The sequence below is a fragment of the Rhizomonospora bruguierae genome (genome assembly GCF_018397995.1).
GTDB classification, from domain to species: Bacteria; Actinomycetota; Actinomycetes; order Mycobacteriales; family Micromonosporaceae; genus Rhizomonospora; species Rhizomonospora bruguierae.
This window is the reverse complement of the sequence record NZ_BBQH01000014.1, coordinates 1-57671: the sequence shown is the minus strand read 5'-3', so window position 1 is coordinate 57671 and position 57671 is coordinate 1. Positions and strand designations below refer to the sequence as shown.

General features: G+C 70.8%; 46 protein-coding genes and 1 pseudogene (1 of these 47 running past the window's edge). 22 read left to right on the top strand and 25 right to left on the bottom strand.

Features of this window, described 5'->3' with window-relative positions:
• The 3 genes from KJS59_RS05935 to KJS59_RS05925 form a co-directional block, all read right to left on the bottom strand.
• On the bottom strand, nt 1-430 hold the 5' portion of the coding sequence (locus KJS59_RS05935; protein ID WP_283775747.1) for a CaiB/BaiF CoA transferase family protein. The gene continues 776 nt to the left of window position 1, outside the view; only the first 430 of its 1206 coding nucleotides appear in the window; the start codon lies at nt 428-430; the stop codon falls past the left edge of the window.
• Between the two features lie 107 nt (nt 431-537).
• The gene (locus tag KJS59_RS05930; RefSeq protein WP_213451290.1) at nt 538-1371 is read right to left on the bottom strand and encodes an IclR family transcriptional regulator; all 834 of its coding nucleotides are present in this window, start codon (nt 1369-1371) and stop codon (nt 538-540) included.
• 316 nt (nt 1372-1687) lie between these two features.
• Nucleotides 1688-2680: a LacI family DNA-binding transcriptional regulator gene (locus tag KJS59_RS05925; protein WP_213451289.1), complete on the bottom strand. Its 993-nt coding sequence runs from the start codon at nt 2678-2680 to the stop codon at nt 1688-1690.
• 91 nt (nt 2681-2771) lie between these two features.
• On the opposite strand from KJS59_RS05925, the gene hisD reads away from it, so the two are divergent.
• On the top strand, nt 2772-4076 hold the full coding sequence (hisD, locus tag KJS59_RS05920) for a histidinol dehydrogenase (RefSeq protein ID WP_213451288.1): 1305 nt from the start codon (nt 2772-2774) through the stop codon (nt 4074-4076).
• A 32-nt stretch (nt 4077-4108) separates the two neighbouring features.
• Here hisD and KJS59_RS05915 read toward each other — a convergent pair whose 3' ends face one another.
• On the bottom strand, nt 4109-5257 hold the full coding sequence (locus tag KJS59_RS05915) for a flavin reductase (protein ID WP_213451287.1): 1149 nt from the start codon (nt 5255-5257) through the stop codon (nt 4109-4111).
• Nucleotides 5258-5448: 191 nt separating this feature from the next.
• Between KJS59_RS05915 and KJS59_RS05910 the strand changes: the two genes are divergently transcribed.
• Nucleotides 5449-6444: a Gfo/Idh/MocA family protein gene (locus tag KJS59_RS05910; RefSeq protein WP_213451286.1), complete on the top strand. Its 996-nt coding sequence runs from the start codon at nt 5449-5451 to the stop codon at nt 6442-6444.
• A gap of 43 nt (nt 6445-6487) precedes the next feature.
• Nucleotides 6488-7864: a PucR family transcriptional regulator gene (locus KJS59_RS05905; RefSeq protein WP_213451285.1), complete on the top strand. Its 1377-nt coding sequence runs from the start codon at nt 6488-6490 to the stop codon at nt 7862-7864.
• On the opposite strand, the gene KJS59_RS05900 is transcribed toward KJS59_RS05905, so the two are convergent.
• Genes KJS59_RS05900 through KJS59_RS05890 form a run of 3 tightly spaced genes read right to left on the bottom strand, consistent with a single transcriptional unit; the run spans nt 7827 to nt 10248 of the window.
• Nucleotides 7827-8561, bottom strand: a complete 735-nt coding sequence (locus KJS59_RS05900) for an alpha/beta fold hydrolase (RefSeq protein ID WP_213451284.1) — start codon at nt 8559-8561, stop codon at nt 7827-7829. The two genes, KJS59_RS05905 and KJS59_RS05900, sit on opposite strands and share 38 nt — an antisense overlap.
• On the bottom strand, nt 8561-9088 hold the full coding sequence (locus KJS59_RS05895; protein ID WP_213451283.1) for a carboxymuconolactone decarboxylase family protein: 528 nt from the start codon (nt 9086-9088) through the stop codon (nt 8561-8563). Before KJS59_RS05895 ends, KJS59_RS05900 begins: the two co-directional genes overlap by 1 nt.
• A 38-nt stretch (nt 9089-9126) precedes the next feature.
• Entirely contained in the window at nt 9127-10248 is a 1122-nt protein-coding gene (locus tag KJS59_RS05890) for an LLM class flavin-dependent oxidoreductase (protein WP_213451282.1), read from the bottom strand.
• Between the two features lie 149 nt (nt 10249-10397).
• On the opposite strand from KJS59_RS05890, the gene KJS59_RS05885 reads away from it, so the two are divergent.
• Nucleotides 10398-11348, top strand: a complete 951-nt coding sequence (locus KJS59_RS05885) for an NAD(P)-dependent oxidoreductase (protein WP_213451281.1) — start codon at nt 10398-10400, stop codon at nt 11346-11348.
• Here the strand turns inward: KJS59_RS05885 and KJS59_RS05880 are convergent.
• Together KJS59_RS05880 and KJS59_RS05875 are read right to left on the bottom strand one after the other, a co-directional pair.
• A complete protein-coding gene (locus KJS59_RS05880) occupies nt 11322-12110 on the bottom strand; it encodes an SDR family NAD(P)-dependent oxidoreductase (RefSeq protein WP_213451280.1) in 789 nt (262 codons plus the stop codon). The two genes, KJS59_RS05885 and KJS59_RS05880, sit on opposite strands and share 27 nt — an antisense overlap.
• Complete coding sequence (locus KJS59_RS05875; protein WP_213451279.1) at nt 12107-12802, bottom strand: cyclase family protein; 696 nt, start codon at nt 12800-12802, stop codon at nt 12107-12109. Before KJS59_RS05875 ends, KJS59_RS05880 begins: the two co-directional genes overlap by 4 nt.
• A 124-nt stretch (nt 12803-12926) precedes the next feature.
• Between KJS59_RS05875 and KJS59_RS05870 the strand changes: the two genes are divergently transcribed.
• On the top strand, nt 12927-14144 hold the full coding sequence (locus KJS59_RS05870; protein ID WP_213451278.1) for a PucR family transcriptional regulator: 1218 nt from the start codon (nt 12927-12929) through the stop codon (nt 14142-14144).
• A gap of 22 nt (nt 14145-14166) precedes the next feature.
• On the opposite strand, the gene KJS59_RS05865 is transcribed toward KJS59_RS05870, so the two are convergent.
• The 7 genes from KJS59_RS05865 to KJS59_RS05835 all read right to left on the bottom strand — a co-directional run bounded on the left by KJS59_RS05865 (nt 14167) and on the right by KJS59_RS05835 (nt 22190).
• Entirely contained in the window at nt 14167-15423 is a 1257-nt protein-coding gene (locus KJS59_RS05865) for an LVIVD repeat-containing protein (protein WP_213451277.1), read from the bottom strand.
• Nucleotides 15424-15471: 48 nt separating this feature from the next.
• Nucleotides 15472-16515, bottom strand: a complete 1044-nt coding sequence (locus KJS59_RS05860) for a zinc-dependent alcohol dehydrogenase (RefSeq protein WP_213451276.1) — start codon at nt 16513-16515, stop codon at nt 15472-15474.
• Nucleotides 16512-17270 carry an SDR family NAD(P)-dependent oxidoreductase gene (locus tag KJS59_RS05855; RefSeq protein ID WP_213451275.1) on the bottom strand — a complete coding sequence of 253 codons (759 nt, stop codon included), beginning with the start codon at nt 17268-17270 and terminating at the stop codon, nt 16512-16514. The genes KJS59_RS05860 and KJS59_RS05855 overlap by 4 nt, the downstream gene beginning before the upstream one ends.
• A gap of 67 nt (nt 17271-17337) precedes the next feature.
• Complete coding sequence (locus tag KJS59_RS05850) at nt 17338-18393, bottom strand: ABC transporter permease (protein ID WP_213451274.1); 1056 nt, start codon at nt 18391-18393, stop codon at nt 17338-17340.
• Entirely contained in the window at nt 18390-19934 is a 1545-nt protein-coding gene (locus KJS59_RS05845) for a sugar ABC transporter ATP-binding protein (protein WP_213451273.1), read from the bottom strand. The genes KJS59_RS05850 and KJS59_RS05845 overlap by 4 nt, the downstream gene beginning before the upstream one ends.
• A gap of 75 nt (nt 19935-20009) precedes the next feature.
• On the bottom strand, nt 20010-21263 hold the full coding sequence (locus KJS59_RS05840) for a substrate-binding domain-containing protein (RefSeq protein WP_213451272.1): 1254 nt from the start codon (nt 21261-21263) through the stop codon (nt 20010-20012).
• Between the two features lie 96 nt (nt 21264-21359).
• Nucleotides 21360-22190, bottom strand: a complete 831-nt coding sequence (locus KJS59_RS05835) for a sugar phosphate isomerase/epimerase family protein (RefSeq protein ID WP_213451271.1) — start codon at nt 22188-22190, stop codon at nt 21360-21362.
• A 406-nt stretch (nt 22191-22596) separates the two neighbouring features.
• On the opposite strand from KJS59_RS05835, the gene KJS59_RS05830 reads away from it, so the two are divergent.
• On the top strand, nt 22597-25704 hold the full coding sequence (locus tag KJS59_RS05830) for a S8 family peptidase (RefSeq protein ID WP_213451270.1): 3108 nt from the start codon (nt 22597-22599) through the stop codon (nt 25702-25704).
• 138 nt (nt 25705-25842) lie between these two features.
• Here KJS59_RS05830 and KJS59_RS05825 read toward each other — a convergent pair whose 3' ends face one another.
• Together KJS59_RS05825 and KJS59_RS05820 are read right to left on the bottom strand one after the other, a co-directional pair.
• The gene (locus KJS59_RS05825; protein WP_249713912.1) at nt 25843-27633 is read right to left on the bottom strand and encodes an ATP-binding protein; all 1791 of its coding nucleotides are present in this window, start codon (nt 27631-27633) and stop codon (nt 25843-25845) included.
• Nucleotides 27630-28337, bottom strand: coding sequence for a response regulator transcription factor (locus KJS59_RS05820; RefSeq protein WP_213451269.1), 708 nt, complete (start codon nt 28335-28337; stop codon nt 27630-27632). The genes KJS59_RS05825 and KJS59_RS05820 overlap by 4 nt, the downstream gene beginning before the upstream one ends.
• A 108-nt stretch (nt 28338-28445) precedes the next feature.
• Between KJS59_RS05820 and KJS59_RS05815 the strand changes: the two genes are divergently transcribed.
• From KJS59_RS05815 to KJS59_RS05780, 8 genes are all read left to right on the top strand, one after another.
• Nucleotides 28446-29621 (top strand): peptidoglycan-binding protein, encoded by a 1176-nt coding sequence (locus tag KJS59_RS05815; protein ID WP_213451268.1) that lies wholly within the window; start codon nt 28446-28448, stop codon nt 29619-29621.
• Nucleotides 29618-30325: an ABC transporter ATP-binding protein gene (locus tag KJS59_RS05810; protein ID WP_213451267.1), complete on the top strand. Its 708-nt coding sequence runs from the start codon at nt 29618-29620 to the stop codon at nt 30323-30325. The genes KJS59_RS05815 and KJS59_RS05810 overlap by 4 nt, the downstream gene beginning before the upstream one ends.
• The gene (locus KJS59_RS05805; RefSeq protein ID WP_213451266.1) at nt 30322-31563 is read left to right on the top strand and encodes an ABC transporter permease; all 1242 of its coding nucleotides are present in this window, start codon (nt 30322-30324) and stop codon (nt 31561-31563) included. Before KJS59_RS05810 ends, KJS59_RS05805 begins: the two co-directional genes overlap by 4 nt.
• A 39-nt stretch (nt 31564-31602) precedes the next feature.
• Nucleotides 31603-32157 carry a hypothetical protein gene (locus KJS59_RS05800; protein WP_213451265.1) on the top strand — a complete coding sequence of 185 codons (555 nt, stop codon included), beginning with the start codon at nt 31603-31605 and terminating at the stop codon, nt 32155-32157.
• 105 nt (nt 32158-32262) lie between these two features.
• Nucleotides 32263-33306 (top strand): ABC transporter substrate-binding protein, encoded by a 1044-nt coding sequence (locus KJS59_RS05795; RefSeq protein ID WP_213451264.1) that lies wholly within the window; start codon nt 32263-32265, stop codon nt 33304-33306.
• Nucleotides 33303-34301: a FecCD family ABC transporter permease gene (locus tag KJS59_RS05790; protein ID WP_213451263.1), complete on the top strand. Its 999-nt coding sequence runs from the start codon at nt 33303-33305 to the stop codon at nt 34299-34301. Before KJS59_RS05795 ends, KJS59_RS05790 begins: the two co-directional genes overlap by 4 nt.
• A complete protein-coding gene (locus tag KJS59_RS05785; RefSeq protein ID WP_249713911.1) occupies nt 34298-35332 on the top strand; it encodes a FecCD family ABC transporter permease in 1035 nt (344 codons plus the stop codon). The genes KJS59_RS05790 and KJS59_RS05785 overlap by 4 nt, the downstream gene beginning before the upstream one ends.
• Entirely contained in the window at nt 35329-36171 is an 843-nt protein-coding gene (locus KJS59_RS05780) for an ABC transporter ATP-binding protein (protein ID WP_213451262.1), read from the top strand. The genes KJS59_RS05785 and KJS59_RS05780 overlap by 4 nt, the downstream gene beginning before the upstream one ends.
• Nucleotides 36172-36259: 88 nt before the next feature.
• Here KJS59_RS05780 and KJS59_RS05775 read toward each other — a convergent pair whose 3' ends face one another.
• Nucleotides 36260-38047: an ABC transporter ATP-binding protein gene (locus KJS59_RS05775; protein WP_213451261.1), complete on the bottom strand. Its 1788-nt coding sequence runs from the start codon at nt 38045-38047 to the stop codon at nt 36260-36262.
• On the bottom strand, nt 38044-39705 hold the full coding sequence (locus KJS59_RS05770) for an ABC transporter ATP-binding protein (protein ID WP_213451260.1): 1662 nt from the start codon (nt 39703-39705) through the stop codon (nt 38044-38046). The genes KJS59_RS05775 and KJS59_RS05770 overlap by 4 nt, the downstream gene beginning before the upstream one ends.
• A 194-nt stretch (nt 39706-39899) precedes the next feature.
• Here KJS59_RS05770 and KJS59_RS05765 point away from each other — a divergent pair, with 194 nt between their 5' ends.
• The 8 genes and pseudogenes from KJS59_RS05765 (at nt 39900) to KJS59_RS30915 (ending at nt 53602) form a co-directional block, all read left to right on the top strand.
• Complete coding sequence (locus KJS59_RS05765) at nt 39900-42032, top strand: N-6 DNA methylase (RefSeq protein WP_213451259.1); 2133 nt, start codon at nt 39900-39902, stop codon at nt 42030-42032.
• A 53-nt stretch (nt 42033-42085) separates the two neighbouring features.
• Nucleotides 42086-44131, top strand: a complete 2046-nt coding sequence (locus KJS59_RS05760; protein ID WP_213451258.1) for a type I restriction-modification system subunit M — start codon at nt 42086-42088, stop codon at nt 44129-44131.
• A complete protein-coding gene (locus KJS59_RS05755; protein ID WP_213451257.1) occupies nt 44128-45414 on the top strand; it encodes a restriction endonuclease subunit S in 1287 nt (428 codons plus the stop codon). Before KJS59_RS05760 ends, KJS59_RS05755 begins: the two co-directional genes overlap by 4 nt.
• Before the next feature lie 50 nt (nt 45415-45464).
• Nucleotides 45465-47660 (top strand): AIPR family protein, encoded by a 2196-nt coding sequence (locus KJS59_RS05750; protein WP_213451256.1) that lies wholly within the window; start codon nt 45465-45467, stop codon nt 47658-47660.
• A gap of 154 nt (nt 47661-47814) precedes the next feature.
• Entirely contained in the window at nt 47815-48984 is a 1170-nt protein-coding gene (locus KJS59_RS05745; RefSeq protein ID WP_213451255.1) for an AAA family ATPase, read from the top strand.
• Between the two features lie 4 nt (nt 48985-48988).
• Nucleotides 48989-52168 (top strand): type I restriction endonuclease subunit R, encoded by a 3180-nt coding sequence (locus tag KJS59_RS05740; RefSeq protein ID WP_213451254.1) that lies wholly within the window; start codon nt 48989-48991, stop codon nt 52166-52168.
• Nucleotides 52169-52332: 164 nt separating this feature from the next.
• Nucleotides 52333-52842, top strand: a pseudogene (locus KJS59_RS32130) (serine/threonine-protein kinase); the annotation flags it as partial.
• A 328-nt stretch (nt 52843-53170) separates the two neighbouring features.
• Nucleotides 53171-53602 (top strand): hypothetical protein, encoded by a 432-nt coding sequence (locus tag KJS59_RS30915; RefSeq protein WP_249713909.1) that lies wholly within the window; start codon nt 53171-53173, stop codon nt 53600-53602.
• A gap of 17 nt (nt 53603-53619) precedes the next feature.
• Here the strand turns inward: KJS59_RS30915 and KJS59_RS05730 are convergent, their stop codons facing one another.
• From KJS59_RS05730 to KJS59_RS05710, 5 genes are all read right to left on the bottom strand, one after another.
• Nucleotides 53620-54225 carry a phosphoesterase PA-phosphatase gene (locus tag KJS59_RS05730; protein WP_249713908.1) on the bottom strand — a complete coding sequence of 202 codons (606 nt, stop codon included), beginning with the start codon at nt 54223-54225 and terminating at the stop codon, nt 53620-53622.
• 23 nt (nt 54226-54248) lie between these two features.
• On the bottom strand, nt 54249-54782 hold the full coding sequence (locus tag KJS59_RS05725) for a hypothetical protein (RefSeq protein WP_213451252.1): 534 nt from the start codon (nt 54780-54782) through the stop codon (nt 54249-54251).
• A 110-nt stretch (nt 54783-54892) separates the two neighbouring features.
• A complete protein-coding gene (locus KJS59_RS05720) occupies nt 54893-56071 on the bottom strand; it encodes an MAB_1171c family putative transporter (RefSeq protein WP_213451251.1) in 1179 nt (392 codons plus the stop codon).
• A gap of 34 nt (nt 56072-56105) precedes the next feature.
• Complete coding sequence (locus tag KJS59_RS05715; protein ID WP_213451250.1) at nt 56106-56573, bottom strand: helix-turn-helix domain-containing protein; 468 nt, start codon at nt 56571-56573, stop codon at nt 56106-56108.
• Nucleotides 56574-57236: 663 nt separating this feature from the next.
• The coding region (locus tag KJS59_RS05710; protein ID WP_283775746.1) for a group II intron maturase-specific domain-containing protein at nt 57237-57671 on the bottom strand (435 nt) is incomplete at its 5' end.

Below are 57671 nucleotides of genomic sequence, written 5' to 3'. Positions count from 1 at the left end.
GGTCGCTGGACCGGTATCCGGCCCACGGGCCGTCGTCGCCGAACGGTGTGATGCGGCAGTAGACGATTCCCTGGCCGAGCGCCTCCGCGCCGGTGCCGGCCAGGCCGAGCATCGCGGGCAGCGGCGCATCGCCACCGTCGAGGACGACGGTGGCCCCTGGCAAAAGCGCCTGCAGCCGCTCACGGCCCTGCGCGGTGGTGACATCGCAGACGACGGACTCCTTGGACGTGTTGTAGTACCAGAAGTGGATACTCGAGTCCGGGTCGGACGCGTCACCCTGGAACGGCGGTTGGTGCCGAGAGCGGGCGCCATCCGGGGGCTCGATCTTGACGACCCTGGCCCCGAGGTCCGCGAGGAGCTTTCCCGCATACTCGACGCCCGTCACGTCGCCGATTTCGAGCACGACAGCATCGTCGAGTGCGCGCAACATTCCTCCAGAACCGTGTGGCGTCACCGCATGGAGCATGACGAGGACATCAAGTCCTCACGCTATCGACGAGCCCTCGGCCGGGGCGGTGAGTTCCTCGGGGCGGAACATTATCCGGGAGCGGAGTCGCCTTCGTGAGCGACCGGCCTGATCGTCCGCGCCCGGTCGCTCTGCTCGGCCAGTTCCTGCCCGATGATTCGGGCCGCGCCTTTGACGATTTCGCCGAACTCCCTGGCGCGCGCCGGGTCGTACCGGCTGATCGGGAAGCAGATCGACACGGCGCCGAAGACACCGCCGCCGGGCTGGCGGACGGCCGCGGCGACGCCGGCGCCATCGCGGTCGCGCTCGCCGAAGCTGACGGCGAACCCTCGGCGGCGGATGTGCCGCAGCTCGACCTTGAGGCGGGCGATGTCGGTCGCGGTCCGCGGCGTCAGCCGGGCGAGCGGCATGGCGAGAAGGGCCTCCGATTCCTCGGTCGTGTGGGCCGCGAGGATGCTCTTCGACGACGCCCCGGCGTGGAGCGGGTACGGCACGCCGATCCGGACCTCGAACGCCGTTGACCGGTCAGGGACGACCTGGTCGACGTAGACCCGGCCACGCCCTTGGAGCGCCGAGAACGTCGACGTCTCGTTGCTGAGGGCCGAGATCCGCTCGAGTTCGCTGCGAACGAAACCTTGGATGTCGATCTTGCGCAGGGCTGCGAGACCGACGGTGAACGCGCCCGGACCGAGGGAGTAGCGCCGGGTGTTCTCGTTGTACTTGGCGAATCTCGCTTCGACGAGGCCGCGAAGGAGCCGGTGGACAACAGTCTTCGGCAAGGAGAGCCGGCGTGCGAGATCGGTCACGCCGAGCTCGAGGTCGTCGGTCGCCGCCAGCGCATAGATGACGCTGAGGGCTCGCTGAAGACCGTTGTGCTGGGCGTCGCGGCCGGCGCTCTCAGTCATATTTCTACCTCGACCATATTTCTACCTCGACTGGAGTCGGTGGCTAGGTAGACTCATAGTGGTGATACAGGCACAGAGCGTGTTCAAACACGGTACTCCGAGGTCCGGGTATTCCAGGCCCGGCCGTCACGCTCACCGGCGGACGGAGGACTCGATTCTCTTGATCATGGTCGGGATGATGCCAAGCCGGACGCACGAGGGCAAGGAGCAACGCCACGGCCCGGTCCGACGAGCCGCGCAGGGGATTCGCGACACGCCACCGCCGAGGAGCGCTCCACCGAGGCCAGCATCGGGGTCCGGATCGGGCACGCGTCTCCTACGCCGGTGGTCCGTGCGTTCCTCGTAGCACCAGGGTCGGGGCGAGCACGTCGTGCCCGGCGACGCGCCCGCCCCGCAGTTGCGCCAGCAGGAGGTCGACGGCCCGACGGCCGAGCGCGTCAAGGTCGCAGTGCACCGTCGTGAGGTTGATGACCGGCCAGGAGGACAGCGCGATGTCGTCGAAGCCGACGACGGTGAGCGCGCCCGGGACATCGACACCCAGCTCCCGAGCCGCGGACAGGGCGCCGAACGCGAGCACGTCGTTGCCGCAGACGATCGCCGTCGGCGGCTCGTCGCGCTGGAGGAGTTCCCGGGTCGCGGCACGCCCCGAGTCGTGGTCGAACGGGACCTGCCGGACCAGTCCGGCGTGGATTCTCAGCCCGTGCTCCCGCAGGCCGCGTCTGAGCCCGAGCGCCCGGTCGCGCCCGGTGCTGGTGTCGTCCGGTCCCTCGATGGAGGCGATGCGCCGATGGCCCAGGGTGGCCACGAACCGGCCAACGGCCGCGCCGCCGGCCGGGTTGTCCATGGCGACGCTGGGCGATTCGGGTTCGTCGAGGACGCGGTTCGCCAGCACGTGGGGAACTGCCCGGCGCGCGAGTTCGCGCGCGACGGTTGAGCCCCGGCGTGCCGTGGTGAGCACGACACCGTCGAACGAGCCGTCGGCGAGCACCTCCCCGGCCAGGTCACCGTCGCCGTCGGTGACCACCACGGTGGCGTAGCCGTTGCGCTCCAGCGCGCCCCGCAACGGTTCGAGCAGTTGCGGGTAGAACGGGTTGGTCAGCGCCTCCGAGACCACCGCGACCCGCCGGGTCGTCCGCGTGGACAGGGCTCGCCCCTGGTCGTGCGGGATGTAGGCCAGCTGGCGGGCGGCCGCCCGGACGCGTTCCTTCGTTTGCGGGCTGACGCTCGGGAGGTCGCGCAGGGCGCGCGAAACTGTCGGCTGGCTGACGCCCGCGAGGCGAGCGACATCGAAGCTGGTGACTTTGGGCACCGCACACCATCCCTGGATCGCTTGACAAGCATACGTATGCAGACCACGGTGACGAGCACCGGCACCCACCAGGCAGGAAGGGCCCCACCGCATGCGTCGCTATCTCAAAACCGGGTCGGGCAGCAGCGCGGACGCCGCCGCGCAGGAACGGGTCAGGACCACCGTGAGCGCCGTGATCGGCGACGTTCGGGCCCACGGCGACGCGGCCGTCCGCGCCTACTCCGAGCAATTCGACGGCTGGTCGCCCGACAGCTTCCGCCTCCGGCCGGAGGAGATCGACAAGATCGTGTCCTCGCTTCCCGCCGAGACGATCGCGGACCTGAAGGCGGTTCAGGCACGCGTGCGGCGCTTCGCCGAGCACCAGCGCGCGTCGCTGACCGACTTCGAGGTCGAAACCGAGCCGGGTGTCTTCCTGGGCCAGAAGAACATTCCGGTAGCGGCCGTCGGCGCCTACGTTCCCGGCGGCCGCTATCCCTTGACGGCCTCCGCGCACATGACGGTTCTGACCGCGAAGGTCGCCGGGGTGCCGCACGTCACGGCGTGCACGCCCCCGATCCGGGGCGAAATCCCGGCGGCCACCGTCGCCGCTCTCACGCTGGCCGGCGCGGACGAGATCTACCTTCTCGGCGGCACGCAGGCGGTGGCCGCGATGGCGCTGGGCACCGAGTCCATCCGCAAAGTCGACCTCTTGGCCGGTCCCGGGAACGCGTACGTCGCCGAGGCCAAGCGGCAGTTGTTCGGGGAGGTGGGCATCGACCTCTTCGCCGGCCCGACGGAAATCCTCGTGATCGCCGACGAGCGGGCCGATCCGCTCGTCGTGGCGGTCGACCTCCTCAGCCAGGCGGAGCACGGCCCGGACTCCCCCGCGGTTCTGATCACGACCGCGGAGGACCTCGCGCGGCGGGTGATCGAACTGGTCGAGGAGATCCTTCCGGGCATGCCGACCGCCGACTTCGCGGGGCCGGCGTGGCGGGACCACGGCGAGGTCGTCGTCGTGGACGATCTCGACGAGGCGTGGGCGCTGGCCGACGAGTACGCCTTCGAGCATGTCGAGATCCTCACGGCCGAGCCGCGCGTCGCGCTGGAGCGCATGCGGAACTACGGGGCGCTGTTCCTCGGGGACAAGACCTGCGTCAGCTACGGCGACAAGGTCATCGGCACCAACCACACCCTCCCGACCCGCGGCGCCGCGCGGTACACCGGTGGCCTCTGGGTCGGCAAGTACCTGAAGACCGTGACGTACCAGGAGGTCACCGAGGCCGACGCGAGCGCGGCCCTCGGCCGGCTCTGCGGTCGGGTTTCCCGGGTGGAGAGCTTCGAGGGCCACGCCCGGTCCGGCGACCTGCGCGCCCACCTCCACGGTGGCGACCCGGCGGCCTGGGTGCCGGTGCGGTGACGCGCCCGCCGGCGAGTATCACCCGGCAAGGCTCAGAGCCGGCCCCCGGTGTGGTGCAGGATCTCCCGCACCCGCTCTTTCGCGAGCGCGCAGTAATCGCGCAACGCCGCCTTGGCCGCCTCGGCGTCCCGGTGTTCAAACGCCTCGGTGATGCGGCGCTGGACGTCCACGAACGCCTGCGAGGTCACCGGAGTGGACCCGAAGCTCCGGGTCATGACGGTCTTGATCGACAGCCCGCCGAAGGTGGCGGTGAGCAGCGGGTTCTCCGCGAGGTCCACGATCCACTCGTGGAAGCGGTAATTCGCGTCCAAGTAGGCACCGAAGTCGACGAACCGGTCTCCGACCAGGAGCACGACCATGGCCTCGAAGCGGCGGCGCAGCTCCCGCAGGGACGCCTCCGACGCCTTGTCGACGACCTGCTCGACCACCCCGAGCTGGATGGCGAGGCGCGCGTCGAACGTGGCGTCCGAGGTGCGCGCGTCGAAGGGGTTCACCACGTAGCCGAGTTCGGGGTCGCGGCGCACGAGGCCGTCGGCGGCCAGCCGGGTGAGCGCGTAGAAGGCCGCGGACTTGTCGACGTCGAGCGCCCGGGCGATGTCCTCCAACACGACGACGTCGTCGGCCCCGTAGATGCGGTTCAGCACCTGCTCCCGCGCCCGTTTGTAGACGTCGTCGTCACGCGCGAACTCGAACCTGCCGAAGTCGCCACGGTAGTACGTGAGCGGGTGCCCCACCCGGGCCGAGGCGCTGCGCACCTGCCCGATGAAGATGACGTGCGTTCCGCCGGCGATCTCCTCGACCACCTCGCACTCGAGGTAGGCCAGGGCGTCCAGGATCAGCGGCATGCCGAGTTCGCCGGCACGCACCTGGATGCCGCGGAACTTGTTGCGGCTGCGGGTCGCGAACTGCTCGGCGATGTCGCCCTGCCCCTCGCCGAGGACGTTCACCCCGAAGGAACCGGAGCGGGAGATTCCGCCCGCGGTCGGGACGGCCCGGTTCACACACGCCAGCATCATCGGAGGGTCCACCGACAACGAGGTCACCGAGCTGGCCGTCATGCCGTACACGCTCTCGCCGTCCCGGGCCGTGAGCACGGTGACCCCGCTCGCGAGATGGCTGACGACGTGCCTGAACCGCGTCGAGTCGACGGCCAGGGCCGTCGTTGATCCGTCGGCGTCCATGCGTCCATTCAAGCCGGTGCGCCGCACGGGTTCACTAGCGTCCGGCGTGAGTTTCCGGACGAAACGGTGGCGCTGCCCGTGATGCGGGATCCGGCCGTTACCGCCGGACTCACGTAAACGCACAACATGCCGGCCCGAATTCACGCGGCACGGCACTCACTTGGGTGCAACCGGCCGCTTAACTCGGAGCCATGCTGAACGTGGCCGTGATCGGACTGGGCTGGTGGGGTCGCAAGATGGTTGCCGATCTGCGGGCCAGCGACTCCGTGCGGGTCGTACTCGGCGTGGACCCGACGCCGGCGGGCCGGGCCGCCGCGGCCGCCCTGGGCGTCCCGGTGAGCAGCGACCTCGGTGCGGCGCTTCGGGACGCCAGCGTGGAAGCGGTCGTGCTGTGCAGCCCGCACGCCGTGCACGCGGCGCAGATCATCGCCTCCGCCGCGGCGGGCCGGCACGTCTTCTGCGAGAAGCCGCTGGCGACGACGCGTGCGGAGGCCAGCCGGGCCGTCACGGCGTGCCAGGAGGCGGGGGTGGTGCTCGGTGTCGGACACGAGCGCCGCTTCGAGCCCCCCGTGATGCGCCTGAGGGACCTGTGCGCGGCGCGGGCGATCGGCCAACCGCTGGTGTTCGAGGGCAACTTCAGCCAGAACAAGTTCCTCGCGCTGCCGCGCGACAACTGGCGTCTTTCGGCCGAGGCGGCTCCGGTCGGCCCCCTCTCCGCCACGGGTATCCATCTCGTGGACCTTGCCGTGGCGGTGCTCGGTCGGCCCTGTCAGGTCCTGGCCACCCTGTCCAATCGGGCCACCGGCTTCGCCAACGGTGACACGCTCACCATCCACCTGGGCTTCGATGGTGGGCGGACGGCCCTGATCACGGCCTGCCTGACGACGCCGTTCCTGGGCCGCGTGTGCGTCATCGGGTCGCGGGGATGGGCCGAGATCCGGGACCGCGAACATCCCGAGGACCCGCAGGGCTGGGACATGACGGTCGCGCTCGACGGGAGTGCGCCCGCGACGACGAAGCATCCGCCGCACCCCGCGGTCCGTTCGAACGTGGAGGCGTTCGCCGCGGCGGTCCGCGGAACGGCCCCCTACCCCGTTGCGGCCCACGAGATGCTGGCCACCGCGGCGGCGTTCGAGGCCATCACGCGCTCAGTGAGGAGTCACCGTGTTGAGCCGATCAATTACTGAGCGTGACTACCGCGGTAAACGGTCTGACGTTACGCTCGCGCATGTGAGAGAGGGTCCAGCGCTGGTACGGCCGATCAAGGGGATCGCCGCCGGACATCGCAACCCGGCCGCGGATGCCGCCGCGCCGCACCCCCTCGGGTCACCCCGGGCAGCCGTCGACATCCCCGAGGTGGTTCAGGCCACGGCCGAGGCGCTCGACACGGCCGGCCTGGCCGAGTACGTCTTCCAGCGCTGCCGGGATCTCATCTTCTCCGCCCACGTCCACGACTCCGACTTCCTCCAGAGCCTGCGGGCGAGCATCAACCAGAACGTCACCGGGCTGCGCGACGTGATCACCGGTCGGGTGACGATGGACGAACTCCAGCTCGATGACGTCCACCGCTTCGCGCACGTGCAGGCGATGCTGCGGATCCCGCAGCGCCTCCTGCAACGCTCCTACCGGGTGGCCTTCTACACCCAGTGGGAGGCGTGGAGCGACGCGCTGCGGCAGCACCTCGTCACCACCCAGCTCCCCCTCGACGCCGCGCTGAGCGCCCTACACGCGCTCACCGAGACCGTGCTGCATTACCAGGACCACGTGGCCTCCCAGGTCGCGGACATCCACACCCGCGAGTCCGACGCGCTCAGCCAGTCTCGGGTACACATCCGGCACAGCCTCGTCAAGACGCTGCTGGAGGACGACAGCGCGCAGCTGAGCCCGGCGGATTTGGCGGTCCTCGACTACCCGTTGGAGCACCATCACGTGGCCGTGCTGCTGCCGGAGGTCTCCGAAGCGCTGGCGACGCGGATCGCCGGCGGGATCCGGCAGGCGACCGGGGCGCACGGGACCCTTGCCTACCCGCTGTCGCTGTCCAGCTCGATGCTGTGGATCAGCCGGGTCGAGTCCTGGCGGCCGGCGATCGCCGCGCGCCTCGACAACGTCCTGCACCGGCTCGGCGTGCTCGCCGCCATCAGCCAGCCGCAGCGGGGCCCCGAGGGCTTCCGGCGCTGCTTCGAGCAGGCCGTCCAGACCGACGAGGTCCGCGCGGCCTGGCTGCACAGTGACCCGCACGGCGCCCCGGCGGTGGTGCGGTACGCCGACGTGGGCCTGGAGGCCCTGGTGCTCCAGGACCACGAGATGGCGCACAACTTCGTGCTGGCCGAGCTGGGCGACCTGGCGGCGGACACCAGCGAGGCGCAGAAGCTGCGCGACACGCTCGAAGCGTCCTTCCGGCTCGGCAGCCACGTCGCGACGGCGGAGCACCTGGGACTGCACGAGCACACCATCCGAAACAGGCTGCAACGCGCCGAGGAGATCCTCGGCCGGCCCCTGCCCGAGCGCCGTACCGAGCTTCAGGTGGCGCTGCGCATGTTTCGGCTGCTCAACGCCCAGCCCGCCGGAGTCACGCCGCTGCCAGGAAGTCGGTCAGGGCGGCCGTGAACTCCACGGGCTGCTCGAGGACCGCCGCGTGCCTGGCGTCGGCCAGCCACCGGATGCGGGCGCCGGGGATCTGATCGGCGAGCCAGCTCGCCGCGGCGACGAACGCCGGCCCGTCCTGCGACCCGCACACCACCAGGGTCGGGTGGCCCAGGCGAGGGACGCCCTGCCGGGTATCGGCCACCTCAAGCGCCTCGCACGTGCGCGCGTACGACTCCGGGTCCATGGCCAACAGAACCTCCCGCGCCCGGCTGACCTCTTCCGGGTGCGCGGCGCGAAAGGCCGGCGAGAACCACATGGTCTCCATCGCCGCCGCCAACGGCGCGAGTCCGGTACGCCGGGCCGTGGCGGCCCTGTCACGCCAGCCCTGCCGCAGCTCCTCGGGGTAGGTCGCCACCGTGTCGACGAGCACGAGTCGTCCGACCCGATGCCCCTCCCGCAGGGCGACCACCTGCGCGACCAGCCCGCCCAGTGACACCCCGACCAGGTCGACGACGCCCAACCCCTCGACCCGCCGGACAACGTCGTCCGCGAACTGCTCGATCCGTGCCCCCGGGGGCGGCCGCTCGGCCCCGCCGTGCCCCAGCAGGTCGAGGACGACGACCTCACGGTGCTCGGAGAGCAGCCGGACGACGGGCTTCCAGAACGACGAATCGGCACCCAACGGGTGCAGGAGGACCACGCGGTTCGAGCCCGGCATCACTTCTCCTCCGGCAGGCGGGGGCCCGGTGGCACCGGCGTACGCACGGCGTTCATGGTCAGGGCCAGGGTGGTGTAGTAGCCGATCAGGGCGAACACCTCGGCCAGCTCCGCGTTGCTGAACAGCGACGCCGCGCGGTCGTACACCGCGTCGGAGACCCCCCGCCGGTGTTGGAGCTCCGTGGCCAGGTCCCACAGGGCGAGGACCGCCTGGTCGTCTGTGGACGGGCGCCGGCCGTGGGCCACGTCGTCGACGACATCGAGCGCAAGCCCCTCGGCCACGGCGATCGGCTGATGCACGACCCACTCGAAGTCCTGGTGCCACACCTGCGAGACGACGAGGATGACCAGCTCCCGCAGGTCCCCACGCAGGCCTCCCCGGTAACGCAGCTGCGCACCGAGCGTCTGCACCAGGGTGAGCACCTCGGGCGTGTGCACGAACGGAACGAAGCACGCGAGCAGCGCACCGCGCGGGCCGCTGCGCACGGCTTCGATCGCGGCCCTGGCCCGCTCTGTGAGCTGGTCCACGGGGGGCATGGGCATCCGGTCCGGCCCACTCGTCAGGCTCATGAAGGATGGCCTGCCCCCGGCGCGGCGGGGGCGGACTCCCCCAGCGCCGGGATCACCTGCGTCGCCATCAGCTCCATCGAACGCTTGGCCAGCTCCGGCTCCACCCAGTCGAGGCCGGCGTAGACCAGCTCACCGAACTCCCCCACCGTGTCCCGGAAGGTAGCCAGCTGCTCCGCCACGGACTCGGGTGTGCCGGCGATGACCAGATCCGCGAGCACCCGGTCGAGCGTCACCTCGCTGTCGGGCTCGTCTCGCGAGTGCTTGAACAGGTCGAGCCGGCCCAGGCGCGACATCTTGGTCAGCATCTGTGCATAGTAGAACCGGTAGGGGCTGTCCTCCCGCTCGAACGCGTACGCGCGGGCCGTGGGCTCGTCGTCGGCCACGAACACGGTCCGCGCGATCCGCCAATCCCGGGGGTCGGCCACCGCCCCCGCCTCCCGGCGCCCCTGGACGTAGTTGGGCCAGTGCGACGCGACCCACTTGGGCAGGAGGAAGTTCGCCGACAGCGGGTGGAAGTCGGCCCGGCCCATCGCGATCACACCCTTGGAGAACGGCGCCACAACGGTGCCGACGATCTCCGGTCGGGGCTGCTGGTAGGGCTTGGGGAGCACGCCGACGCCGAGCTGCCGGTCCAGCGTCTGCGCCGTGCTCACCACGAACCGGCCGCTCGGGGAGGTGAGGTCGTAGGGCGGGTCCGCGGCCCAGATCCGCGTGACGATATCGATGGCGTCGGCGAAGAGGGCGTTCCGGTCCTGGTCGAGGATCCCGAGCGCCTCGGCGTCGGACGCGAGCGCGCCGGGGCTCACGCCGAGGATGAAGCGCCCCCCGCTCAGGTGGTCGAACATCGCCGAGTTCGCCGCGACCAGGACGGGGTGCTGCTGCGACAGGTTGGTGGTCCCCGTGGCGAGCCGGATGTTCGTCGTCTCGGAGATCAGCGTCGCCAGGAAGAGCAGGCTGTTGGTGATGTTCTCGTGCTCGTCGGTGAGGTGCTCACCGATGAAGGCGTCGTGGAAGCCCAACCGGTCGGCCTCGATCACGGCTTCGCGGTCCTCGGCCAACGTCTCGTGCCACGGCCTCCCCTTCGGATGGAGCGGCATGGAAAAGTAGCCAAGCCTCATCGCTTCTACCCTTCGTGGTCGTCGTAGCGGCCGCGCCAGTCAACCCCGGCGCGACGTGCCGGTGCACTGGCGGTGACGCCGAATTCGCCGCCCCGTACTCACGGCAACCGCCAATGCGCGGCCGGGCGACGACGGCTTGAATGATCGTCATGGCCGGACTCTCCGCCACCGCAGGTGGCCGCCGTCCCGTCGGGCTGGTGGGCCTGGGGATCATGGGATCAGCGCTCGCCCAGCACCTCATCGCTCGCGGTCACGAGGTGGTCGGGTACGACGTGAGCGAAGACCGCATGGCCGAGCATGCGCAGCGCGGCGGGTCGGGTGCCGGCGCGGCGCGCGAGGTCGGTGCGCGCTGTTCGCTGACGATCACGTCCCTCCCCTCGGATGAGGCGCTCCTGGCCGCCCTCACCGGTCCCGCGGGGTTGCTTGCCACGGCTGCCGAGCGGCACGTCGTCGTCGAGACCAGCACGCTGTCCCCCGAGGTCAAGCGCGCCGCTCGCGCGACGTGCGCGGCGCGGGGGGTGTATCTGCTCGACTGCCCGCTCAGCGGGACCGGCGCGCAGGCGCGGGAGGGCGATCTCGTGGCGTTCCTCAGCGGGGACGACCGGGACGCCAAGGCGGTGGCCACCTCGGTCCTGACGGGCGTCGTGCGCCGGGTCGTGGACGTGGGGGCGTTCGGCAACGGCACCGCCGTCAAGCTCATCGCGAACCTTCTGGTCGCCGTGCACAACGCCGCGGCCGCCGAGGCCGTCCTGCTCGCGGAGCGGGCGGGCCTCGACCCGAGGCTGGTCATCGACGCGGTAGCCGACGGCGCCGGCGGCTCCCGCATGTTGCGCGCACGCGGCCCGCTGATGGCCGAGCGCCGCTTCCGGCCGGCCACGGCCACGCTGCGCACCATGGCCAAGGACCTCGAACTCATCGAGGCGTTCGCCCGCGGTCAGCACAGCCCCACCCCCCTGCTCGACGTCACGTCGACGCTGTACCGGGCCACCTCGTCGCTCGAGCCGGACGACCTGGACAGCGCGGCGGTGTTCGCGACGCTGCTGAGGCTCTGCCCGCCACCCGACGACGCGGGCTCAGCGACCGACCATGCCCGCCGATAGATCGATGTCGGCGGCGGTCAGGCCGGGCATGTGCAGCATGGCGACGACCGCGTGGGCGACCTCGTCCTCCGTCAGCATGCGGTGCAGCGCGGCACGGGAGACGTACGCCCGCTCGGCCTCCGCATAGCTCGTGCCCGTGCGCTGCGCTTCGAGCGTGAAGTTGCGCACCATGCGCGGCCCGGCGACCGGTCCGGGCGAAAGCGAGTTCACCGTGATCCCCAAGGGCCCCACCTCCAGGGCCAACGTCGTCGTCAGGCCGATCACGGCGAGCTTGGAAGCGGCGTACGGGGTGCGCCGGGCGAGCGGGCGCTTGCCCGTCACCGACGCGATGTTGATGATGTCCCCCCGCCGCCGCTCGATCATGCCCGGTAGGACCGCCCGGCACATGAGGAACGTGCCGCGCACGTTGACGTGGAACACCTCGTCCCACTCGTCGGCGCGGATGTCCGTCAGCGGCGCGACCGGGCCGGCCACACCGGCGTTGTTGACCAGGATGGAGATCTCCTCGTCGGCCACCTCCGCCGTCACGCTCGCCACCGCGGCGGGGTCGGCCACGTCGACCGTGGCGACGCGAATCGACCCCGCCAGGTCGGCCGCCTCGTCCGCGAGCCTGCTCAGCTTGCCCTCGTCGCGCCCGGCGGCGATGACGCGGGCGCCGCGCTCGACCAGGGCCAGGGCGATGCGTCGGCCGAGACCGTTGCCGGCTCCGGTCACCATCGCGGTGCGACCGGCGATCCGGTCGTGGGTGGACAGCGGGGTCACGGGGTCTCGTCCAGGAGAGCCACCGCACGGGTGGGGCCGCCGTGCGCGCCGATCACCTTCAAGGGAAAGCCGACGAAGGTGAACCGCCGGCCGATCAGCTGGTCGAGGTTCGCCAGGTTCTCGTAGTGGGTGATGCGGTGCTCTCGGCACATCATGTGACACGGGTAGGTCTTGCTCGCGGGGTTGTCCGGCGTGGGGCTGTCCACGCCGAACGTCTTCACGCCGCGTTCGTGGATCCAGTCGCTGGCGGACTCGCCCAGTCCCGGAAAGTCGGTCAGGTAGCGGGGGTCGCCGGCGTAGCGACCGTGGGTGCCGGTGTGGAGCAGCAGGATGTCGCCCGGCTCCACGGCGACCCGCGCCGCGGCCTCGGCGGCGTCGAGGTGCGCCGCGGTGATGTCCTGCCTGGCCGGCACGGCGGAGACGTCGAGGCAGACCGCCGGGCCGTAGAACAGCGCGAGCGGCATCTGGTCGATCGTCTGGGCCGAGGGGTCGGGATCCAGGTGGGAGAAGGAGTCGACGTGCGTGGGGCCGTTGTCGTTGATCATGAAGCCCTTGGTCTGGAAGGAGAAGCCGCCCTCGAACCGCGGCGCCGTCTCGGCGTGGGTGGCATGGTCGAACACCACGGTCTTCAGGTGTCCCGGGTAGACCTGCATGCCCTCGTAGATGTCCTGCGATAGGTCGACCAACTTCATTTCGCACTCCTGCCGCCACCCACCCGGACCGCCCGGGTACCGTGCTGACGCTAGGCTGGCGGGCACGGACATGCATCCGACGAGCATCGGAATCGCCTCCGTCAGAGCAAGGAGCAGGATGCCGATGCGGCAGCAGCCCGAAGGCACCGATCGCGCCGATCCCGCGCCCGCGGGGTTCGCCAACGATCTCTTCGCGATCGCAGACCAGGTCGCCGCGGGCGTCGGCGGCCCGGTGATCATCGAGGACGCCGGCTTTCGGGTCCTCGCCTACTCGGCGTACCTGGGCGAGGCCGACCGGGGCCGGACGGAGGCCATCCTGGGTCGTCGCATACCGCAGGAGTGGCTCGACCACCTACAGGCTTCGAACCTGCTCGCCCGCCTGGTGACCTCCCGCGAGGTCGTCGAGGTGCGCGACGGGCCGTGGCAGGCGCGGCGGCGGCTGATCGTGGGGGTCCACGAGCACGGCCGGCACGTGGGCGTGATCTGGGCGACCGAGACCGATCGGCGGCTCGACCGCGACGCGCGACGAGCCCTGCTGCGCGCCGCCGAGCTCGTCGCGCCGGCCCTGCACCGGCACGCCGAGTCGCTCGCCGCCGAGTCGGACCGGCGTGGCCGGCAGCTCCGGGCGATCCTCGACGGCCGGGGATCCGCGGCGGCCGTGGCCGAGCTGGGATTCCCGCTCACCGGGACGACGGCCGTGCTGGCGGTCGGGCCCGACGAGCCCGAGCGCACCGGCCAATCGTCGTTGCTGGCGCACGTCGAGCTCTGCCTCGATTCGCTGCACCAGCGGGCCGCCGCCGCGTGGTTCGGTCGCCACGTCCTGGTACTGGCCCGCGCGGACGAGGCCGGGGCCCTGCGCATCGGGCACGAGATCGTCCGGCTGGCCGGCTCCGGCCCGCTGGCAGGGGTCCGCATCGGCGTCAGTACGGCGCGCCGTGGCCCGTCCGCGCTGCCCCGGCTCAGGGAGGAGGCGGTCCGCGCGCTCGGCGCCGTGCGATCGGCGCCCGACCAGCAGGTGGTCCGGTTCGGCGATGTCGAGGCCGAACTGCTGGTCCGCGAGGTCTGCGCCACCATGGCGGGACGGCTCCAACTGGCCGGCATCGACCGGCTCCGGGCGTACGACGAGCACCGGGGCAGCGACCTGGTCACCTCACTGCGCACCTACCTGGATGCGGCCTGCTCGCTGCGCGGTGCGGCCAAGGCGCTCGGCGTGCACCCGACCACCATGCACTACCGCCTGACCCGCGTCGGGGAGGTGTCCGGCCTGGACCTGCACGACCCGGAGGTGCGCCTGGCCGCCGGGCTGGTGCTCCGGCTTCGCCCCGACGAGCCGGGCGCCTGACGGCCGGCGACCCGCCCGACCGTCAGTCCTGGCGCAGGATCGTGATGCCCGTGTTCTTCTCCGAGAAGTAGATGAACCCGCGCCGGTCCACGAGGACGTCTTCGACCTGGGTGACCAGGGTGCGCGGAAGCGGACCGCGCCGGCTGGGCGGGTCGTCGGGGATGTGGTAGGCGGTGACGAAGGGGTCCCGTGGATCGCTGATGTCGTAGATCTGCAGGCCGGCGTTGAAGTAGGTGAGGTGGACGGTGTTCTCGACCGGGGCCAGGCACGCCTGTCCCTGGGGCTGGTGCTGGTTGTGCGGACCGAACCGCCCGCCCTTCGCGGCGAAGCCGCGCCCGGGGTAGCCCCGTGGGGGACGCGGCTGGGGGAACAGCGAGATGAGGATCGGGTCGGTCTCGTCGCTGACGTCCACGATGCCGGCGACGTTCACCGGTTCGTTGCAGTTCTCGTTCAGCGCCTCGCTGTTGACCAGGACCAGGCCCCGGTCGGGTAGCGGCATGGCCGTGTGGAGGGCGATGGAGCTGCCCAGCGGGGGGTAGAACGACAGGTTCGACACGAGCGTCGGGTTCGCCTCGTCCGATACGTCGAGGATCACCAGTCCCGCGCGCATCCAGGGCGCGTAGACCCGGTCGCCCTCGCGGTAGGCGCCGCCGTGCAGCGACAGGTTGTGCTGCTTGGTCGCGGCGACGTCGGGGAACGGTTTGCCCTTGCGCAGGCGGTCCCGGTCGGCGTCGGGGTAGCTCTCGCCGGCGGCGGCGTGCTGGCCGGGCCACCACCAGCGGCCCTTCAGCGTGGGGCGTCCCGGATCGCTGATGTCGACCGCCGCGTAGATGTGCCCCTCGAAGCCGTCCATGTTCGCCGCCGTGTGGACGAGGTCGCCCCCGGCGTAGAAGTTGCGGTGGGTTCCCGTGCCACCGCTGTCCCATCGACCGAGTTCGACGGGGTCGTCCGGGGTCGAGACGTCCCAGACGACAAACCCGTTCTGCGGGGTGCTCCGGTCGCCGGCGCTCCACCCGGTCGGGATGTGCTCAAGACCGGTGATCATGCGACCGTCGGCGACCTGCACCTGGATCGTCCAGGTCGCCGACGGTCCGGGGATCCACCGCAGCAGCCGCGGACGCTCGGGCTCGGTGACATCGAGGATCGACAGGCCGGGCTCCCAGAGGGCGGCGACGTAGAGGAAGAACCGGTTGTCCACCTCCTGCATGGCGAGCTTGAATCCGGACCGGCCGTCGAGGTCGTGGTAGCCGACCTCGGTCACGCCGTGGGAAAAGGGCATCGCGCGAGGTACCTTTCGTGCTCTCGGTGCGGGTCCCGGCCGTGGCGCTCAGCCGGCGTAATCGAGGACGACCCCCATGGCGCTGCCGGGGTCGGTGTCCAGAACGGCGTAGCCCTCCGCGGCGCGGCCGAAGGGCAGCACGTGCGTCACCTCGGTGACCAGGCTCGGGTCCCGCAGCAGCTGGAACGACGTGTGCATCCGCCGCTGCATGGTCCACCGCGGCCGCAGCGGGCCGCCCATCGTGCTGACCTGGGAGCTGACCAGGTGTAGCCGTCCATAGTGGAACTTCGGCGCCAGCACCAGGGGTACCTGCCTGTTCCCGAAGAACGACACGACGACGACTGTGGCCTCCTGGCCGGCCACATCGATGGCCGACTGGAGCGCCGCCGGGGCTCCGGTGGCCTCGACGCAGATGTCCGCACCCCGCCCGGCGCTGGCCTCGTCGACGGCGCCCGCGACCTCATCCGGCGTCACCGCCCGGTCGGCACCCCACGACAGGGCCAGCTCGCGGCGGTGCGGCAGCGGGTCGACGACGATCAGGTGCCCCGCCGTGCGGCGGGCGAGCTGCGCCGTGAGGCTGCCGACGATGCCCTGGCCGTACACGACGACCACGTCGCCGTGGCGCACCGGCACGTCCAGGTTGCAGTTGAGCGCCACGTCGAGGAGGTTCGCGAAGACCGCACGCCGCGGGTCGAGCCCCGCCGGCACCTCGAACAGGAGCATCGGGTCCGGCCGCATCGTGAACAGTTCCTGGTGCGGGTGCCGCGCGAACACCGTCTGCCCCACGGCGTACGGCGCGTCGGGCCCGACCGCGACGACCTCGCCGACCACCTGGTAGGCGTACTTGACCGGGAAGCCGAAGCTGCCGGCGCAGGTCTCGAGGCCGAGGTCGTCGTCCGGGTCCAACTGTCCACGGTAGACCAGCATCTCGGTACCCGGGCTGATCAGGGATGCCTTGGCGCGCACCGTGACCTGGTCGCCGGCCGGCTCGGGGACGGCTTCGGCCAGGACCTCGGGCGTCCGTTCGGCGGTGAACCAGAGCGCCCGGGCGGTGGCGGCACCCGATGCCCGCCGCTGCGGAACGGTGGTCATCCGGCGTACCCGATCTTGACCATGCCGCCGTTGGCATTGAGCACCTCGCCGGTCACCCAGGCCGCGTCGTCGGACACCAGGAACGCGAGCGGCCCGGCAAGGTCCTCGGGCAGGCCGGGCCGCCCGATCGCCTGCAGGCCGGCGAAGTACTCGAAGGCCCTGCCGTGCGTCTCACCGGTCGTGGCCGTCTTGGTCAGCCCGGGCGCCAGGGCGTTGACCGTGACACCGTGGTCGCCGACCTCGGACGCGAGCGCCCGGGTCAAGCCGACCACGCCGGCCTTGCTCGCGGTGTAGTGGGTGTAGTTGACGTTCGTGTAGAGCAGCACGGAGGACGCGATGTTGACGATGCGGCCCCAGCGCTGTTCCTTCATGCCGGGCAGGAACCCCTGGCAGGTGAGGAAGACACCGTCCAGGTTGATCGACATCATCCGCCGCCACTGCTCGAACGTGATGTCCTCGAACGGCTGCACCGGGTAGATCGCGGCGTTGTTCACCAGGATGTCGACGTGGCCGTCCAGTTCGGTGGCGGCCCGCACGAGCGCGGCGACCGAGTCGGGGTCGGCGACGTCGGCGTGGCTGCCGACGGCCCGTCCGCCCTCGTTCTCGATGAGCTTGACGGTCTCGGCGGTCGGTCCGATGTCGGCCACCACCACGGTGGCTCCCTCGGCGGCCAGGCGCTGCGCGTAGGTCCGGCCGATGCCCGCGCCGGCACCCGTGATGACGGCGACCTTGCCGGCGAGTCTCGTGCTTGCCATGGTTGGCCCCTTCTGTCGGTGGTTGTTCGATGGGACGGGTGGTCCGCCCGCGCCGTGACGACCGGCCTCAGGTGACGCTGGGGTCGCCACCGAGCGACGCGGGCCTGCGCCGGTTGCGCACCGTCCGGGCGCTGAAGATCACCGCGGCGATGATGATGACGCCCCGCACCATGAGCTGTTCCGGATTCGCCAGCCCGATGATGACCAGTCCGTTGTTCAGCGTGCCGATCAGCAGCGAGCCGATCAGGGCACCGATGACACTCCCCTTGCCGCCGGCCAGCGCGGTACCGCCGATGATGACGGCCGCGATGACGGTCAGCAGGTCGGATCCGCCCAGGGTGTACGAGGCCGCGGCGAACTGACCGACGTACAGCAACCCAGCCAGCGATCCTCCGACGCCGCTGGCGACCAGGGCACCGACCTTCATCCGGGTGACCCGGATGCCGCTGTACCTGGCGGCCTTCTCGTTTGCCCCGGTGGCGAGCAGGCCACGGCCGGTGGCGGTCTGGGTGAGGACGAAGTGACCCAGTGCCACGATCACCACGGCCCAGATCAGCAGGGACGGGACGGGGCCGATGCTGCCCGCGCCGAAGATGTCCAGGAACGTGCGGTTGGACACCGACACCGCCTGGCTGTCGGTGATCCGGAGGCTCAGTCCGTTGAGCACACCCATGCTGCCGAGGGTCACCACGAACGACGGGATCTTGAACCACACGGTGACGAGGCCGTTGAAGAGCCCGACCGCGACGCCGATGCCGATGCTCGCCGCCACCGCGACGATCATGTTGTGGCTCTCCAGGAGCAGCGCGGCCACGAACCCGGACACCGGGACAACGGCCGCGAAGGAGAGGTCGAGCTCGCGCGATGCGATCACGAACACCGTCGGCACCGCCATGACCGTGATGGCCGTGGTCTGGCGGACGATGCTGAGCATGTTGTCCGCCGTGAGGTAGTCGGTGTCCCGCAGGTAGAGGGAGAAGCCCACGATCGTGCCGAGCACCACCACGATGAGGATCCCGGAGTTCTCTCCGGTGTACGCGCGCCAGAGCGTCTCCAGCGTCGCGCGCTTGATCCGCTCTCCCATCGCGGCCGCCCTGCTGGCCTTGATCGACTGCGTGGTCATGCCGCTTCGCCTCCGTTGAGTCCCGCTCTTTGCATCAGGTGGATGAGCCTCGGCTCGGTGAAGTCCTCGCCGTCCCGCGGCACGACGGCTCTGATGCGGCCGTCGGCGATGACGAGCACGCGGTCGGAGACGGTGAGCAGCTCCTGTAGGTCCGAGGTCACCCACAGGACACCCGTGCCCTGGTTCGCCAACTCGCCGACAATCTTGATCAACTCGGCGGCCGCCCCGACGTCCACCCCGGACGTCGGCTCGTCGAGCAGGAGCATGTCCGCCCGGGTGGCCAGCGACTTCGCCAGCACGATCTTCTGCTGGTTGCCACCCGACAGCTCGTTGACGACCTGGCGGTGGTCGCGCGCCCGGACCTTCAGGTCGCGCATGAGCTGATGCGCCAGGTCCGCACCCCTGCCGTCCCGGACGACCCGCCAGGTGGTGAGGCCCCCCAGCACCGGAAGCATGATGTTGTCGACGATCGGCTGCGTCGTGACCAGGCCGTACTCCGCCCGTTCCTCCGGGATGAGGAACAGGCGGTTGCGAATGGCGTGCTTCGGGTTACGCGGCCGGTACGACTGCCCCATGAGCCGCACGGCTCCGCCCCCGGGCCTGGCGGCGCCGAAGAGCGCTCGGAGCAGGGTGGAACGCCCACTGCCCGCGAGCCCCGCGACACCGACGATCTCTCCCCGCTTGACCGAGAAGGACAGGGGGGTCTCGAACTTCCCGGGCACGGTGAGATCGCGGACCTCGAGGGCCGGCGCGGCCGCCACGTCGACCCGGGTGACCCCTTCGGACTTCACGGCGGCCTTGCTCTCGCCCAGCATCGACGAGATCAGGTCGGGCACCGACGTCCGCGCGGGCGCGACCGAGAGGGTCACCTTGCCGCCGCGCAGAACGGTGATGTGGTCTGCCACCTCGAACACCTCGTTGAGGTGATGGGTGATCAGCACGATGCCGGCGCCGAGCCCCGCCACCCGCCTGATGAGGCGGAACAGCATCTCGATCTCGCGGTGCGACAGCGGCGCGGTCGGCTCGTCGAGGATCAGCACGTGCTCGGCCAGCCGTACCGCCTTCGCGATCTCGAGCATCTGCTGCTCCACCGGGCTCAACTGGGAGACCTGGCGGCGCAGCACGTCGGGGGAAATGCCGAGCCGCTCGGTGAGCGCCAGCGCCTCCTGCCGTTGGGCGCGGCGCCGGATCGCTCGGGTGAGCCCGATCTTCTCGTCGTTCAGGAAGAGGTTGTCCAGGCCGCTCAGCGTGTCGATCAGGCTGCGCTCCTGCATGACCATGCCCAGCCCGAGCTTGCGCGCGGTGGCCGGATGCGCGGGGGTGAGGGGCGACCCCGCGATGTGCACGGACCCCTCGGTGGGTTGGTGGACGCCGAGCGCGATCTTCATGAGCGTCGACTTCCCCGCACCGTTGTGGCCGACGACGGCGTGGACGGAGCCGGGCTCGACCGCGAAGTCGACCCGGTCCAGAACCCGGACCTCACCGAACCGCATGCTCACCCCACGCAGGTCGAGAGCCCTGCCGGCCGCGTCGTTCGTCACTGCCCCACTACTCCCTCGTGGTCCGACTCCAGGCGGCGTCCGCGGGTGCGGACGCCGCCGTGGGTGGTGCGGTCCTCAGCCGACCTTCTTGCCGTCACAGCAGGGCCACGACGGGCCGTGCATCATGTCCCAGGCGTCCTTGACGTTGTCGGAGTTGGCGGCGAAGGTCGGGACGATCACGAACGGCGGGGTCTCGACGCCGATCTCGTTGAGCGCCGCGATCATGGCCAGCGCCCGGCCACCGTCGTAGATGTCCTGCGCCATGTCGACGGTGATGACGCCATCGTTCTGGAGGTGCTCGGCGCCGGTGACATCCAGGTCCATGGTGACGATGTCCACCTGGCGGCCGAGCGCCTTGATCGCCGCGATCTGGCCCAGCGCCGGCGGGTCCTCCCAGGCGGCGAACAGGACGTCGACCTCCGGGTGCCGCACCAGGAACGCCTGGGTCGCGGCCTGGACGTTGTTCGGGTCGTTGTAGCCGGAGTTCGGCCGGGCCGGGTCCGGCTCGCCGCCGTCGGCGATCACCTTGATGTGCGGGTGCTTCTTGAGACCGTCGAGCAGGCCCCGCTCACGCAGCAGGATCGGCGGCACGTTGTTGATCCAGTGCAGGTAGCCCAGGTTGGCGCCGTCCGGGTAGCGGGTCGCGATGGCATCCGCCATCTGCAGGCCGAGATTGTAGAAGTCGTAGCCGACCAGGCCCGAGAGGTCGCCGTCCGGTCCGATCTTCCAGCCCTCGGCACCGACGCCCCAGGAGACGATCTGGATGTCCGCGGCGCGGGCGGGCCCCATGATCGCGGCGAACTGCTTCGGATCGACCGTCCCACCGGTGAAGACGATATTGGGGTGCAGCGGCATCACGGCGGCCAGGTTGCCGGCCAGACCGTTGGGGTCGAACGCGAAGCTGGTCTCCCGGACGACCTTGATGCCGACGGCCGCCATCACGTCCTTGAAGCCCTGCCGGATGACCTGGTTGTAGAGCACCTGGTCCCAGTCGAGGATGGCGGCCTTGAGGTTCTTCCCGCAGATCTCCTTCGCCTGCTCCGGAGTGATCTTCAGGTCGGTCCACCAGGTCGGCTCCAGCGACTGGTCGGCGCCGAGGTTGTCGGACCGGATGGTCATCTGCGAGATGTCCGGCACGGCGCTCTTCGGGTTGAGCGATGCGGGGATCTCCCGATGGGTCAGGGCCGAAAGGTCCAGGTTGCCGCAGTCCGTGGAGGCGGTGGCGGAACCGCCTCCACCACCGCAGGCGGCCAGCAGCGTGCAGGCAAGTCCCAGGACGACACCGTACGCCAGCCGGGGTACGGTGGTCCTTCCTCTTCTGGTCAACACTCGTCTCTCCTTTACCGGGCGCAGCTTCCGCGCCGTACCTACGACTTGTGATGCGGCGGGTGCCGAGCTCGCGGACTAAGCTGGCGACCGATCACCTCACTCGATTCCGCAGAGCTCAGCGAACTTCTGCCTGCCTTCGGACACCCACGCACGCTGGGGCCGGCGCCAGAGCGAGTCGGGGAACTGCGGGTCGGAGAAGATCTCGAGGTCGTACCAGCCGGTGAAGCCGCCGCGCTCCAGCGCCCGCACCATGGCCGGCAGGTCGATCACACCGTCGCCGGGCAGGATTCGGTCCATGTTGGCGCGGAAGGGCAGCCGGTAGTCGCTGAGCTGGACACCGGCGATCACGTCCGCGTGCTTCTCGATCATCGGCAGCACGCCAGGCGAGTCCCACATGTGCCAGGTGTCGAGGATGATGCGAAGATCCGGGTCGACGTCCTCGATCAACTGGAGCCCGTCCGCGATCGTGTGGACGAACGTCCACTCGTCGGCGTACGACGTGCGCATGATCTCGACGGACAGCGTGACACCGACCTCCTTGGCGACGCGGGCCGCCTCCCGAAGCCCCTCGACGGCCATCGCACGGGCACGCTCGGGACCCAGGTCACCGGCCGGCCCGGTGATCACGAAGACGGTGGCGGGATTCGTGACGGCCAGCCGGCGGATGCCCCGCAGCACCTGCGCCAGGCGCGTCTCGTACGTGGGCCCTCCGGACACCGCCGGGCTGGGGAGCAGCGTCAGCGTCGCGGGGCAGGCGATGGTCACGGGGACGCCCGCGTCCGCCAGGGCGGCCGCCGCGGCGTTCTCATCCTCCGGGAACTTCGACTCGTCGGCGCCGAGCCCGATGCCGAGTTCGGCGCAGAGCGCGACGTCCTCGTCAAAGCTGGTCCCAGGAAGCCCGAGCTGACACACCGAGAAACGAGTCACCAGTCGACCTTTCGTGGCAGCGGTATCCGTCCGTCTCATCCGGGATGTCGGCCAGGTAAGCATTCACCCCTTGTGACGGTAGACACATGCTATGAACGTGGCCCTCACCCTCACCATGTGGTGATCCGTGAGTTTGCCGCCGGATTCATGACGGCGCGCGATAGCCCCTGCCGTGCCCGGGACGGCGCCGCGAGCGGATGCCTCCCGGACGGGGCCTGCCCGGGCTGGCACGCCGGCGTGCGAGTTCCACACCGGTCTCGTCGACCGTCCAAACACGGTCCGCGGCGTCGTTTACCGCCACACCACCCGACCGCGGCAAAACGCCCGAGCGAGGCTAGTAATCGACGCCCATCACGTGTAGAAGTCAGTAACCGCCCCGCATCACGCGGGCGTGGGAGGAGTGGAGATGAGTTCCAGACGTGTCGTGCGTCTCGCAGTGGACGTCCGGCGGGGTATCCGCCTCGCCGGCATCGGCTTCGTGGCCACAAGCCTCGCCGCACTCGGCGCTGCCGCACCGGTGCACGCCGCCGCCCCCGCCCATCGGTTCACGCCGGCGCCTGCCGGCTCGACCGTCGCCCACCAGCCGCTGGGCCTGCGCAATGCGCAGGCCACCCTGATGGTGCAGTTGGCCGGTGACCCGGTCGCCGTCGCGGAGGCCGACGCGCCCGCGCCGCTGAGCAGCAGCGAGAAGCAGGCGCACAAGAACCGGTTGAGATCTCAGCAGACTCCCGTCGAGCAGCGCGTCCGCGAACTCGGCGGCACGGTGCTCGGCGATTACCAGTCCGCGTACAACGGCGTCAAGGTACGCATGTCGGAGCGCCAGGCGACCTCGCTGCTGGACCTGCCGAACGTGGTGGCCGTGCGCCGGGTCCAGACGATGAAGCCGGACAACACCAAGGGCGTTCCGCTCATCGGCGCGCCGGCGGCGTGGGCCGGCGTGAGCGGCTTCCACGGTGAGGGCATCAAGGTCGCGGTGATCGACACCGGTATCGACTACACCCACGCCGACTTCGGCGGTCCGGGCACCCCGGAGGCGTACCGGAAGGCACACGCGAAGGAGACCGCGCCGGCCGACCCCGCACTGTTCGGTCCGAAGGCGGCCAAGGTCAAGGGCGGCATCGACCTCGTCGGTGACAGCTACAACGCCGACCCGGACAGCCCGGACTACCAGCCGGTGCCGCACCCGGACCCGAACCCGCTGGACTGCGACGGGCACGGCACGCACGTGGCCGGCACCTCGGTCGGCTTCGGCGTGCTCGCCGACGGCACGACCTACCGCGGCCCGTACAACGCCACGACGGTCAGCAGCCACGCGTGGACGGTCGGACCGGGCGTCGCGCCCAAGGCCGACCTGTACTCGATCCGCGTGTTCGGCTGCCAGGGCTCCACGGACGTCACGGTCGACGCGATCGACTGGGCGGTCGACCACGGTATGGACGTGATCAACATGTCGCTGGGCTCGCCCTTCGGCAGCGCAGACGAGCCGAGCGCGGTGGCCGCCGCGAACGCCGCCCGCAACGGCGTCATCGTCGTGGCCTCGGCCGGCAACTCCGGGCAGAACCCGTACATCACCGGCTCGCCGGCCGCCGGCACCGGCGTGATCAGCGTGGCCGCGAGCGACCCGACGGTGAACTTCCCGGGCGCGCACGTGGCGCTGAGCACCGGCGGTACCGTCGACGCGATCGACGCGAACGGCCTCACCCTGCCCGGCACCCCGCTGCCGGTGAAGGTGCTGACGACGTCGGGCGGCGGCATCTCGCTCGGCTGCGACCCGCAGGAGTACGTCAACGCGGGCGTAGCCGGCACGCTGGTCGTCGTCGAGCGCGGTACCTGCGGTCGGGTTTCCCGCGCCATCTACGGCCAGCAGGCCGGCGCGGCGGCGGTCCTGATGGTGAACACCTCGGACGGCCTGCCGCCCTACGAGGGTCCGATCACGAGCAACCCGGACACCGGTGAGGCGTACACCGTCACCATCCCGTTCCTCGGCGTCAAGAGCAGCGACGCTGCCCGGCTCGTCGCGGCGGACGGCGGCACCGCGTCACTCTCCGCGTTCAACCTGGACAACCCGGGCTACCTCGCCCCGGCGGACTTCACCTCGGGTGGCCCGCGCACCGGTGACAGCTGGCTCAAGCCGGACGTGACCGCGCCCGGCGTGAGCATCGCCTCGGCCGGCGTCGGCACCGGCACCGGCTTCGAGGTGATCTCCGGTACCTCGATGGCGGCGCCGCACACCGCGGGCATGGCCGCGCTGGTGCGCCAGGCCCACCCGACGTGGAAGAAGGTCCAGTACTGGAAGGCCGCGATCGTGAACACGGCCGACCCGGGCAAGGTGGCCGGCTACACCACGCGGGTGGCCGGTTCCGGGCTGATCCAGGCGGTCGGCGCGACCCAGACCCAGGCCGTCGCCGAGGGCGACAAGGGCACGGCGACGCTGAACTACGGCTTCGCGGAGTTGGCGAAGGACTACAAGGTCGGGAAGACCGTCAAGCTGCACAACTTCAGCAACAAGCCGGTCACGTTCGCCGTGGGTACCGCACGGGGCGCGGGCAGCCCGCACACCGTCAAGCTCAACAAGTCCCAGGTGACGATCCCCGCTCGCGGTGACGCCACCGTGCAGGTCACCCTGAGCGTGCCGGCGGCCACCGCCGGCGACTCGAGCGCGTTCAACGACGTGGCCGGCCTGGTCCGGTTCACGCCGAAGAACGGCGGCAACGGCGGCATCGCACTGTCGGTCCCGTACTACCTGGTGCCGCAGGCGATCTCCACCATCGAGACGAAGATCGACACCAAGCAGCTGGCGCGTACCGGCGCCGCGACCGCGACCGTGACCAACAAGAAGGGCGTGACCACCGGCACCGCCGACTGGTACGCCTGGGGCCTGACCGACGGCAAGGACAAGGGCCTGGGCTCCAACGACATCCGCGCGGTCGGCGCGCAGGCCTTCGACGGCGGCCTGGCGTTCGCGATCAGCACCCACCACCGCTGGTCGAACGCGGCGATGAACGAGTTCGACGTCTACGTCGACGTGAACGGCGACGGGGTGGACGACTACGTCGTCGTCGGCGTCGACTACGGGGCGGTCACGGCCGGCTCCAGCGACGGCCTGATGGTCACGGCCGTGTTCAACCTGCGCACGGGCGCCGGCTCGATCGAGTTCCTCGCCGACGCGCCGCACGACAGCAGCACGATCGTGCTGCCGGTGCTGACCAGCCAGCTCTGCGACGCCGGCTCGCCGTGCCTGTCGAAGAACAACCCGCGGCTGCGCTACCACGTCACGTCGTTCGGCCTGACCGACGACACATCGGACACGGTTGCCGGCACGGCCACCTTCAACGCGTTCACGCCGGCGGTCAGCACCGGCATGTTCGACACCGTCAAGCCGAAGAAGTCGGCGACGGAGAGGGTGACCCTGAACGCCACCGAGTTCGCGAAGTCGCCGGCCCTCGGCCTGATGGTCGTCAGCCACGACAACCGCAGCACCGACGAGGCGCAGCTCATCCCCATCCGAAAGTAACCATCACCACCGCCAGCGGCGGCCGCCTTCGACCAGTCGAGGCGGCCGCCGCTGCCGTTACCACCACCGGGCGCATCACGCCGCTTTTGCCGCACCTGGCCGACGGCCACAGTGTCCCCACGGCGACGCGAACGGCGCTTAGGGGACCGCGGCGGGCAGGTCGACGGTGAAGGCGGAGCCGTGGCCGGGCCGGCTCGTCGCGGTGATGTCGCCGCCGTGTGCCCGGGCGAGCTGCCGGGCGATCGCCAGGCCCAGCCCGCTGCCGCCGGTGTCGCGGCCGCGGGCGCCGTCGGCCCGCCAGAACCGGTCGAACACCCTGGGCAGGTCGGCCGCGGCGATGCCGCTGCCGGTGTCGGCCACCTCGATCGTCAGCCGGTCGCCGCGCCCCTCGACCCGAACGGTGACCGCCCCACCGGGCGGGGTGTGCCGGATCGCGTTGGCGACCAGGTTGCCGGCCAACTGCCGCAGCCGGACCGGATCGACGTGGGCGTCCACCTCCGCGTCGGCGCGCAGGGTGAGTGCCACGCCACCGGCCTCGGCGGCGCCGCGGTGGGCCTCGATCACCTGACCGAGCAGGTCGTCGACGGCCGTGGGCTCCGGATGGAGGCGGAGGCTGCCCGCGTCGGCGGCGGCCAGGTCGCGCAGGTCGTCGATCACGTGGTGGAGCAGCACGGCCTCGTCGACGAGCAGGTCCAGCATCCGCGCGTCCACCTCGACGACGCCGTCGCGGGCCGCCTCCAGCCAGGTGCGGATGTTGGTCAGCGGCGTGCGCAGCTCGTGTGCGATGTCGTTGACCATGGCCTTGCGCTGCCGCTCAAGCGCCAGGCGCCGGTCGGAGAGGTCGTTGAAGGCCACCGCGAGGTTGCCGATCTCGTCCCGGGTGGTGACCGGCACCCGGATCTCGCGGCCGGCCGGCTGCCGGGTCGCGTCGGCGAGCGTGCGCAGCGGACGGACCAGCCGCAGGCCCACCAGGATGGTGACCGCGCAGGCGAGCGCGAGCACGACCGCGGTCATGCCGGTGATCCGCAGGGTGTTGGCCCGGGACAGGTTCACGGTGGCCGGGGTGGTGGTGGCCGGGCCGGTGATGAAGAGCAGCGCCGGCCGCGCCACGTACGGCTTCAGCTGCGCCCGACGGCTCTCCTCGATGCAGGTGCGGACCCGGTTCTCCCGGTCGGGATCCGCGTTCCCGCCGGTGCGGGGCCGCGGCGCGTCGGAGCGGACGCCGAACAGCGGCGTGACGACCACGTTCTGTTCGCCCAGGCACCCGTGGACCAGGGCGGTGAGTTCGGCAAGCGGCTGGCGCTCCGACGGCACGGGCTCCAGCAGCCGCGCGACGTCGCACCTGGCCCAGACCCGCTCGTCGAGGTCGTCCCGCACCAGCCGGACGGTGGGCCGGCCGCTCGGCGTCTGAACGACCTCGGCGGGCAGGCCCATCGCGCGCAGGCAGGTCGCCTGCTGGTCGGCGAGGACCCGCAACTGGTCGCGCTCGGGACCGGTCAGCCGGTACGGCCCGACCGCGCGCGGGTCGATCCGGCGCGCGCTGTTGCGGGCCACCCCCGCGTCCAGGTACAGCGGGTCGACCGTGGCGGTGGGTACCGTCCCGGGCAGCAGCGGCCCGCCGGCGGAGTCCGCGATCACGGCCCGGTCCATGGTGGTCACCACGATGCGGCGGCCGGTGAGATCGGCGAGCCGGCGGACGGTGACCCGCACGCCGTCCCAGCCGGTGTGGGTGGCGCCGTATTCGATCAGCGCGTCGTACACGTCGGTGTCGGCGGACAGCGCCCCGCTCTGTTCCTGGGTCACCGCCCGGGTGGTGATCCGCACCGCGAGCCAGGCCGTCGCCGCGATGGCGCACAGCGCGATCAGCATCGAGGCGGCCAGCAGCCGCATGATCAGGCTGCGGTGCACCGGCACCCGCCGACCGCTCACCCGTCCCGCCGGGGCCGGGGGAGGTCGACGAGCTTGTACCCCACGCCGTACACGGTGACCAGGTGCGCCGGGCGGCGCGGATTCGGCTCGATCTTGCGGCGCAGGTTCATCACATGGGTGTCGATGGCGCGGTCGGTGGAGTCCCGGTCGTACCCGCTGGTCTGGCGCAGCAGCTGGGCCCGGCTGAAGACCCGTTCGGGCTGGCCGGCCAGCGCGGCCAGGATGGCGAACTCGTCGGGTGTGCACTCGATCGGCGCCCCGCCGACCTCGACGACGTGCCGCACCGGGTCGATGACGATCGGCCCGACCCGGATCAGGCCGGCATCGTGGTCGGCGCCGCGCGCCGCCCGCCGCAGCAGGGTCCGGATCCGGGCCAGCAGTTCACGGGGACTGTACGGCTTGGTCAGGTAGTCGTCGGCGCCCTGCTCCAGCCCGAGCAGCAGATCGTCCTCGCCGGCCCGGGCGGTGAGCATGAGGACCGGGATATCCGACTCCTGCCTGATCCGGCGGCAGACGTCCAGGCCGTCCAGCCCCGGCAGCATCACGTCGAGCAGCAGCAGGTCGGGCCGGAGCCGCCGGACGTGCTCCAGCGCGGCCCGCCCGTCGTGGACCGCGGACGCCCGGTGGCCGTCCGACTCCAGGTACCGCAGCAGGATCTCGGCGTGGTGCCGGTCGTCCTCCGCGACGAGCACGTGTGCGGCCATGCGGCCGACTATAGGTGCGTCGCGGCCCGCGGCCGGTGGACCGAGATGCTTGTCAAACTTCGGGTGCTGCCGACAGGTTTCTGAAAGTCCTCCGCCACGATCCGCGCCATGGCAGTTCTCACCTCCCGCCGCCGGCTGGCGTTCGGGATCGCGGCCGGCGCCGTTTTGCTGCTGGTCGGCGCGGCCACGCCGTGGCTGCGCGGCCGGTCCGGCCACGCGGCACCGGCCGACCCAGCGGTCGCCGTGCGCACGGTGCAGGTCGCCCGCGCCGACCTGTCGACCAGCCATACGCTGCGCGGATCGCTCGGCTACGGCCTGGACCGGCCGGTGAAGGGCAGCCGCGAGGGCGTGGTGACCTGGCTGCCCGGCCCGGGGGCGGTGATCAAGCGGGGCAAGCCGCTGTACCGGGTCGACGACGAGGCCGTGTCGCTGTTCTTCGGCAGCCCGCCGCTGTACCGCACGCTGGCCGCGCGCAACACGGTGGGCCGGGACGTCGCGATGGTCGCCGCGAACCTCTCCGCGCTCGGCTACTCGATCGGCAAGCAGCCCAGAGCGGGCACGACGGTCACGCCGGAGGCCCCACCGCCGGCCGCCGATCAGGGCGGCGGGGCCACCTCGGCGCCGGCCACGCCGAGCCGGGTCACCGTGCGCAAGGGCGACGGCGTGCTCACCGCCGACCTGATCCAGGCGGTCAAGAGGTTCCAGCGCGACAACGGGCTGCCCGCCGACGGCCGGCTCGCGGTCGGCGACGTCGTCGTGCTGTCCGGGCCGGTCCGGGTCGAGACCCTGTCCGCGCAGGTCGGCGACGCCGCCGCGGGGCAGTTGATGTCGGTGACCCCGACCACCAAGGTGGTGACCGTCCAGGCCGCCGTGACCGAGGTCGGCGGGCTGAAGACCGGCGACGCGGTCACCATCCGGCTGCCGGACGGTACCGAGACGCCGGGCAGGATCGGCTCCATCGGCCTGGTCGCGAGCCAGGGCGGCGGCGACCCGGCCGGCCCGGGCGGCGGTCCGAGCGTCGCCGTCACCGTCACGCTCGACGACCACAAGGCGGTGAGCCGGCTCGACGGCGCGGATGTCGAGGTGGACGTGGCCGGGGAGACCCGCACCGGGGTGCTCGCGGTGCCGGTCAACGCGCTGCTGGCGCTGCGGGAGGGCGGCTACGCGGTGCAACTGCCGGACGGGGGGCTGGTGGCCGTCAAGACCGGGCTGTTCGCCCGCGGGATGGTCGAGGTCACCGGCACCGGCCTGAGCGAGGGCCTCGAAGTGGTGACCGCCTCATGAGCCGGACCGGGCCGGTCCTGGCCGTCCGCGACGCGACCATGGCGTACCCCGGCGGGGTGCTGGCGCTCGACCGGGTCTCCCTGGACATCGACGAAGGCGAGCTGGTCGGCATCGTGGGCCCGTCCGGCTCGGGCAAGTCGACGCTGCTGAACCTCATGGGCACGCTGGACCGCCCCACCGCCGGCACCGTCGAGATCGACGGCCACGACGTCACCGCGCTGCCGGACCGGCGGCTCTGCGCGCTGCGCGGCCAGCGGATCGGCTTCGTCTTCCAGCAGTGCCACCTGACCGAGGGAATGAGCGCGGCGGACAACGTCGCGACCGGCCTGCTGTACGCGGGCGTGCCGCGCCGGCGCCGGCCCGGGCTCGCCGTGGCCGCGCTGGACCGGGTCGGGCTGGGCCACCGCACGACCCACCGGCCGGGGCAGCTCTCCGGCGGCGAGCGGCAGCGGGTCGCCATCGCCCGGGCGCTGGTCAACGACCCGGCGCTGATCCTCGCCGACGAGCCGACCGGCGCGCTGGACACGGCGACCGGCCGGGCCGTGCTCGATCTGCTCGCGCGGCTGCACGGCGAGGGCGCCACCATCGCGCTCATCACCCACGACCGCGACATCGCGCGGCGGCTCCCCCGCCGGGTCGAGCTCCGCGACGGCCGGATCGTCGCGGACAGCCGCCGGCCCGGCCCGACGGAGTCCGCTCGATGAGCGCCGAGATCCGCCCGGCCGCCGCCCCGCGGCCGAGTGCCGCCCCGCGGCCGGTCCGTCTGGCGCCCACGGACGTGTTGGCCCTGGGCGCGCTGGGGATCCGCATCCGCCGGGCCCGGGCGGTGCTGTCCGCGCTGGGCATCGCGATCGGCATCGCCACGACGATCCTGGTGACCGCCATCCCGGCGGCCGGCAACCGGGCGCTGATGGACGAGCTTTCCGCGCTCGGCACCAACCTGCTGCAGGCCGTCCCGGCGCCCGATCCCGGCGAGCCGCCGCGGCTGCCCACCGAGTCCGTCCCGATGGTCGGCCGGATCGGGCCGGTGACCAGCGTGACCGCGGTGGCGAACACGCACGCGGTGGTGCGCCGCTCCGACCTCGTCGACCCGCGCGACGGCTCCGGCCTCGCGGTGCTGGCCAGCCGGCCGGACCTGCTCGACACGATCGGCGCGCGGATGTACCGCGGCCACTTCCTGGACCGGGCCGGCCCGGCACTGCCCACCGTGGTGCTCGGCCACGTCGCGGCGGCCCGGCTGGGCGTCCCGGACGTGCCGCCGGGCGGCCCCGAACCGCAGGTGATCATCGGGGAAAGGTGGTTCACCGTCGTGGGGATCCTCGCCACCACCCCGCTGTCGCCGGACATCGACCGCGCGGTGCTCGTCGGCTGGGACGCCGCCCGCACCGAGCTGGGCTTCGACGGGTACCCCACGGTGATCTACCTGCGGGCCCGCGAATCGGCGATCGAGGCCGTGCGGGCGGTGCTGCCGGCCACGATCAACCCGGCGCAGCCGAGCACGGTGATGGTGAGCCGGCCCTCCGACGCGCTGGCCGCCAAGCGCGCCACCCAGCACGCGTTCTCGGCGCTGCTGCTGGGCCTGGCGGTGGTGGCGCTGCTGGTCGGCGGCGTCGGGGTGGCCAACACGATGGTCATCTCGGTGCTGGAGCGCCGCGCGGAGATCGGCCTGCGGCGGGCCCTGGGCGCGAGTCGGGGGCAGATCAGGGTGCAGTTCCTCACCGAGTCGGTGCTGCTCTCGGCCCTCGGCGGGGTGGCCGGCACGGTGCTCGGCGCGGTCGCGGCCGCCGGCTACGCGGCGAGCCACGGCTGGCCGGTGGTGATACCGGGCGGCGCCGTGGCGGCCGGCCTCGGCGGCGCGGTCCTGGTCGGGATGGTGGCCGGCCTGTACCCCGCGGTACGCGCCGCCCGGCTGACGCCCACCGCGGCGCTGGCCTCGGCGTAACGAATCGACAGCGGAGTAACACGGATGGGAAAGGTCCCGATGTATCGACGATTCGCAATAGGTTCACTGACCGCGCTGCTGGCGCTCCTGCTGGCCGCCTGCGACCGCGAGCCGCACAGCTCCGGTTCGGCGGATGGCGGCACCGGCCCCGACGTCGCCTCGCTGGCCAGCGCCAGCCCGTCGGCCACGGCCGGCGCCGCCAGCACGGCCGGCACGGCCGCCGCGGACGAGCCCCCGCTCATCCGCCCGGACACCTCCGAGGAGGAGGAGAACCGCCTCCAGCAGCGGTACAACGACTGCCTCGTCGAGCACGGCGCGAACCCGAAGGTCCGGGGGCCGGCGGAGGACACGAAGAAGACCAAGGCAGCGGAGCAGGCGTGCGCCAACAAGAAGCCCGAGGAGCTTTGGGAACGCGCCCGGCGCACCGACCCCGAGTACGCCGACAAGCTTCGGGACTGGGTGACCTGCGTCCGCTCGCACGGCATCGACGCCTGGGAGGAAGACGGCTTCATCACCTTCAAGAGCCTGCCGCCGGACAACCAATTCAAGTACGTCCAGGAATGCGAGAGCAAGGCATTCGCGTCGTCGGGGTGAGCGCGGTCAGGCGCGGGTGCCCCCGGAGCGCGGGGCGCAACCGAACTTAGGTTAGGGTTACCTCAGTCCGTCTCTGAAGTGATCGAGGAACCCATGTCTTCGTCCGTGAGCGCCCCCGCTCGGCGCACCTCCCGTGCCATTGCCGGCCTCGCCGTCGCGATGGCGGCCATCGTCGGGCTCTCGGCCTGCGACTCCACCGGCGGCTCCGCCGACAAGGGCACCGCGTCGGCGCAGACCGCCGGCTTCCCGGTGAGCATCAAAGACGTCTACGGCACGACGACCGTGCCGGCGCGCCCCGAGCGCGTCGCGGTGGTGGGCTGGGGCAGCGCCGATGCCGCGATCGCGCTGGGCACCATCCCGGTGGCCATGCCGAAGTCGCTCTGGGGCGACCCCGACGGCGACGGCGTGCTCGCCTGGACTACGGAGGCGCTGAAGGCGGCCGACGCCGAGACCCCGGCGCTGCACGACGAGACGGACAGCGTGCCCTACGAGAAGATCTCCGACTCCGCCCCGGACGTGATCCTCGCGACCAACTCCGGCCTGAGCGAGCAGGAGGACAAGACCCTCGCGAAGATCGCCCCGACGGTCGCCTACCCGGGCATGCCGTGGGGCACCGGCTGGCGCCAGTCCACGGCAATGGTCGGTGACGCCCTCGGCAAGGCCGACGCCGCGAAGGAGCTCATCGCCAAGACCGAGGAGCGGATGAAGGCGGAGATGGCGAAGTACCCCGCCACCGCCGGAAAGACCGGCATGGTGTTCTGGGTCGACGCGAAGGACACCGGCAAGCTGCACGTCTACACGCCGAAGGACACCCGCGTGCAGTACCTGAACGACCTCGGCTTCGCCACCCCGGACAGCGTCATCCAACTGACCAAGGGCGCCGAGACCTTCGTGACGGACATCAGCGCCGAGGAGGCCGACCGGCTCGACGCCGACATCGCGGTGGTGTACATCGACGGCGGCGACGCCGCCGTGCTGACGAACGACCCTCTGCTCAGCAAGATCCCCGCGATCGCCAACGGCGCCTACCTCCGGATCGACAGCGACGAGCAGCTGATGGCCATCTCCGCCCCCACCGTGCTCTCCATCCCGTGGGCGCTGCCCGCCTACGCCAAGCAGCTCGGGGACGCCGCGGCGAAGGTGAAGTGAAACATCCACGCTCGGCGTGGGTCGCGGCCGGCGGAGTCGCGGTGCTCGTGCTGGCGGTCGGGCTGTCGCTCGCCGTCGGCACGCGCCCCGTGCCGCTGGCCGAGGTCGTCCACGCGCTGACCCGCCCGGACCCCTCGTCGATCGCCGAGGCGGCCGTCCGCTCACGCATCCCGACCACCATCGCCGGGCTGCTTGTCGGCGCCGCCCTCGGCATGGGCGGGGCGCTCATGCAGGGCATGGCGCGCAACCCACTGGCCGACCCGGGCCTGCTCGGCGTGAACTCCGGTGCCTCCCTGTTCGTCGTGCTCGGCATGGCGTTCTTCGGGCTGAGCGCACCCCTCCAGTTCGTCTGGTTGGCACTCGCGGGCGCCGCCATCGCGATGCTCCTCGGCTACGGAGCCGCGACGGCGAGCCCCTCGGGGGCGACACCCATCACGCTGGCCCTGGCGGGCGCCTCCGTCACCGCCATCGCCTCGTCGATCATCTCCGGCATCCTCATCGTCAACACCACGACGCTCAACAGCTTCCGTTACTGGCAGCTCGGCTCCCTGACCGCCGCCTCACCGGCCGCGCTCGTGCAGCTGAGCGGGTTCCTCGCCGTCGGCGCCGTGATCGCCCTGGTCGCCATGCCGTGGCTGAACGCGCTGGCGCTCGGCGACGACGCGGCCCGGTCCCTCGGCGTACGCGTCGGGATGACCCGCGCGCTCAGCACCCTGGCGACGGTGCTGCTGTGCGGCACCGCCGCCGCCCTCGTCGGCCCGATCGCCTTCGTCGGCCTCGCCGTGCCGCACGCGGTACGCGTCCTGGCCGGCACCGACTACCGCTGGATCGTGCCCCTGTCCGCCCTCGGCGGTGCGGCCTTCCTCCTCGTCTGCGACGTCGTCGGGCGGCTCCTGACCCGGCCGAGCACCCTGGAGGTGGGCATCGTCACCGCGGTCGCCGGCGCGCCCGTGTTCATCGCGCTGCTGCGCTGGCGTCGGACGGTGGGGGTGTGACCGCCGTCCGCGAGGCGCTCGGCGCCGACCTGCGCACGGTCCGGGTACGCCGGCGCCGGCGCGATGCGGTGGTCCTCTCGGTACTCGCGCTCGCCGTCGGCTGTCTCGGCGCGCTGGCCCTCATGTTCGGCGCGCGCTTCACCCCGCCGGCCGACGTGCTCGACGTCCTGCTCGGCAGGCCGGTGCCCGGCGCCAGCTTCGCGGTCGGCGAACTCCGGCTGCCCCGCACCATCGGGGCGATCCTGGCGGGTGCGGCGTTCGGCCTCGGCGGCACCATCTTCCAGACCGTGCTGCGCAACGTGCTCGCCAGCCCGGACGTGATCGGCATCAACTCCGGCGCCAGCGCCGCCGCGATCATCGCGCTGGGTGTCTTCGGGGCGTCCGGGCCGGTCGTCGCGGGCAGCGCCATCGCCGGTGCCCTCCTGACGGCCGCACTGGTGTGGTTCCTCGCCTACCAGGGTGGGCTCTCCGGCATCCGGTTCGCCCTGGTCGGCATCGCCGTCGGGGCGGCCCTGCAGGCGATCATCGGATTCGTGCTCACCCGCTCGAACGTCACCCAGGCCCAGCAGGCGGTGGTGTGGATGACCGGCAGCCTGAGCCGCAGCCTGTGGGATCAGCTCCAGCCGCTCGCACCGGTCCTCGCGGTCCTGCTGCTCGTCGCGCTGATCGCCGGCAGGGACCTGCCCGTGCTCCGCCTCGGCGACGACGTGGCGGCGTCCCTGGGCGTGCGGGTCAGACGACTCAAGCTGGTGCTCATCCTGTGCGCGGTGGTGCTGGTCGCGACCGCCACGGCGGTCACCGGCCCGATCGCGTTCGTGGCGTTCCTCTCGGGGCCGATCGCGATGCGCATCACCCGGCACGGCCAGGCCGTCCCCGCCGTCGCGGCGCTGATCGGTGCGGTGATCGTGCTCGGTGCCGACCTCATCGGGCAACAGCTGCTGTCCACGGCGATGCCCGTCGGCGTCGTCACCGGTGTGCTCGGCGCCCCGTACCTGCTCTGGCTTCTGATGACAGGGAGGACCCGCGCATGACGACGGGCACCGCGCACACCCTCACCACCCAGGGGTTGACGGTCGGCTACGGCGGCGAACCGGTCATCCGCGACCTCGACCTCGAACTGCCCACCAGGGGCATCACGATGCTTGTCGGCGCCAACGGCTGCGGCAAGTCAACGCTGCTGCGGACGCTCGCGCGCCTGCAGCGGCCGCAGGCCGGCACGGTGCTGCTGGATGGACGGCCGATCGACCGGCGAGCACCCCGGGAGGTCGCGCGGATCATCGGCCTGCTGCCCCAGGCCCCGATCGCGCCCGACGGCATCACCGTGGGTGAACTCGCCGACCGGGGCCGCACGCCACACCGCGGCTGGTTCGGCCGGCGGTCGACCCGGGACGACGAGGTCGTGGCCGACGCGCTGCTCGTGACCGGCATGACCGAGTTCGTCGACCGGCCCGTCGACGAGTTGTCCGGCGGGCAGCGCCAGCGCGCCTGGGTCGCCATGGCACTCGCCCAGGAGCCGGACATTCTGCTGCTGGACGAGCCGACCACCTACCTCGACCTCGCGCACCAGGTCGAACTGCTCGAGTTGCTGGTGCGGTTGACCCTCGACCGCGGCACCCAGGTGGTCGTGGTCATCCACGAACTCAACCTCGCCACCCGGTACGCCGACCACCTGATCGCGATGAAGTCCGGTCGGATCGTGGCGCAGGGCCGGCCGGGCGACATCGTCACGCCCGAACTCGTCCGGGCGGTCTTCGGACTCAACGCGGTCGTCATCCCCGACCCGATCTCAAACGGACCGCTCATCGTTCCCGGCCGCGCCGCCAACGCCCCGTCGACCACCGCCGTTCCCGAGGCACTCGGCGGTCGCTGACCACCGCCGCGGATGCCGACCGCGTTGAACAAGCACGAGGGACCGCGGCGGTTCGTCAAGCGGCTGCCCATCGCTGGGCCGGAAACGTTCAGGCGGGGTCGGCCCGCCCCGCCGACCACGCCGCCCACAGCCGGGCGTAGCCGCCGCCGGCCGCCACCAGGTCGTCGTGCGGCCCGCTCTCCACGATCCGGCCGCCGTCGACCACGACCACGAGGTCCGCGGCCGCGGCCTGGGTGAGCCGGTGCGCGACGACGATGCCGGTGCGGCCGCGCAGCACCCGGGCCGTTGCCGCCTCCAGCACCCGCGCGCCGCTGCTGCCGGCGTCGGCGGTGGCCTCGTCGAGAATGGCGACCAGCGGGTCGGCGAGCAGCACCCGGGCCAGCGCCACCTGCTGGGCCTGGACGACGGTCAGCTCGTGGCCGCCGTCGCCGACGACGGTCTGCGTGCCGTGCGGCAGCGCCGCCACCCACTCCCGGGCCCCGACCGCCGCGAGGGCGCGGTCGATGTCCTCGTCGGTGGCGCCGGTGGCGGCCAGCCGCAGGTCCTCGGCGAGCGGGCCGGCGAACACGTGCATCTCCTGGGACACCAGCACCACGCACCGGCGCAGCGTGTCCGGGTCGAGGTCCGCCAGCGGGACGCCGCCGAGGTGGACGCTGCCGCCGGCCGGTTCGTGCACCCCGGCGAGCAGCTTGGCCAGGGTGGTCTTGCCACCGCCGCTGGCCCCGACGAGCGCGATGGTGCCGCCGGCCGGGATGTCCAGGTCGACGTCGTGCAGCACCGGATGCCCGGGCCGGTAGGCGTACCGCAGGCCGGCGGCCTTCACCGCACCGTCGACCGGCGCGGGGCCGCGCAGCGGGCGGCGCTCCGCCGGCAGGTCGGTCACCCCGACGAGCCGGGCCAGGCTCGCGTGCGCCGACTGGAGGGTGTCCAGCAGGAACAGCACGGTGTTGATCGGCCCGAACAGGTTGGCGAAGTACAGCGCGGCGGCGCTGGCCGCCCCGATGCTCGTCTCGCCCGCGTTCACCAGCAGGAAACCGGTCGCCAGGACCGCGGTCAGCCCGATGGCCTCGGCGACGTTGAGCCGCCCGAAGAACCGCGTCTGCAGCCGGGTGACCCGGTACAGCAGGTCGATGCTGCGCTCGACGCGGTCCGCCACCAGCCCGAGGTGCTCGGTGCGCAGCCCGAACGCCCGTACCGTGGGCGCACCGCCGATCGTGTCCAGCAGCTGTTGCTGCTCGGCTCCGGCGGCGGCCCGCCGGCGGGCGTAGAGCGGCGCCGACCGGCGCACGTACCACCGGGCGGTGGCCGCCTGGACCGGCACGGCCAACAGCGCCGCCGCGCCGAACCGCCAGTCGAGGGCGGTCAACCCGACCAGGGTCAGCGCGAGGATCAGCGCCGACTGGACGAACTCGGGGAACGCGCCGCGCACCGCGGCGCTGATCATCGCCACGTCCTCGGTGATGCGTGCGGTCAGGTCGCCGGCGCCGCCCCGCTCGATCCGCTCCAGCGGCAGGTGCAGCGCGTGCTGGACGAACTCGTCGCGGATCGCGGCCAGCACGAGCTCACCGAGGCGCGAGATGAGCTGCAGCCCGGCGAAGGCCAGCCCGCCCTGGCCGACGGCGGCGCCGGCGAGCAGCAGCACCGGACCGGTGAGCGCGCCCGGCCCGGCACCGCCCGCGGCGAGGTCGACGACCCGGCCCAGCAGCGGCGCCGTCACCAGGCTCAGGGCCGCGGCGAGCAGCAGCGTCACGGCGGCGCCGGCCGCCAGCAGCGGGTGGCGGCGCACCATGGCCAGCAGGGCGGCGCGGGTGCGGCGCGGGCCGGCGATCGGCAGCAGGACCGGGCCGTCGCCCGGCTCGGGCGCGGTGAGCGTCATGCCAGTACCAGCGCCCGGTAGGCGGGCACGGTGCGCAGCAGTCGCACGTGCGAGCCCTCGACCGTGCCGGCCCCGCCGGCGAGGAACACCACCCGGTCGGCCGCGGCGAGCAGGGCGGGGCTGCTGGTGAGCACGACGGTGGTCCGCCCGGCGCGCGCGCCGCGCAGCCCGGCGGCGATCGCGGCCTCGGTGACGGCGTCCACGGCGGTGGTCGGGTCGTGCAGGACCAGCACGGGCGGGTCGGCGTGCAACGCCCGGGCGAGCGCGACGCGCTGGCGCTGCCCGCCGGACAACGACCGGCCGCGGCCGGTGACCTCGGTGGCCAGTCCGTCGGGGAGGGCGGCGGCGACCTGGTCCACCTGGGCGGCCGCGACCGCGGGGCCGATGTCGCCCGGCCGACCGGCCCGGATGTTCGCCGCGACGCTGCCCTCGAACAGGTCGGCGTCGTGCGGGGCGGCGAGGACGACCGAGCGCCAGACCTCCGGCGCGACGTCACCGGCGGCGATGCCGTCGACGCTGACCGCACCCGCCCGCGGGTCCGTCTCGCGGGCGAGGATCCGCAGCAGGGTGCCCGCCTGGAGCGGGTCGGCCACCACGCCGACCAGCTCACCGGCGGCCACGTCGAGGTCGACGCCGTCGAGCCCGGGAGCGGTGAGGCCGCGCAGCCGCAGCCGGCCGGTCACGTCGGGTGGGTCCGGGACGGCGCGGGCGGAGGTGTCGCGGCCGGTGACCGCCGCGATCCGGGCGGCGGAGGCGCGCCCACCCGCGACGGCCGCGATGATCTCGCCGAACGTGCCCAGCGGGCCGAGTAGGAACTGCGCGAGCCCGACCGCGGAGACCAGTTGACCGACCGTGATGTCCCCGGCGATGGCCAGCCGCCCGCCGACCAGCGCGACGACGGCGAGGAACAGGCCGTTCACCACGATGACCGCGCCGTTGTATCCCGCCTCGGCCCGGGCGGTGTGCAGCGTCGCCACGAGGGAGGCCCGGCTGGTCGCCCGGTAGCGGGCGGCGGCCGTACGCTCCGCGCCGATGCCCTTGAGCACCCGGACACCCCGCACCAGGTCGGCGGCCACGCCGGCGGCCTGGGCGGCGCGTTCCTGCTGGTCGGCGCTGCGGCGTTCGAGCGGACCGCTGAGCAGCTTCACCAGGTACAGCAGCGGCGGCGTGCCCAGCAGGATCAGCAGCCCCAGCGGGACCGACACGACCAGCAGCGCGGTGCTGGCGACCGCGACACCGACGACGGCCGCGACACCGTGCGGTGCGTGGAAGTTCACCATCGCGGTGCGCCGGGCGTCGCCGGTGGCGATGCTGACCAGCGCGCCGGGCAGCGGGCCGCCACCCGGGCGGTCCACCGCCGCGGCGGCGACCGCGAGCCGCAGCGAACGGTCGGCGCGGGCCCCGGCGACCGTACCGACCCGGGTGCCGAACCGCCAGCTCAGCGACAGCGTCGCGAAGGTCGCGGTGAGCACCCCGAGCCACAGCAGCAGGGCGGCGGGCCGGCCGGTGGCCGTGGCCCGGTCGATGATGACGCCGATGAGGACGGGCACCAGCGCCTCGCCCGCCTGGTAGCTGGTGAACAGCGCGGCCGAGGCGACGATGCGGCCGCGGTGCGTCAGGAAGGACCGCCGAAGCACCCCACGGCCGTCGAGTTCCATGCCGGCACCGCCGCTTTCATCTGACCGTCGATCCAAGGTCAGGTGAGGGTACCCTTAGTCGCCCGTCCGGCGCGGAGCGGAGGTCCCGGGTCCCGGTGGTTGCGTGAAAGCAGTGTCAAACTGCTTACACGCCCCAAGGGTCGTGTACAGTGAGCGGGCAACAGCATGCTGCACAAACCCGACGGGACGCCCGCATGCCCAGACCCGCCCAGGTGACCGCCGCCGAGATCTCCCGACTGGCCGGGGTCACGCGCGCCACCGTCAGCAACTGGCGTCGGCGTCACCCGGACTTCCCGGCCGCCACCGGCGGGACGGAGACCAGCCCGGCCTACGACCTGGCGGCGGTCCAGTCCTGGCTCGCCGCGCGTGGTCAACTTCCGGCCGCCTCACCCGCGGACGCGCTGCGCACCGCCGTACGCGCCACCCGGGCCGGCGCCGGCACGCCGAGCAGGCTCCTGCCGCTGGCCCTAGCCGCCGCCCTGATGGCCGACAGCGACCTGAAGCAACTCGTCGAGCTGCCCGACAGCGAACTGCCCGAGCGGGCCCAGCGGGCGGTACGGCCGCACCTTGCCGGCATCGCCGGGACCACCGACCTCACCTACGCCCCGGACGAGGCGCCGCTGCTCCGTACGCTGCTGCGCTGCGTCGCCGACCAGGGCGCCCTCCGGGCCGCGGACGTGCTCGCGGAGGTCGACCTCGACGGCACCAGCGCCAGCGGCAGGTACGACACGCCCGCACCCGTGGCCGCCTTGATGGCCGACCTGCTCGCCGAGCCGGGCAAGCCGTACCCGGCGACCGTCTTCGATCCCGCCTGCGGCGCCGGCGGCCTCCTTGTCGCCGCCGCCGCCCGGGGGGCGCAGAAGCTGTACGGCCAGGACATCCTTCCCGCGCTGACCGCGCAGGCCGCCGTACGCCTCGCCATCCAAACGGTGCGGACCGCGGCCCAGGTGAGCGTGCACGCCGGCGACAGCATCCGCGCCGACGCGTTCCCGTCCCTGACGGCCGAGGCCGTGCTCTGCGGCCCGCCCTACGGCGACCGCGAGTGGGGCCACGAGGAGCTGGCGTACGACTCGCGGTGGATCTTCGGTCTGCCGGCGAAGATCGAGTCCGAGCTCGCCTGGCTCCAGCACTGCGTCGCGCACCTGGCGGAGGGCGGGCGCGGAGTTCTCCTCCTGCCGCCGGCCATCGCGGAGCGCGGTTCGGGCCGCCGGATCAGGGCCGAGATCCTCCGCAGCGGCGCGCTACGGGCCGTGATCGCGCTTCCGCCCGGCGTCGCGCAGCCCCTGCACGTCGGGCTTCACCTGTGGGTGATCCAACGCCCGCACCCGCAGGCCACATTGCCGCCGAGTGTCCTCATCGTCGACGTCGCCACGCCCGACGCTGCCCGGCCCGGCCAGCCATCAAGCAAGCGACCGACGCTGGACTGGCCAGCGCTGCGCGACAGCGTCCGGAAGGCATGGACCGACTACGACCGGCACCCGGACACCTTCGATCCCGTTCCGGGCGTCGCTCGGGCGGTCCCCATCATCGACCTGCTCGACGAGACGGTCGACCTCACGCCCGCCCGCCATGTCCGGGCCACCCCGGTGCCGGCGCTGCCCGACGAGGTCGCCGCGCTCTCCCAGGAACTGCGCACCAGGCTACGGCGGGCGGCCACCGGGTTGATCACGCTCAGCGGTGGCCAGCCGTGGCCGCCCGTCGGCAGCGCCCCCGAGTCCTGGCGCACCGCCAGCGTCGCCGATCTCCTGCGTGGCGACGCACTGACCCTGCTGCGGGTGCCGACCGCGATCCGCAACTCGTCCCCTCTCGTGGAGAGCCCGCCCGCGCCGCGCACCCTGACCGCACGTGACGTGACCTCGCACCGCCCCGCCTCCGGCCCCGCCGAGGAGGAGGCCACCGGCACCGAGATCGAAATCCGGGAGGGGGACGTCATCCTCCCGGAACTACCGCACAACGGCACCGCCACCGCCCGGGTCGCGGACGCCCGCGATGCCGGCAACCGCCTCGGTCGCCACCTGCATCTCCTGCGGCCCGATCCGGCCCGCCTCGACCCGTGGTTCCTGGCCGGCTTCCTGGCCGCCGAGGAGAACATCAGCGCCGCGTCGTCCGGCACCACCGTTGTCCGCCTCGATCCCCGCCGCCTGCGGGTGCCGCTGCTGCCTCTCGCCGAGCAGCAGCGATACGGCCGCGCGTTCCGCCAGCTCAACGCCCTGCGCACCGCCGCGGACATCGCCAACCGCCTCGCCGACGAAACCGCCCGTACCCTCGCCGCGGGCCTCACCGGCGGCGCGCTGCAACCACCCGACGCCGCCCAGACGGCATCCTGAACCTGGCTCGACTCCCCCAGCCACCCCGGCACCGGCTCATCGGAAGGAATCCGTTGAACAGCAGCAAGCACACCGAACTGGCGAACCACGCCTGGTCGGTCGCCGATCTCCTGCGCGGCGACTACAAGCAGTCCGACTACGGCAAGGTGATCCTGCCGTTCACCGTGCTGCGTCGCCTGGAGTGCGTCCTGGAGCCGACCCGGCGCAAGGTGCTGGAGACCCACGAGAGGTTCGGCGGCCAGGACGTCGACGTGGCGCGCTTCCTGCGCCGCGCCTCCGGGCACAGCTTCTACAACATCAGCCGCTACACCCTGAAGTCGATCGCGGCCGACCCGGGCCAGGCCGAGAAGCACCTGCTCCAGTACATCGGGGCGTTCTCCGACAACGCCCAGGAGGTGCTGCACCGCTACGAGTTCCCGCAGCAGATCCGCCGGCTCGACGGCGCGAACCTGCTCTACCGGGTGGTCGGCCGCTTCGCGGACCTGGACCTGCGGCCGGTCGAGTTGGACGAGCACGGCGAGGTGGTCACGGACGAACGCGGGCAGCCCAGGGTCGTCGTTTCCAACCACCAGATGGGGTACGTCTTCGAGGAGCTGATCCGGCGCTTCGCGGAACAGTCCAACGAGACCGCCGGTGAGCATTTCACCCCGCGCGAGGTCATCGAGCTGATGGTGAACCTGCTGGTGGCCCCGGACGACGACGCGCTGAGCATCCCCGGCGTGGTGCGGACCGTGATGGACCCGGCCTGCGGCACCGGCGGCATGCTGAGCGCGGCCGAGGAGCACATCACCACACTGAACCCGTCGGCCACCGTGGAGGTCTTCGGGCAGGAGTTGAATCCCGAGTCCTGGGCGATCTGCCGGTCCGACATGATGATCAAGGGCCAGAACCCGGAGAACATCAAGTTCGGCAACTCGTTCAGCGACGACGGCCACCGCGGCGGCCACTTCGACTACCTGCTGGCCAACCCGCCGTTCGGCGTGGAGTGGAAGAAGGTCAAGGAGGAGGTCGAGGCCGAGCACGAGAGGCTCGGCGAGAGCGGCCGGTTCGGCGCCGGCCTGCCCCGGATCAACGACGGCTCGCTGCTGTTCCTCCAGCACATGATTTCAAAAATGAAACCGGTGACCGCCGACGGCAGGGGCGGCAGCCGGGTCGCGATCGTCTTCAACGGCTCGCCACTGTTCACCGGGGCGGCCGAGTCCGGCGAGTCGCGGATCCGACAGTGGATCCTGGAGAACGACTGGCTGGAGGCGATCGTCGCCCTGCCGGACCAGCTCTTCTACAACACCGGCATCTCCACGTACTTCTGGGTCCTGACCAACCGCAAGTCGCCCGACCACCGCGGCAAGGTGCTGCTACTCGACGCCCGGGACTACTTCGCCAAGATGCGCAAGTCGCTCGGTGACAAGCGCAAGTACCTCAAGGGCGACCAGATCGCCGAGATCACCCGCCTCTACACCGAGGCGCTGCACGTCGCCAACGACGCCGAGTACCCGCTGCACCAGAAGGTGAAGGTCTTCGCCAACGAGGACTTCGGCTACCGCCGCATCACCGTCGAACGGCCCCTCAAGCTCCGCTTCGAGGTCACCGACGAAACCCTGGCCCAGGTACGCGAGTCAAAGCCGATCCAGAAGGCCATCGACGTGAACGCGTTCGAGACCGCGCTGAAGCCGCTGATGGGACGGTCGTGGCAGACCAAGCGAGCGGCGTGGGACGCGGTCCGGTCCGCGATGGCCGAAACCGGCGTGCTCTGGCCGACCGGCGCCCCGTTCCAGAAGGCGCTGCGCGAACTGCTCGGCGTCCGCGACCCGGAAGGCGAGGTGCAACTCGTCAAGGGCGAGCCCGAGCCCGACCCGGAGCTACGCGACTACGAGAACGTGCCGCTACACGAGGACGTCGAGGAATACCTGCGCCGCGAGGTCCTCCCGCACGTCCCGGACGCCTGGATCGACCACACCAAAACCAAGACCGGGTACGAGATCCCCTTCACCCGCCACTTCTACGTCTACAAGCCCCCGAGGCCGCTCGCCGAGATCGACGCCGAGCTCAAGGCCCTAGAGGCCGAGATCCAAGAGCTGCTTGGCAAGGTGACGAAGTGACTCAACTCCTCGGAATATCTCTGCCGGACCACTGGACAACCAGCCCGCTAAAGCATGTGACGACTCTGCTGAACAGAGGCTCCACACCCAACTATGTCGACAATGGTCCAGTGCGCGCTCTCAGCCAGGCAGCAAACCAAGATTCGGGGATCGACTGGCAGCGGACGCGGTTCCACGACTATCACGGTGACTCCGCTAAGCTGAGGGGACGCTTGCGTCAAGGTGACGTAATTATCAACTCGACGGGTACCGGAACACTGGGCAGAATCGGCCAATTTGAGGGTAACCTAGACGGAATTCCCTCGATGGCCGATAGCCACCTGACTGTCGCTCGATTCCGCCCTGACTTCGTATACCCGCGCTTCGCGTACTACTGGCTGCGATCCCAGCCGTTCCAGGAATACATTTACGCCGCCCTCGTGGTGGGCGCGACTAACCAGATCGAATTGAACCGGGATCGTCTCGCGGTTGCCGATCTTCCGCTCCCGCCAATGAACGAGCAGCGGCACATCGCCGACTTCCTCGACGCCGAAACTGCCCACACAGATCGACTGATCGCTCTTCAGCGCGAAATCATCACCCGGCTCCACGAACGGGACGTCGCTATTCTTGACGCAGAGATCGACCAGCTCGCGCGCAAAGCGGGCACCTTGCCATTCCGGAGGTTCACGGCTGGCGTCGACCAAGGATCGAGTCCGCAATGCGAAGGGATCCCTGCCGCCGATGGTGAATGGGGGGTCCTGAAGGTCAGTTGCCTCCGACCTGGAGAGTTCTTTCCAGACGAGAACAAGCGCCTGCCGGTTAATTTAGCCCCCGATGTAACCCACGAGGTACACGAAGGCGATCTACTGATTACGCGGGCTAACACTCCTCAGCTTGTCGGATCAACTGCAGTCGTTCCCCCTGGGCGTTCGCGACTGCTGCTCTCGGACAAGATTTTCCGCGTCCGGCTCTTACCTAAGCTCGACCCACATTATTTGACTGCCATTGCTCGCGGAACTCAGATACGGAGCCTCTGTTCCGCCACATCGAACGGAGCCTCACAGTCCATGGCCAACATCCGATTCGAGGAAATTAAGGACTGGCCGATCCCCGCCGCCAGCCTCAAGGAACAGCGAGATCTGGTGGTTCGGATGAACTCAGTGTGGGATATCACGCGGAGGCTACGAACAAAGCTTCAGCATCAGCTCACACTCCTGAACGAGCGGCGGCAGGCTTTGATTACGTCTGCGGTGACCGGACAGATTGATCTTTCAACGGCGAGCACGCGGGGCGACAGCTAGCTTCATCTCCTTGGGGCGTTTGGACGGGACCAGGCGAAGGGATCAAGAGGTTGAGCGACCAGGAGAACGCGGGGCAAAAGGCATCCGACCCTTCGCGGGACGCAGCCGCGCTACGTCTCCAGATCCGGCACGTACGCGATGCGCTCCAGCGCGAGTTTGACAACTTGATCGACGTCGATGATCTAGCCAGGATGCCGTATGCCGCCGGTGAACAGGCCTTCCTGTCACGAGCGTTAGCCGCGTTGGTGGTACGGGACCTAACCGGCTGCGACAGCAAGTCAGCAGCGGCCGCCGTCATCGACGGCAGAGACGACATCGGGATCGATGCCGTGGCCACCGACGAGAGCGCCTCGCACATCTGGCTGATCCAGTCCAAGTGGAGCGATTCGGCAAGAGCCGGATTCGGTGTTGCGGAAGCACTGAAGTTCATTGATGGACTGCGCCATATCGACACTCGGCAGTTCGACCGCTTCAACATCAAGTTCCGAAATCTCGCGGATCAGGTTGCTGCCGTTCTGGCGAATCCACACTCACGGATCACCCTGGTGCCCGGCTTGATGAGAACCGACAGCCTGTCGGACGATGTCGTGCGTCGGCTCACCGACGCGCAAGACGAGTTCAACCAACTGGGCACCATGCTCGACCACCGCATCTACCTCGCCCGAGACATCTGGGAAGTGGTACGTAACGACTTCCGAGAGCCCCCAATCGGGCTCACTGCAAAGATGCAGGACTGGATCCGGATAACGGAGCCGTACGAGGCTTTTCAGGGAACCATCTCGGTGGCCGAGATTGCGGAGTGGTACAGCGCTCACGGCGATCGCTTGTTCGATCGCAATATCCGTAAGCCGCTGGGTCTCACCCAGGTAAATCAGGGACTCATCGACACACTGACCGACGAGCCACACAACTTCTGGTACTTCAACAACGGGATCACCGTCCTCTGCGAAGAGGTAGATCCTGCGTACTTCAGCCGTTCCGCACGGACACCCGTAGAGCTTCACCTTGCCGGCGCCAGCGTGGTCAACGGCGCCCAGACTGTTCACGCTATCCATCGGGCAGCTGACAGCAAAATCGAATTCCCTGATGGCTATGTAAGTGTCCGGGTGATCTCCCTGAAGAATTGCCAGCCCGGATTCGCGAACGCCGTTACAACCGCCACGAACACACAGAACAGGGTCGAGCGGCGTGACTTCGTCGCCTTGGATCCGGTGCAGACGACGATAAAGGAAGACTTCACACTTTCGCTACAAAAGACATACGTCGTCAAACGGGGGGAACTGGAGCCATCGCCCGACAGTGGCTGCTCGGTGGTCAGCGCGGCCATCGCACTTGCCTGCGCCCACCGGAACCCCGAACTTGCCATCCGCGCCAAGCGCGGCACCGATTTGCTGTGGGAGGATGGCCCGCAGGGCGCGTACCAACTCCTGTTCAACTCCCAAGATCCGCCATCGGCATACCAGGTGTGGCGCTCAGTCCTCGTACTGCGTGCGATTGATGACGCGCTCAACCGGACGGCGAAGGATCGCCAAGCACGGGCGGAGGCGATTGCGGAGCGCGGAAACCGGCTGATCGCGCATATCGTCTTCCAGCACCTGGACCTCGATGGCATCGACGACCCCGACGCCGACTGGGATGCCGTGCTGGGTCAGGTATCAGATGCGGTCGAGCGTGCTACAGGGTGGCTGATCCACCATCTGGACTCCGAGTACGGGCAGACTTCGATCGTGGCGAGCACCTTGGCCAACACCGTTCGCTGCCGAACCCTGGCGAGGCTCGTGCTGGCGGACCTGCAACGCGATATCCCAGTGCCGCCCTTCCCGGACGACTACCGTCCCGCGCGACGGGTTCCGAAGCAGCGTAGGCCGAATGCCGTTCCCACCCTCATCGACGCCGGGCGGCTGGCTGATGGAACGCCGCTGCAATACCACACCTGCACTCGACCCGAGCGAGAGGCGATGGCCGAGTGGTTGGCCGGGGATCCTCGCCGAAGTGCGGCAACATGGGTCAACCAGCGAGTACGACCAGTCCTCTGGGCCGTTGATGGAAAGTATTACTCGCCGACCGCACTCGTTCAGCGGATGTGGCAGTTGGCTGGCTGGAGCACGGCACCAGTGGCGGTCCAGGGGCCTTCTCGTTGGTACGTCGAAGGTGAAGGCTCGCTATGGAAGCTTGCACAGGAGACCTGGGCAGCATCCGAGGACGACGAGGACGAAAACGGCGACGAGAAGGGGGATGGGCGTTGACTGTGACGTCGGTGACCGGGCAGGTCGACGTTTCCACCGCGAGCGGACGCGGGGACCGTGTGATGTCTGACCATCGGGCAGCCCGTCGCCTTGCCTCGACGGAAGGCGTTGAGATGTCATGACCAGTAGCGCGAGCAACCGGGCCGTGCCGTTCGTGACCCGGGTGCGGATTGAGAACTACCGGTCGATCGCGCATTGCGACCTGGCGCTCGGCCCGTTCGCCGTGCTCCTCGGGCTGAACGCGGCCGGAAAGTCCAACTTCCTCGACGCGCTGCGCTTCGTGCGCGACGCGCTGGACCACGGACTCGGTGCGGCGGTTAAGGCTCGGGGCGGACTGGATGACGTGCTCCGGCGCGTACCGGAACCTACGGAGTCGGCCACGATCGCTCTGGAGGTTCGCCTGCCCGGATCCGCCGAGGACGACGGACCTGGGCAGGCTCGCTACGAGGTCACGATCTCGCGTTCCTCAGCCAGGAACCATGCCGGCCTTGCCGTGTGGTCCGAGCGGGAGTACTGCGAGATAGGTCCAGCCTCGGGGAAGCCCCAAGCCCGGTTCCTGGTCGAGGATGGGAAGGTTAGCGATTCGGCTGGCCCGCACGGAGGGCGGCTTCACCCTGGCAGCCTCTACCTTCCTCGGGCCGGTGTCGGCGAGCCGTATGCCCGCCTGTACGAGGCATTGACCGCAATTTTCTTCTACGAGCCGGACTTGGCCGCGCTGCGGGACGCCCGCCCCGCCACCGGATCGGACCTGCTCGACGAGAATGGCGGCCACCTCGGGGCTATTCTTGGCCAGCTCGGTCGATGGGAGCGGGAGCGGGTGTCCGCGTACGCCGGCGTGATCGTGCCTCGGCTGGTCGATGTCGGCCCGAGCACGCCGGGCGGTGATTACATTGCGGCCCGGATGGCCACGGCCACCGGCCCGGGGGGCGAGGAGCGGCATTTCCGCGCGGAATCGATGTCTGAGGGAACGATCCGCGCGGTCGGGCTGCTCACCGCGCTCTTCCAGCCGGGTGCCCGGGATGGTCGGATCCCACTTGTCGCCGTCGAGGAGCCGGAGCTGGCGCTGCACCCGATGGCCGCCGGAGTGCTGTTCGACGCGCTGACCGAGGCGAGCACGTGGACCCAGGTCCTCGCGACCAGCCAGAGCGCGGAGCTGTTCGACCGCAAGGAGGCCGACCTGTCCACGATCCTAGTCGCCGCGGCCGACAACGGTGTGACAACCATCGATGTGTTCGACCTGGAGATGGCGCGCCGCAACGCACCGTCCTTTGACAAGTTCTGCCGTGACATCGACTACCTGGTGACCGGGAAGCGGGAGGTCTGATCCGATGGCGATCCACCACGAATCCGCCTTCGGTGACGCGATCGTCGCCGCCCTCCTCGACAGCGGATGGGAGGAGGGCGACAAGGCCGACTACCGCGCCGAACTGGGCCTCGATACCGCCCAACTCTCCATGTTCATTGGCGCGACCCAGCCCAACGAGTGGAACGAGCTGGTCACCTACTACGGCGGCGAGCAGGCGGCAGCTCAGCGCGGATTTCTCAAACGGCTCGACCAGGCGATCGCCACCGATGGGCTGCTCGACGTACTCCGCAAGGGGGTCAAAGACCACGGCGTGCGTATCAGGGTCGCGTACTTCAAGCCGTCTCTTGTGGAGTCGGAGGCGATCCTGGCCGACTACCGCAAGAATCGGCTCACCGTGGTCCGGGAGTTGGAGTACGCGACCAAGCAGGCCGATCGGGGCAACCGGCTCGACCTGACGCTGTTCCTCAACGGCATCCCGGTCGCCACCGCCGAGCTGAAGAACCCGCTCACCGGTTCCGGGGTGGAGCACGCCAAGGAGCAGTACCGGACCGACCGCGACCCCACCGAGCTGATCTTCTCGCGGCGGGTGGTCGCGAACTTCGCCGTCGACCCGGGCTTGGTCTTCGTCACCACGCAGTTGCGGGGCGGGCAGACCCGGTTCCTGCCGTTCAACACCGGCAGCGAGGGGCCGGGACGCCCCGGCGGCCAGGGCAACCCGCCGGCCACCGAGCACGGCAAGTACGCCACCTCGTATCTGTGGGAGGAGATCTGGCAGCGGGACAACTGGCTCGAGCTGCTGGAACGCTTCGTCCACCTGCACCAGGAGAAGAGCGCTGCCGGCCGTACCCAAAAGTCTTTGATCTTCCCGCGCTATCACCAGTGGCATGCGGTGAAGCGGCTGACCGCGCACGTGGCCCGGCACGGCGCCGGGCACAACTACCTGGTGATGGCCTCGGCCGGCTCGGGCAAGTCGAACACCATCGCCTGGCTCGCGCACCGGCTGTCGTCGCTGCACACCCCGAATGACCCGGCCGCGCTCGACCCGGACGCGCTCGCCGCGGGGATCAAGCCCGGCAGCCCGGTCTTCGACAAAGTCGTCATCATCACCGACCGGCGGAACCTGGACGCCCAGTTGCGGGACACCGTCGGCAGCTTCGAGCAGACCGCCGGGCTGGTCGTGAAGATCGATGAGAGGTACGGGGCCAAGTCGGAGCAGCTCGCCAAGGCGCTCTCCCGGGAAACCGGCAAGATCGTCACCGTCACCCTGCACACGTTCCCCGCGCTGGTCGACTACCTGAAGCGCAGCCCGACCGAGATCCGGGGCAGCCGATTCGCGATCATCGTGGACGAGGCGCACTCCTCGCAGTCCGGGGACGCGGCCACGGCCGTCCGGGCGGTGCTGCGCGATCTCGGCCTGGACGCCGACTCGGACGAGGCGGGCGCCACCAGCGCCGCCGGGCCGCAGACCGCCGAGGAGAAGCTGGCGGCGAACGCCCGCAAGCGGCAGCGAAGCGCGAACCTCTCCTACTTCGCCTTCACCGCCACGCCGAAGCACAAGACCCTTGAACTCTTCGGCACCCTCGGCGCGGACGGCAAGTACCACCCGTTCCACACGTACTCGATGCGGCAGGCGATCGAGGAGGGCTTCATCCTCGACCCGCTGCGCAACTACGTCACCTACGACACGTACTGGAAGCTGGTCAACGAGAACCCGGACGAGCGGGAGGTCGACTCGGCCAAAGCCAACAAGGAACTCGCCCGGTACGCGCTGACCCACGACTCCACCGTCGCCCAGCACGCGCAGATCATCGTCGAGCATTTCCGGGCGCACACCGCCGGGCGGCTCGGCGGTCGGGCCAAGGCGATGGTGGTCACCGCGTCCCGACAGAGCGCCGTGCAGATGTCCCGGGCGATCAAGCGGTACCTCGACGACCGCGACTACCCGGGCCCGGGCGTGCTGGTCGCCTTCTCCGGCACCCTCACCTACGAGGGCGCGGAGGTCACCGAGTCGAAGGAGAACGGTGGCCTGCCGGAGAGTGCCCTGCCGAAGGCGTTCGCGTACACCCGGGCCGACGACCGCACCGCCCGTGCCGGCACCGCCGCCGGTCAGCGCGAATACCGCGTCCTGGTGGTCGCGGAGAAGTACCAGACCGGCTTCGACCAGCCGCTGCTCACCACCATGTACGTCAACAAGAAGCTCACCGGCGTCTCCGCCGTGCAGACGCTGTCCCGGCTCAACCGCACCGCCGACCGCAAGAGCCAGGGCGACCTGGCGGTGCTGGACTTCGTCAACGACGCCGAGGACATCAAGGAGGCGTTCCGGCCGTACTTCGAGGAGGCCGAGACCCTCCCCTCCGACCCCAACCTGCTCTACCCCGCGCAGAGCCGGGTGATGTCCCCGAACCTGCTGGTCGAGGCGGAGATGCAGGCGTTCGTCGAGGCGTACCTGGCGGCCGAGGAGCGGGCCGCCGGCAACACGGCGAAGTGGGCCAAGCTGCACGCCGAGCTGTACCGGCACCTCCAGCCCGCCGTCGAACGCTTCGACAAGCTGCTCAACGGCGAGGACGAGTCCGACCGGGAGGCCGCCGAAGCGTTCCGCGCCGACCTCACCGACTACGTCCGCAAGTACGGCTTCCTCGCCCAGATCGTCCCCTATGCCGACCCGGAGTTGGAGCGGCTCTACCTCTACGGCCGGCACCTGCTCAACCGGCTGCCCCGGCGCGGCGACGGTGGCGTCGACATCGGCGAGGTCGACCTCAGCCACCTGCGGGTGGAGAAGACCGGCGAGCACGACGTCAGCCTCAATCGCGAGGGCGCGGCCGAGATGAAGGGCTTCGGCGACGGTGCCGGCGGCGCGAGGGAGCCGGAGAAGTCGCTGCTCTCCGAGCTGATCGAGCGGTTCAACGAGCGGTTTGGCACCAGCTTCACCGACGACGACGTGGTCAAGCCGTTGACCGAGGCGATGGCCGAACCCAAGGTCCGTCAGGCCGCCGTCGCCAACGACGAGGAGAACTTCGGCCACGTCTTCATCCCGGTCTTCGAGGAGAAGATGATGGACCACTTCGAGACCGCCGCCGACCTCGGCCGCCGCTACTTCGGCCCGCAGTCCGACTTCCGCAGCTCGCTCAACCGCAGCGCCCGCAGCGCCGCCTGGCGGCTGATCCGCCGGCAGGAAGGCGTCGTCGACGACGAGGCCGCCTGACCGGCCGGCGCCGCTGCCGCCGCGGCGGCAGCCCTGGACGGTGATTCGTTCAAGAGCGACACTGACCTCCTGGCCGGGACAGTCGGGAAGGGACGGAGGCACCCGTGCGGGCAGAGCCGATCGCCGGCCGGTACGAGCGGGTCGAGGAGATCGGCTCCGGGGGCATGGGGCAGGTCTGGCGCGGCTACGACGGCGTCCTCGACCGCGAGGTCGCCATCAAACTCATCCGCCCCGACGCCGTCCACTCCCCGGAGCAGGCGGAGGAGCTGGCCAAACGGTTCCGCCGCGAGGCCCGGGTCACGGCACGCATCCAGCACCTCTCCCACGCCCACGCCATCCCCGTCGTACACCGTGACCTCAAACCCGACAACGTGCTGGTCGCCCCGGACGGGGCGATCAAGCTCCTCGACTTCGGCATCGCCGCCATCCTGCGCACCGACGTCACCCGGATCACGGCGACCGGCAGCGCCCTCGGCACCCACCACTACATGCCGCCCGAACAGATCCAGAACGCGCGGATCACGGCACAGAGCGACCTGTACGCCCTCGGCTGCGTCCTGCACGAACTGCTCACCGGGCAACGCGTCTTCGCCGGCGGCAGCGACTTCGACCTGTGGTGCCAGCACATCGTCGAGCCGCCGCCACCCCTGGGTACGCTCCGCCCGGACGTGCCCGCGGCGATCGAGGAACTGGTCCTCGAACTGCTGGCCAAGGCCCCCGAGGACCGGCCCGCGGAGGCCTACGACGTCTACGAGCGGCTACTGCCCTTCCTGCCCCTGCCCGGGTCGCCCCCGCCCGCCTCCGACCCCGCACCCGGCACCATGCCGGACCCGACTCAGGTGTACCGCCGACCCAACGCGCCGCGTCGCCGGCCCGAGCCCGCGCCCGTGGTCCCCGCACCGCGCAGCGAAACGTCGGTCGCCGACCCGGCGGCGGTCCTCGGAACCGGGGTTCGAGACGCGATCAGGGCCGCCGTGTCGCAGTCCGACGAAGAGTCCCCGCGTGCTGGCGCTGCGGTCACGGCGCGCGGCCATCCTCGTCATCGGCGGGGACTTCCGACGCGCGCTGCCCGAGTTCGACGCCCTCGCCGCCGCGTACACCCGCACCGCCGGCCCCACCAGCGAGGACGCCTTGGAGTGCCTCCGGCAGGCGGCCCACTGCCGGGCCGAACTCGGTCAGGCCACCACAGCCCTGCGCCAGTTCCGGCAGGTGCTGGCCCACGTGAGCGCCGCCTCCGGCGAGGCCTCCCCCACCACCCTCGACCTGCGCCGCAACATCTGCACGCTACTGATTTCCGAGGGTAAGGCCGCCGAGGCCGCGCACGAACTGCAACCCCTGTACGACGACCTCTGCCTCATCTACGGCCCACAACATGAGCAGGCCCGCGAAGTCGCCGGCCTGCTGGCCCTGCTCCGATTCGCCGCCGGCGGATAGCCCGACCGTACGCCGGGTCAGCGGACCAGCGGGAAGACCGCACCGGCGGCCAGGGCGCCGAGCGCGGCGCCGACCACGGTTTGGGCCACGGTGTGGTCGCCCAGCCGGACGCGGGACCAGGCCACCACCGCCACGGCAACCCAGGACAGCAGCAGCCACGGCCCGAAGACCAGCGCCAGCGTGGTCGCGGTTCCCGCCCCTACCGCGGTGTGGAAGCTGACCTTCCACCAGTGTGTGACGGCCAGGGTCAGTGTCAGCCCGGCCAGCATCGCCACCACCAGGGCGACCAGATCCCGGGGCGCGTGGAGCAGCACCATCAGCACCAGTCCGACCACCACCGACGCGGCGGCGAACAGCAGCACCGCCGGGCGCCGTTCCCGGGTCCGCACGTGGTGGTCGTCGTAGTGGCCGCGCCGCACCCCCCGCAGGATGTAGCTGAGCGGGATGGCGCTGGCGAACACGGCGGTCACCACGCCCCAGACCGGGGATCGGCTGTGCCAGGCCACCGCGATGGAGATGCCGGCCACCAGTACCGCTGGGGACAGCGCCTCGGTCACCACGTGCGCGAGCCGGCGGCTGGTGCGGCCCGTCGTCAGGGTGGTGGGTGTCGTCGTGTCGGTCACGCCGCGTCCGTCCTCCTCGGTCGTCAACGGTCGTCGCGCGGTTGCCGCTGCTGCGGCAGGTGCTTGCCGGACATCACCGCGGACAGCCCATCGAGCACATCGCGGGTGGCTGCGTCGTCGCGGCGGTCGTCGCGTTCGACCCGGGAGCCGATCTCCGAGGCCAGCAGCTCCGCCTCGCGCTCCTCCACCTCGTCGTACACGGTGCGGCCCAGCACGCGGCGGACCATCTCCGGGTCGAGGAGTTTGAACTCGTTGAGGATGGGGCCGAGGATGCCGCGGTGCTCACACAGGATGTGGGCCACCTCGTGCAGCACGATGTGCTCTCGCAGCGGTACCGAGGCATTCCGGTCGACGCAGATGTAGTCGACCGTCTGGGTCTCGATCCATCGCCCGCAGGCGATGTCCGTGGCAAAGTCAAGCTCCACCAGCCGCACCGGCCGGCCGCGGTGCCGGCTGACGCTCGCACACAGCGCCTCCACGGTGAACGGCGACGGGATGGTCAGGCCCAATTCGCGCAGTTTTGCCCGCGCTGCGCGTCGTGTCGTCGCGGCCATCATCGCTTCCCTCCCCGTCCTGTCCCGGAGCCGGTTGGCGCCGGCCGTGGCTGCCGATGGCCGCTTGCACAGCGCCACCCGCCACGCCGCCGCTCCAGCATCGACCATAGTCGCTAGCCCGGCAGCGGGCCGACGGGGTGTGCCGCGGTGGCAGGGGGCAGGCGGGCGAACGCCCGGCCGACCCGCAGTTGCCAGGCGAGTCGGGCCGCGTGGTCATCGTCCGCTTCGGGGGCCGGGGATGACCTTTCGGCGGGCAGGCCCGTTGGTAGGACGGCGGTTCGGTCGTCGAGAGCGACCCGGATAGCGCGGGCCCACGCCACGGGATCCGCTGCGGGCGGTGCGCCGATGGAGAGCGGATCGGCGCCGGCCTGGCGCCGGCCGAGCTGGAGCAGCCCGTCCTCGATCTCGATGACCCGCCGGTTGAGCCAGAACCGGACATCGATGACCGGCCGGGGTGGCTGGCTGAGCACGATCTCCGGCGTGGCGGAGGTGAGCGCGTGCCAGAGCGGGTACAGCTGGCGATACCGCTGGAAATCGGCCCACCAGCCCCCTGGCGTGCGGATCCGCAACCGGCGCCCGATGGCCGGATACCCCGACCCGACGACCGTGAAGACGATGCCGCTCAGCTCACAGACCGTGCCGACGGCGTGTAGCGCCGCGGGCGGCTGGATCTCGGCGTGACGCAACACCAGATAGATCAGCCACTGGACCCAGTACAAGACGCCGAAGATGCCGCCGACCGCCACGAGTTGCAGCCCAAACCGCAGGTGTTCGCGGTTGGTGCGCCTGGCGTAGCGCCACACCAGCCGCACCATGTCGATGAGGATCACATCGACGGCAATCAGGAACACCGTCCAGTACGGCACGATCCACGGGGCGGTGGCGTAGACGCTGGTGAACCGCTGCGGAACGTCAAGATCGACCGGGGCGAGGGTGAAGAAGACGGCCATCAACGCGACGGTGACGAGCACGAGCGCGCCGCGTAGGACGACCTTGCGTCGAGCCGTGGGGGGTGGGTAGATCAGGAAAGCGAGGATCGCCTGGGCCTGCCACGCGGACACCAGGATCATGGCGTGTCCTGCCAGCTCCGCGAAGTTCGGTACGCCGAGCCAGGTGTCGAGCAGATGGTAGTTGTCGGGTTGGAAGAACGTGGCCGCGGCGGCCAACGCGACGACCGCCCCCCAGATGGCCCAGGTCTCCGGCCGGCGGCCGGGTCGCAGCAGGACGCGAGTGCGGTAGGCGGCCACGCCCCACAGCAGCGCAAGCACCACGTAGGCGCCCGGACCCGTCATGACCTATACCGCGGCGGTCGTGGCGCGGTGGGCATCATCGGCCGTGCTCGCCGGACGGGGCGGCCGGTTCAGTGGGGGCGGGGGCGGCGTCCAAGGCATGGATCACCTCAACGATCCTGGCCAACTCGGCCAGGCTCCGTTCCGCCTCGGGGAGCACGGTCGCACGCATCGCCGCCGTCCGCACCCGCAACGCCTGCAGCGCGCTGAGCGTGTCCAGCTCGTGGTCGACCTCCGCGGAGACCTGGTCGTTAGTGAAGTACTCAACCGGCACACCGAAGAACTTCGCCAGCCCGCGCAGGTGGCGCAGGGTCGGATTGTCCTTCTCGCCCCGCCGGAGCTGGCCGACGTAGGTGTGTGAGATCGGCTCGCCAATCTCCGTGACGCCCTCGGCAACCTCGCGGGTGCTGTACTCGGTGCCGTCCGGCTTGCGCACCGAGGTGAACAGCTTGTCCAGTCTCTTGCGGAGGGAACTGGACCCGGCCCCGTCTACCCGCTCGGTCATCGTCCGGCCCCCCTGGCGCCACTGGGCATAGCACTCAAATTTACACAGCTGGTCGCGCTGTGCATAGCCGTTGACACCGCCGCTCCGTGCATGCCTATGATTGCACCTGGCAGTCGCGCCCAAGTGTCCACGATTTTCGCACCTGGAAACGAGGGCGACACGCCGCGCTGATGCGATGAACCGCGACGGGGGAGGCGGTCACTGCGGACGGCACCAGCCGTCGCACAGTGACCGGCTCGTGGTGGACCCGCAGCTCGGCACGACCGACGCTGCCGAGCTACGGGTCCTCCACGCAGGGTCGAGTAGCCGGAGGGAGTTTCACCCTCCGGCCGGGTAGCAGCGGTGCATTGCTGCGCCGCCGCCCCCTCAGGACCGTGCATGCGACTTGTCACCGCACACGGCCCAAGCAAGCCCCACGTGGGCTGGCAGATGGTGCAGGAGCTTGTCGGGTTGATGCCGTCTCAGCTTGATGGCGTCGATGGCAGTGAATGTGTATGAGATGGTGACGCTGATCGCGGGTTCCGCTGTACAGGGTCAACGCTTGTCGGCGCAGGGCCTTGCGGGTAGCGGTGAACCACAGCGTCCATTCCTCTGGAGACTGTGGTTCGTGGTCGGCGTGCAGAAGATAGTCCCCGCAGTGTGGGCAGCGGCCGCCTTGGGCCTTCAGGAGGCGCAGGGTGGGCTGGTCCAGCGGTGGGGGGTTACGTCTGCGGCGCCGGTGCGACCAGTAGTCGGGTTCCACACGTAGTTGTCCAGCGCGTTGAACACCTTGCCCGACACCACGGTCCGGTAGTAGCAGGCCCAGCCCCGGATGATCGGGTTGAGCCGTGCGATGACCGCCGAGGCGTTGGCTCCCCGCAGGGTGCGCATCTCCTCGGCGAGCCGTTTGCGGATCCGTTTGACGGCGGCATGGCTGGGTTTGATGATCAGCTTGCCGTTGCGGTAACGGCGAATGCCGAAGCCCAGGAAGTCGCACCCCTGGGTCAGGGGCGTGATGCGGGTCTTGTCTTCGTTGAAGACCAGCCCTCTGGGCGCCAGCCACGTGCTGAGCTGCGTCTTGACCTGTTCCGCCTGGTCCTTGCTGTGACACAGGGCTAA

Excerpts from the sequence above, each read along its gene's own strand:
- KJS59_RS05870 (WP_213451278.1), top strand. The coding sequence starts at position 12,927 with ATGCGGCAGCAGCCCGAAGGCACCGATCGCGCCGATCCCGCGCCCGCG.
- KJS59_RS05865 (WP_213451277.1), bottom strand. The coding sequence starts at position 15,423 with ATGCCCTTTTCCCACGGCGTGACCGAGGTCGGCTACCACGACCTCGAC.
- KJS59_RS05910 (WP_213451286.1), top strand. The coding sequence starts at position 5,449 with ATGCTGAACGTGGCCGTGATCGGACTGGGCTGGTGGGGTCGCAAGATG.
- KJS59_RS05915 (WP_213451287.1), bottom strand. The coding sequence starts at position 5,257 with ATGGACGCCGACGGATCAACGACGGCCCTGGCCGTCGACTCGACGCGG.
- hisD (WP_213451288.1), top strand. The coding sequence starts at position 2,772 with ATGCGTCGCTATCTCAAAACCGGGTCGGGCAGCAGCGCGGACGCCGCC.
- KJS59_RS05815 (WP_213451268.1), top strand. The coding sequence starts at position 28,446 with ATGGCAGTTCTCACCTCCCGCCGCCGGCTGGCGTTCGGGATCGCGGCC.
- KJS59_RS05830 (WP_213451270.1), top strand. The coding sequence starts at position 22,597 with ATGAGTTCCAGACGTGTCGTGCGTCTCGCAGTGGACGTCCGGCGGGGT.
- KJS59_RS05885 (WP_213451281.1), top strand. The coding sequence starts at position 10,398 with ATGGCCGGACTCTCCGCCACCGCAGGTGGCCGCCGTCCCGTCGGGCTG.
- KJS59_RS05875 (WP_213451279.1), bottom strand. The coding sequence starts at position 12,802 with ATGAAGTTGGTCGACCTATCGCAGGACATCTACGAGGGCATGCAGGTC.
- KJS59_RS05780 (WP_213451262.1), top strand. The coding sequence starts at position 35,329 with ATGACGACGGGCACCGCGCACACCCTCACCACCCAGGGGTTGACGGTC.
- KJS59_RS05725 (WP_213451252.1), bottom strand. The coding sequence starts at position 54,782 with ATGATGGCCGCGACGACACGACGCGCAGCGCGGGCAAAACTGCGCGAA.
- KJS59_RS05715 (WP_213451250.1), bottom strand. The coding sequence starts at position 56,573 with ATGACCGAGCGGGTAGACGGGGCCGGGTCCAGTTCCCTCCGCAAGAGA.
- KJS59_RS05770 (WP_213451260.1), bottom strand. The coding sequence starts at position 39,705 with ATGGAACTCGACGGCCGTGGGGTGCTTCGGCGGTCCTTCCTGACGCAC.
- KJS59_RS05810 (WP_213451267.1), top strand. The coding sequence starts at position 29,618 with ATGAGCCGGACCGGGCCGGTCCTGGCCGTCCGCGACGCGACCATGGCG.
- KJS59_RS05855 (WP_213451275.1), bottom strand. The coding sequence starts at position 17,270 with ATGGCAAGCACGAGACTCGCCGGCAAGGTCGCCGTCATCACGGGTGCC.
- KJS59_RS05765 (WP_213451259.1), top strand. The coding sequence starts at position 39,900 with ATGCCCAGACCCGCCCAGGTGACCGCCGCCGAGATCTCCCGACTGGCC.
- KJS59_RS05800 (WP_213451265.1), top strand. The coding sequence starts at position 31,603 with ATGTATCGACGATTCGCAATAGGTTCACTGACCGCGCTGCTGGCGCTC.
- KJS59_RS05890 (WP_213451282.1), bottom strand. The coding sequence starts at position 10,248 with ATGAGGCTTGGCTACTTTTCCATGCCGCTCCATCCGAAGGGGAGGCCG.
- KJS59_RS05720 (WP_213451251.1), bottom strand. The coding sequence starts at position 56,071 with ATGACGGGTCCGGGCGCCTACGTGGTGCTTGCGCTGCTGTGGGGCGTG.
- KJS59_RS05740 (WP_213451254.1), top strand. The coding sequence starts at position 48,989 with ATGGCGATCCACCACGAATCCGCCTTCGGTGACGCGATCGTCGCCGCC.
- KJS59_RS05805 (WP_213451266.1), top strand. The coding sequence starts at position 30,322 with ATGAGCGCCGAGATCCGCCCGGCCGCCGCCCCGCGGCCGAGTGCCGCC.
- KJS59_RS05860 (WP_213451276.1), bottom strand. The coding sequence starts at position 16,515 with ATGACCACCGTTCCGCAGCGGCGGGCATCGGGTGCCGCCACCGCCCGG.
- KJS59_RS05775 (WP_213451261.1), bottom strand. The coding sequence starts at position 38,047 with ATGACGCTCACCGCGCCCGAGCCGGGCGACGGCCCGGTCCTGCTGCCG.
- KJS59_RS05850 (WP_213451274.1), bottom strand. The coding sequence starts at position 18,393 with ATGACCACGCAGTCGATCAAGGCCAGCAGGGCGGCCGCGATGGGAGAG.
- KJS59_RS05900 (WP_213451284.1), bottom strand. The coding sequence starts at position 8,561 with ATGCCGGGCTCGAACCGCGTGGTCCTCCTGCACCCGTTGGGTGCCGAT.
- KJS59_RS05930 (WP_213451290.1), bottom strand. The coding sequence starts at position 1,371 with ATGACTGAGAGCGCCGGCCGCGACGCCCAGCACAACGGTCTTCAGCGA.
- KJS59_RS05820 (WP_213451269.1), bottom strand. The coding sequence starts at position 28,337 with ATGGCCGCACACGTGCTCGTCGCGGAGGACGACCGGCACCACGCCGAG.